Source organism: Streptomyces sp. 8N616 (genome assembly GCF_052246385.1).
Taxonomy (GTDB): domain Bacteria; phylum Actinomycetota; class Actinomycetes; order Streptomycetales; family Streptomycetaceae; genus Streptomyces.
In genome coordinates this window covers 114,139-171,809 of record NZ_JBQQBY010000006.1, presented here as the reverse complement: position 1 = coordinate 171,809, position 57,671 = coordinate 114,139, and the positions used below count along the sequence as shown (strand labels likewise).

At 72.5% G+C, this 57,671-nt stretch carries 38 protein-coding genes and 1 tRNA gene (2 of these 39 only partly in view); 27 read left to right on the top strand and 12 right to left on the bottom strand.

Annotated elements, in window-relative coordinates; translation table 11 throughout:
- Positions 1 to 1,147: the end of an aminopeptidase N gene (gene pepN, locus ACTWQC_RS07665; RefSeq protein ID WP_443314791.1), read on the top strand. It extends 1,490 nt beyond the left edge of the window; 1,147 of the gene's 2,637 nt are visible here — the last part of the coding sequence; the start codon falls outside the window, past its left edge; its stop codon occupies positions 1,145 to 1,147.
- A gap of 159 nt (positions 1,148 to 1,306) precedes the next feature.
- The gene (locus tag ACTWQC_RS07660; RefSeq protein WP_443314790.1) at positions 1,307 to 2,302 is read left to right on the top strand and encodes a hypothetical protein; all 996 of its coding nucleotides are present in this window, start codon (positions 1,307 to 1,309) and stop codon (positions 2,300 to 2,302) included.
- Positions 2,303 to 2,371: 69 nt separating this feature from the next.
- Here ACTWQC_RS07660 and ACTWQC_RS07655 read toward each other — a convergent pair whose 3' ends face one another.
- Positions 2,372 to 4,123, bottom strand: coding sequence for a TIGR03767 family metallophosphoesterase (locus ACTWQC_RS07655; protein WP_443314789.1), 1,752 nt, complete (start codon positions 4,121 to 4,123; stop codon positions 2,372 to 2,374).
- Positions 4,124 to 4,611: 488 nt separating this feature from the next.
- Between ACTWQC_RS07655 and ACTWQC_RS07650 the strand changes: the two genes are divergently transcribed.
- From ACTWQC_RS07650 to pepN (ACTWQC_RS07640), 3 genes are all read left to right on the top strand, one after another.
- Positions 4,612 to 7,929 carry a S8 family serine peptidase gene (locus ACTWQC_RS07650; protein ID WP_443314788.1) on the top strand — a complete coding sequence of 1,106 codons (3,318 nt, stop codon included), beginning with the start codon at positions 4,612 to 4,614 and terminating at the stop codon, positions 7,927 to 7,929.
- A gap of 223 nt (positions 7,930 to 8,152) precedes the next feature.
- Positions 8,153 to 9,181, top strand: coding sequence for an aspartate-semialdehyde dehydrogenase (locus ACTWQC_RS07645; protein ID WP_443314787.1), 1,029 nt, complete (start codon positions 8,153 to 8,155; stop codon positions 9,179 to 9,181).
- A gap of 151 nt (positions 9,182 to 9,332) precedes the next feature.
- Positions 9,333 to 11,936 carry an aminopeptidase N gene (gene pepN / locus ACTWQC_RS07640; RefSeq protein ID WP_443314786.1) on the top strand — a complete coding sequence of 868 codons (2,604 nt, stop codon included), beginning with the start codon at positions 9,333 to 9,335 and terminating at the stop codon, positions 11,934 to 11,936.
- Positions 11,937 to 12,233: 297 nt separating this feature from the next.
- Here the strand turns inward: pepN (ACTWQC_RS07640) and ACTWQC_RS07635 are convergent, their stop codons facing one another.
- A complete protein-coding gene (locus ACTWQC_RS07635; RefSeq protein ID WP_443314785.1) occupies positions 12,234 to 13,337 on the bottom strand; it encodes a mechanosensitive ion channel family protein in 1,104 nt (367 codons plus the stop codon).
- 222 nt (positions 13,338 to 13,559) lie between these two features.
- On the opposite strand from ACTWQC_RS07635, the gene ACTWQC_RS07630 reads away from it, so the two are divergent.
- The 19 genes from ACTWQC_RS07630 (at position 13,560) to ACTWQC_RS07540 (ending at position 39,512) form a co-directional block, all read left to right on the top strand.
- Positions 13,560 to 14,096, top strand: a complete 537-nt coding sequence (locus ACTWQC_RS07630; RefSeq protein ID WP_443314784.1) for an HNH endonuclease — start codon at positions 13,560 to 13,562, stop codon at positions 14,094 to 14,096.
- A 209-nt stretch (positions 14,097 to 14,305) separates the two neighbouring features.
- Positions 14,306 to 15,721, top strand: a complete 1,416-nt coding sequence (locus ACTWQC_RS07625) for an amidase (RefSeq protein WP_443314783.1) — start codon at positions 14,306 to 14,308, stop codon at positions 15,719 to 15,721.
- A 308-nt stretch (positions 15,722 to 16,029) separates the two neighbouring features.
- Positions 16,030 to 16,311, top strand: a complete 282-nt coding sequence (locus ACTWQC_RS07620) for a hypothetical protein (RefSeq protein WP_443314782.1) — start codon at positions 16,030 to 16,032, stop codon at positions 16,309 to 16,311.
- A gap of 31 nt (positions 16,312 to 16,342) precedes the next feature.
- A complete protein-coding gene (gene malQ, locus ACTWQC_RS07615; RefSeq protein ID WP_443314781.1) occupies positions 16,343 to 18,862 on the top strand; it encodes a 4-alpha-glucanotransferase in 2,520 nt (839 codons plus the stop codon).
- Positions 18,863 to 18,925: 63 nt separating this feature from the next.
- Entirely contained in the window at positions 18,926 to 19,159 is a 234-nt protein-coding gene (locus ACTWQC_RS07610; protein ID WP_443314780.1) for a hypothetical protein, read from the top strand.
- 266 nt (positions 19,160 to 19,425) lie between these two features.
- A complete protein-coding gene (locus ACTWQC_RS07605) occupies positions 19,426 to 20,724 on the top strand; it encodes an ROK family transcriptional regulator (RefSeq protein ID WP_443314779.1) in 1,299 nt (432 codons plus the stop codon).
- Between the two features lie 64 nt (positions 20,725 to 20,788).
- Complete coding sequence (locus ACTWQC_RS07600) at positions 20,789 to 22,126, top strand: ABC transporter substrate-binding protein (RefSeq protein WP_443314778.1); 1,338 nt, start codon at positions 20,789 to 20,791, stop codon at positions 22,124 to 22,126.
- Between the two features lie 7 nt (positions 22,127 to 22,133).
- Entirely contained in the window at positions 22,134 to 23,102 is a 969-nt protein-coding gene (locus tag ACTWQC_RS07595; protein WP_443314777.1) for a carbohydrate ABC transporter permease, read from the top strand.
- 2 nt (positions 23,103 to 23,104) lie between these two features.
- On the top strand, positions 23,105 to 24,001 hold the full coding sequence (locus ACTWQC_RS07590) for a carbohydrate ABC transporter permease (protein WP_443314776.1): 897 nt from the start codon (positions 23,105 to 23,107) through the stop codon (positions 23,999 to 24,001).
- Positions 24,002 to 24,010: 9 nt separating this feature from the next.
- On the top strand, positions 24,011 to 25,276 hold the full coding sequence (locus tag ACTWQC_RS07585) for a 6-phospho-beta-glucosidase (protein ID WP_443314775.1): 1,266 nt from the start codon (positions 24,011 to 24,013) through the stop codon (positions 25,274 to 25,276).
- Entirely contained in the window at positions 25,267 to 26,256 is a 990-nt protein-coding gene (locus ACTWQC_RS07580) for an N-acetylglucosamine kinase (RefSeq protein WP_443314774.1), read from the top strand. The genes ACTWQC_RS07585 and ACTWQC_RS07580 overlap by 10 nt, the downstream gene beginning before the upstream one ends.
- A 195-nt stretch (positions 26,257 to 26,451) precedes the next feature.
- On the top strand, positions 26,452 to 27,663 hold the full coding sequence (locus tag ACTWQC_RS07575) for an acyltransferase family protein (RefSeq protein ID WP_443314773.1): 1,212 nt from the start codon (positions 26,452 to 26,454) through the stop codon (positions 27,661 to 27,663).
- A 621-nt stretch (positions 27,664 to 28,284) separates the two neighbouring features.
- Positions 28,285 to 29,760 (top strand): hypothetical protein, encoded by a 1,476-nt coding sequence (locus ACTWQC_RS07570; RefSeq protein WP_443314772.1) that lies wholly within the window; start codon positions 28,285 to 28,287, stop codon positions 29,758 to 29,760.
- 155 nt (positions 29,761 to 29,915) lie between these two features.
- Positions 29,916 to 30,854, top strand: coding sequence for a glutamate ABC transporter substrate-binding protein (locus ACTWQC_RS07565; RefSeq protein ID WP_443314771.1), 939 nt, complete (start codon positions 29,916 to 29,918; stop codon positions 30,852 to 30,854).
- A gap of 67 nt (positions 30,855 to 30,921) precedes the next feature.
- The gene (locus tag ACTWQC_RS07560; protein WP_443314770.1) at positions 30,922 to 32,304 is read left to right on the top strand and encodes a hypothetical protein; all 1,383 of its coding nucleotides are present in this window, start codon (positions 30,922 to 30,924) and stop codon (positions 32,302 to 32,304) included.
- Positions 32,301 to 35,045, top strand: a complete 2,745-nt coding sequence (locus ACTWQC_RS07555) for a tetratricopeptide repeat protein (protein WP_443314769.1) — start codon at positions 32,301 to 32,303, stop codon at positions 35,043 to 35,045. The genes ACTWQC_RS07560 and ACTWQC_RS07555 overlap by 4 nt, the downstream gene beginning before the upstream one ends.
- A gap of 12 nt (positions 35,046 to 35,057) precedes the next feature.
- Positions 35,058 to 36,704, top strand: coding sequence for a protein phosphatase 2C domain-containing protein (locus tag ACTWQC_RS07550; protein ID WP_443314865.1), 1,647 nt, complete (start codon positions 35,058 to 35,060; stop codon positions 36,702 to 36,704).
- A gap of 48 nt (positions 36,705 to 36,752) precedes the next feature.
- A complete protein-coding gene (locus tag ACTWQC_RS07545; RefSeq protein ID WP_443314768.1) occupies positions 36,753 to 38,117 on the top strand; it encodes a vWA domain-containing protein in 1,365 nt (454 codons plus the stop codon).
- A gap of 78 nt (positions 38,118 to 38,195) precedes the next feature.
- Positions 38,196 to 39,512 carry an FHA domain-containing protein gene (locus ACTWQC_RS07540; protein ID WP_443314767.1) on the top strand — a complete coding sequence of 439 codons (1,317 nt, stop codon included), beginning with the start codon at positions 38,196 to 38,198 and terminating at the stop codon, positions 39,510 to 39,512.
- A 334-nt stretch (positions 39,513 to 39,846) separates the two neighbouring features.
- Here ACTWQC_RS07540 and ACTWQC_RS07535 read toward each other — a convergent pair whose 3' ends face one another.
- Complete coding sequence (locus tag ACTWQC_RS07535; protein ID WP_443314766.1) at positions 39,847 to 40,845, bottom strand: methyltransferase domain-containing protein; 999 nt, start codon at positions 40,843 to 40,845, stop codon at positions 39,847 to 39,849.
- Between the two features lie 115 nt (positions 40,846 to 40,960).
- Here ACTWQC_RS07535 and ACTWQC_RS07530 point away from each other — a divergent pair, with 115 nt between their 5' ends.
- Both ACTWQC_RS07530 and ACTWQC_RS07525 read left to right on the top strand, forming a co-directional pair.
- Positions 40,961 to 41,365, top strand: a complete 405-nt coding sequence (locus ACTWQC_RS07530) for a globin (protein WP_443314765.1) — start codon at positions 40,961 to 40,963, stop codon at positions 41,363 to 41,365.
- Between the two features lie 160 nt (positions 41,366 to 41,525).
- A complete protein-coding gene (locus ACTWQC_RS07525; protein ID WP_443314764.1) occupies positions 41,526 to 42,779 on the top strand; it encodes a cytochrome P450 family protein in 1,254 nt (417 codons plus the stop codon).
- Positions 42,780 to 42,951: 172 nt separating this feature from the next.
- Here the strand turns inward: ACTWQC_RS07525 and ACTWQC_RS07520 are convergent, their stop codons facing one another.
- The 7 genes from ACTWQC_RS07520 to ACTWQC_RS07490 all read right to left on the bottom strand — a co-directional run bounded on the left by ACTWQC_RS07520 (position 42,952) and on the right by ACTWQC_RS07490 (position 53,085).
- Positions 42,952 to 43,815, bottom strand: a complete 864-nt coding sequence (locus ACTWQC_RS07520; RefSeq protein WP_443314763.1) for a hypothetical protein — start codon at positions 43,813 to 43,815, stop codon at positions 42,952 to 42,954.
- On the bottom strand, positions 43,812 to 44,243 hold the full coding sequence (locus tag ACTWQC_RS07515; protein ID WP_443314762.1) for an acyl-CoA thioesterase: 432 nt from the start codon (positions 44,241 to 44,243) through the stop codon (positions 43,812 to 43,814). Before ACTWQC_RS07515 ends, ACTWQC_RS07520 begins: the two co-directional genes overlap by 4 nt.
- A 4-nt stretch (positions 44,244 to 44,247) precedes the next feature.
- Positions 44,248 to 45,912, bottom strand: coding sequence for an energy-dependent translational throttle protein EttA (gene ettA / locus ACTWQC_RS07510; protein WP_443314761.1), 1,665 nt, complete (start codon positions 45,910 to 45,912; stop codon positions 44,248 to 44,250).
- 408 nt (positions 45,913 to 46,320) lie between these two features.
- Positions 46,321 to 47,718 (bottom strand): LAETG motif-containing sortase-dependent surface protein, encoded by a 1,398-nt coding sequence (locus ACTWQC_RS07505; protein WP_443314760.1) that lies wholly within the window; start codon positions 47,716 to 47,718, stop codon positions 46,321 to 46,323.
- Positions 47,719 to 48,075: 357 nt separating this feature from the next.
- Positions 48,076 to 48,531, bottom strand: coding sequence for a single-stranded DNA-binding protein (locus tag ACTWQC_RS07500; RefSeq protein ID WP_443314759.1), 456 nt, complete (start codon positions 48,529 to 48,531; stop codon positions 48,076 to 48,078).
- A 161-nt stretch (positions 48,532 to 48,692) separates the two neighbouring features.
- Positions 48,693 to 51,371 (bottom strand): GTPase, encoded by a 2,679-nt coding sequence (locus ACTWQC_RS07495; protein ID WP_443314758.1) that lies wholly within the window; start codon positions 51,369 to 51,371, stop codon positions 48,693 to 48,695.
- A gap of 4 nt (positions 51,372 to 51,375) precedes the next feature.
- Positions 51,376 to 53,085 (bottom strand): dynamin family protein, encoded by a 1,710-nt coding sequence (locus ACTWQC_RS07490; protein WP_443314864.1) that lies wholly within the window; start codon positions 53,083 to 53,085, stop codon positions 51,376 to 51,378.
- A 283-nt stretch (positions 53,086 to 53,368) separates the two neighbouring features.
- Between ACTWQC_RS07490 and ACTWQC_RS07485 the strand changes: the two genes are divergently transcribed.
- Positions 53,369 to 53,441, top strand: a tRNA-Arg gene (locus ACTWQC_RS07485).
- Between the two features lie 679 nt (positions 53,442 to 54,120).
- Here the strand turns inward: ACTWQC_RS07485 and ACTWQC_RS07480 are convergent.
- The gene (locus ACTWQC_RS07480; RefSeq protein WP_443314757.1) at positions 54,121 to 55,764 is read right to left on the bottom strand and encodes a TspO/MBR family protein; all 1,644 of its coding nucleotides are present in this window, start codon (positions 55,762 to 55,764) and stop codon (positions 54,121 to 54,123) included.
- On the bottom strand, positions 55,761 to 57,671 hold the 3' portion of the coding sequence (locus ACTWQC_RS07475) for a hypothetical protein (protein ID WP_443314756.1). It continues 363 nt past the right edge of the window; the window shows 1,911 of its 2,274 coding nt (coding positions 364–2,274); its start codon lies off the right edge, out of view; the stop codon is at positions 55,761 to 55,763. The genes ACTWQC_RS07480 and ACTWQC_RS07475 overlap by 4 nt, the downstream gene beginning before the upstream one ends.

Sequence of the window (57,671 nt, the reverse complement as noted above, 5' to 3'; positions counted from 1 at the left end):
GTCCCACCCGACCCTGCGCCCGCACCGGGTCGCGGTCGGGCTCTACCGGCGCGAGGAGATCTCGGGCCGGCTGGTGCGGTACGCCAGGGCCGAGGTGGACGTCGCCGGGCCGCGCACCGTCGTCGCCGAGCTGGCCGGGGCCGAGCGCCCCGAGCTGATCCTGATCAACGACGAGGACCTCACGTACTGCAAGATCCGCTTCGACGAGGCCTCGCTCGACACGCTGCGGGAGCGCCTGGGCGACCTCGGCGACCCGCTCGCCCGCGCCCTGTGCTGGTCCGCGCTGTGGAACCTCACCAGGGACGGGCTGATGCCCGCGCGGGACTACGTGAACCTGGTGCTGCGCTTCGCCGGCCGGGAGAGCGACATCGGCGTGCTCCAGACGCTGCACACCTGGGCCAAGTCGGCGCTGGTGCACTACGCGGCGCCGGAGTGGCGGGAGGAGGGCGGCAGGGCGCTCGCCGAGGGCGCCGTGCGCGAGCTGCGGCTGGCCGAGCCGGGCAGCGGCCACCAGCTGGCGTGGGCGCGCTTCTTCGCGCAGGTCGCCTCATCGGAGGCGGATCTGCGGCTGCTCGAGGGGCTGCTCGCGGGCACCGGCAAGATCGACGGTCTGGACGTGGACCAGGAGCTGCGCTGGACGTTCCTGGAGCCGCTGGCCTCGCACGGGGTGGCCGATGCGTCGGTGATCGGGACCGAACTGGCCCGTGACGACACGGCGTCGGGCAAGCGGCACCAGGTGCGCTGCCTGGCGGCCCGGCCGTCCGCGGAGGTGAAAGCGCAGGCCTGGACCGATGTGGTGGAGTCCGACCATTTGTCGAACGCGCTCGTGGAGGCGACGATCGCGGGCTTCGGCCAGCCGGGCCAGCGCGGACTGCTCGCGCCGTACGCGCCGAAGTACTTCGCCGCGATCGAACAGGTCTGGCGGGAGCGGTCGATCGAGATCGCCATGGCGATCGTTCGCGGCCTCTACCCGGCGCTCCAGGACGACCGCAGGACGCTGGAGATGTCCCAGGCGTGGCTCGACGAGCACACGGACGCGCCGCCCGCGCTGCGCAGGCTCGTGCTGGAGGCGCACGACGACCTCGCGCGCGCCCTGCGCGCGCAGCGCTGCGATACCCAAGCCGCCCCAGGCGCCGGGGCGTTGTGACATCTCGGGGCGAAGCCCCAGGTGAGCGGCGGGAACCCCCGTTCGGTGGAACGGCTGTCGGCACTCGAACTCCCGTACTTTAGGGCGGCGATGTCTGCGTTTGTCGACGGGCGTGTAACAGCGGTTAGGGGGCGGTCGGGCGGCGGGAATCGGCGGGTCATGAACTCCAACACCCCGCTCTCCCCCCGCCCCCTGCGCCACCTTTCCGACGCCCAGCGACGAGTTTTGACGCTTCGTCAGTTGCGCGAGCACGGCATCTCCACGGCCGACGCCGCCGAGCGCACCCGCCCCGGCGGCTGCTGGCAGCGCCTGCTCCCAGGGGTCTATCTGCTGCACCCGGGGCCACCCACGAGCGAGGAGCGGCTGCACGCCGCCCTGCTGTACGCGGGAAGGCACGCAGAAGCCGACTGCGGCGAGGCGATGATCACCGGTCTCGCGGCGCTCACCCTGCAGGGCTTCGCCTCCGCTCCACCGCTGCGCTCCCTGGACCGCATCGACGTCCTGGTTCCGCGGAACCGCCGGGTCCGCTCTTCGGGCCTGGCGCACATCCTGCGCACCGCACAGCTCCCCGCGCCGCTGGAGATCACCGGTGTGCCGGTGGTCCCCGTGCCGCGCGCCCTCGCCGACGCCGTCGCCCAGCTCTCCGACCCCGCTGCCGTGCGCCGCCTGCTCACCGAGGCCGTACGCGGCGGTCACTGCGAACCCGGCGCTGTCGTACGGGAGTTGAACCGCGCCCGGCTGCTCTCCCGGCCGCATGTCGTCGATGCCGTGGACACGCTCCTCGCGGAGAGCAGGGCGCTCGCCGAGGGCCGTCTCTACGAGATGGTGCGCTCGTACGGCCTGCCTGAGCCGGTGTGGAACGTCGACCTGCGGCTGCCGGGCGGCCCGCTCCTCGGGGGCGTGGACGCGTACTGGCCCGAATACTCGGTGGCCCTGGAGCTCGACGCACGCACCCCCCGGCAGGACGAGAACACCGCCTGGGCGGAGGGCGCGCGCAAGCGCGAGCACCTGGAAGGGCTCGGCATCACGGTGGTGCACACCACCCCGAAGAAGCTGCGCGAGGCGATCGAGCAGCAGGCCGCCGTGGTCCGCACGGCCCTGATGGCGGCCGGGGACCGGGAGCCCGCGGCCTACGTGGCCGTCATCCCCCGGTGAGGAGGCCCGGCGCGCCTTCGCTGCGGCGCTGCGGGTGGAGCGGCGCTGCGGTGGAGCGGTGGAGCGGCGCTACGGCCGCTTGAGCAGCAGCTCCGTGTTCCGGTCCACCGGGTCGCCCGCCAGCGCGGACCGCGTGCCCGGGGCGTTGAAGGACAGTTCCCGGTAAAGGGCGCCGAGGCCGGTCTGGGACAGGTCGGCGAAGTCCGTGCGGTAGGGGGCGGCCGACTCGATGAGCGTGGTGAAGAGGGACAGCGTGCCGTCGCCGTTGTCCACCAGCTCGATGATCCGGGCGAGTTGGGGGAAGTCGATGTGCGAGGCGGTGGAGATCTCCCAGAAGGTGCCGTGCGGAGTGATCTTGTTCTTGTGGCTGTGGCCGTTGATCCAGGCCACCGCGTTGCGATGCCGCTTCAGCACCGTGACCACCTCGTCGCCGCCGTGCCGCTGCTCGTTCGGCCGCGCCGGGTCGGGCCTCAGGTTCCGCATCGTCCTGCTGGTGTGGTGGCTGAAGATCAGGGCATAGCGGTCCTTGTGCTTCTCCAGCGTGCGCTCCAGCCAGCGCAGCTGCGCGGTGCCGAGCGAGCCCTCGTAGTGGCCTCCGGGGTCGGTCGTGTCGAGGCTGATGCCGATGACGTCGTCGGAGATCCGGAAGGAGTAGTGCAGCCGGTTCGCGGCCAGGTCGGCGGCGGTGTAGCCGTGGCCGACGGGGCCCGCGCCGGCGTACTTGGGGTCGAGGTGCGCCTGGAGGTACTCGCGCGGGGTGAAGGGGGCGCGGCCCTCGTCGGGCGTCACGCTGCGCATCTTCCGCGCGCGCGTGCGCAGCAGCTCCTTGAAGTTCTCGCCCTTGGGGTCGAGCCCCTTCTTCACGGCCTTCCACAGGGCCGCTCCCTCGGCCTCCGGCAGGGTCTCCAGCTTGCGGCCGCCGACCGCGAAGTCGGCGAAGAAGCTGTCGCCGGGCGCGTAGCAGCCGCCGGGCAGGCTGTCGTGGTTGCCGACCGTGGAGTACCAGGGCATGCGCAGCCCAGGGCTGTTGAGCTGCCGGATCGCCGCGTCGAGGAAGCCGTCGATACGCGGGAAGCCGAGCTGCTTGTCCGCGTCGCGGAGCGCCGCCTCCGGCTGCCAGTACAGCTTCAGGCCGCTGTCCTGCACGCCTTCGTAGCGGTGCGGGTCACCGGAGTTGGGCGTGACGCGCCCGCCGCTCATGGCGGTGAGGAACCAGTCGAGCTCGGTGCGGGAGTTGTTGTCGGTGTTGTCGCCCGTGGTCATGACGAAGGAGAGCGGTGCGCCGGTGGCGGGGCCGCCGCGCAGGGCGTTGACCCGCTCGACGAGCGAAATGGCACCGGCCACGGACAGGGCCTCCTGCGGCCGCCAGGCGCTGGCGGTCTGGGCGCGCATGTACTCGTAGCGCAGCGGGTGCTGGACATCGACCACGTGCAGATCGGTGAACTGCACAAAGGAGGCGAGCGTGGTGCGGCGGTCCTCGCGGCCGGACTTGGCGGAGGCGATCTCGGGGCGTACGACACGGGGCCAGGCGGGCCCGTCGGTGAGTCGCCGGTAGCCGCCGGAGCCGCGCGGGGCCGAGACGGTACGGAGGGTGGTGCCGGCGGTCGACGGCGCGGCGGCAGGCTCGGTGGCCGGGGCGCCGGGCGCGTCCCGTACGGCCCGCTGTCCCGCGAGGCGCCCGGTCGCGGGCGACGTCGCCTCGGCCGATCCACCACCCGGCCCGAAGGCGAGCCCGAGCCCGGCTGAGACGCCGACGGCGCTCGCGGCGGCGAGCAGGGCACGGCGGTCGAGGGCGGAGGCGACGGACTTGGTCCGGGACATGCGCGAACTCCCCGAGTGCGGTTTGGGCGCGAGCGGGTTTCCCGCTCTCTCGGGATAGTTGGCACCGGGGGTGACCTGAGCTTTAACGATGCAGAAACGACCGACGCCGATCGCGGCACATGGATCATGTGCCGCGAAAACGGTCATCTCGCGCTTGCGTGCCGGCGAGTTGGCGATCACTACGTGTTCATCTGGCGGGGTAGCGGGGCCTGCCTCTGGGGTTGCCGCATCGTGCCCAGCTACAGGCCGGTGGTCGTGTTGTGCCCACCCTCCCCCATAGCCCGAACGACATGGGGGCACCCCCATCGCCCTGCGGAACGACTGCCCACAACACGACATATGCACCTTTGCGCATGGTGGCGTGTGGCGGAAATGTGCCATGGCCACCACGCGTCTCGGACAACGCTCCCCAAACCCCCGCCGCTTACATAAAAGTTCGGTCATCCGGCTCCGAAATCCGGACCCCCTTTTCCGTTTGAGAAGCAGGGATGACCATGCCTTCATCTTCGCTACCCGAGTCCCCCGCACCCGGGCCGAGACGCACGGTACGGATCGCGATAGCCGCGGGCCTGGTGGCCGCCCTCGCCGCCACCGGGCCCGCCGCCGCTCCCGCACTCGCCTCGGACGGTGACCCCGCCCCGGCTGCGGTCAAGTCGGCCGACGACAAGCTCGGTTCGGCCGACGCCGACCTCCTCGCCGAGGCCAAGGCCGACGGCGACAAGAACGTCACCCTGATGATCGCCACCGCTCCCGGCGCGACCGAGCAGGTCGCGGACCAGCTGGATGCGGTCAAGGGCGCCTCCGTCGGCCGCGCGTACGACAAGCTCGGCTACGTACGGGCCACCGTCCCGACGGGCAGGGCCGACGCGGCGATCGCCGACGCGAAGAAGCTCTCCAGCGTCCACGCCATCGACCTCAGGCACGAGATCGCACTCGACGACCCGACGCCGAAGGCCGACCGGGCCAAGGGCGCCCGGACCGCGGCGGAGGGCACGTACCCGGCGCCCGGCAAGAACACCCCGGCCAGGAACCCGTACCAGCCGTCCTTCGAGACCGGCGCCGTCGACTTCGTCAAGCAGCACCCGAAGGCGGACGGCCGCGGCATCACCATCGGCATCCTCGACTCGGGCGTCGACCTGGGGCACCCGGCGCTGCGGAAGACGACCACCGGCGAGCGCAAGATCACCGACTGGGTGACGGCGACCGACCCGATCGTGGACGGGGACGCGACCTGGCGGCGGATGACCAACCCGGTCACCGGGCCGACGTTCACCTTCAACGGCCGCACCTGGACCGCGCCCGCGGGCTCCTACCAGGTCAACGTCTTCCGCGAGGCGGCGAGCACCGGCGGCGACGCCAAGGGCGACCTCAACCGGGACGGCGACACCACCGACCTGTGGGGCGTGCTGTACGACCCGGCCGCCGGCACCGTCCGCGTCGACCTCGACGACGACGGCGACTTCACCGACGACGAGGCCATGAAGCCGTACAAGGACGGCTACCAGACCGGCCACTTCGGCAAGGACGACCCGGCGACCGACGTGGTCGAGCAGGTGCCCTTCGTCGTGGAGATCCGCAAGGACGTCCCCACCGACCCCTACGGCGGCGACTGGGTCGGCAAGAAGGCCGACTTCGTCAACATCGGCATCATCGAGTCCGAGCACGGCACCCACGTCGCAGGCATCACCGCCGCCAACAGCCTCTTCGGCGGCAGGATGAACGGCGCGGCGCCCGGCGCCAAGCTGGTCTCCTCGCGCGCGTGCACCTGGACCGGCGGCTGCACCAACGTCGCGCTCACCGAGGGCATGATCGACCTCGTCACCAAGCGCGGCGTCGACATCGTCAACATGTCGATCGGCGGCCTCCCGGCGCTCAACGACGGCAACAACGCCCGCGCCGAGCTCTACACCCGCCTCATCGACGACTACGGCGTGCAGCTGGTCATCTCGGCCGGCAACAGCGGCCCCGGCGCCAACACCATCGGCGACCCCGGCCTCGCCGACAAGGTGATCTCCGTCGGCGCGACCGTCTCCAAGGAGACCTGGGCCGCCAACTACGGCTCCCAGGTGGAGAAGCGGTACGCCCTGTTCCCCTTCTCCTCGCGCGGCCCGCGCGAGGACGGCGGCTTCACCCCGACCATCTCCGCCCCCGGCGCCTCCATCAACACCATCCAGACCTGGCTGCCGGGCGCCCCGGTCGCCGAGGCGGGCTACGCGCTCCCGGCCGGCTACGGCATGCTCCAGGGCACCTCGATGGCCTCCCCGCAGGCCGCCGGCGCCTCCGCGCTGCTGCTCTCCGCCGCGAAGCAGAAGCACATCGACCTGACCCCGGCGACCCTGCGCACTGCGCTGACCAGCACGGCCGACCACATCAGCGGCGCCAAGGCGTACGAGGAGGGCTCCGGCCTGATCGACATCGTCGACGCCTGGGAGTCGGTCAAGGACGGCGCCTCCGCCCACGCGTACAAGGTCAAGGCCCCCGTCGACACCTCGATCGACTTCGCGCTCAAGGAGCCGGGCTTCGGCACCGGCCTCTACGACCGCGAGGGCGGCCTCAAGGCAGGCAAGAAGAAGACCTACGACATCTCCATCACCCGTACCACGGGCCCCGACCGCCCCGTGCGCCACGAGCTGTCCCTGGCGAACAACGACGGCACGTTCCGGCTGGCCGGCTATGACGAGATCAGCCTGCCGCTGAACAAGCCGGTCACCGTCAAGGTCGAGGCCAGGCCCGGCTCGGCCGGACTGCACAGCGCGATCCTGGAGCTGGACGACGAGCGCACCGAGGGCACCGACCGGCAGATCCTCACCACGGTGGTCGTCTCCAAGGAGCTCGCGAAGCCCGCGTACGCCTTCTCGGCGTCCGGCTCGGTGCAGCGCAACAGCACCAGGTCCTACTTCGTGACCGTGCCGGAGGGCGCGAAGACCCTCGAGGTCGCCATCGGCGGTCTGAGGGCGGGCAGCCAGACGCGCTTCATCGCGATCCACCCGTACGGCGTTCCGGTCGACCCGACCTCCACGCCCAACTGCTACAACAACTACCCGAATCCGGCCAACACCTGCCGCCCGGACCTGCGCTCGTACGCGGACCCGCAGCCGGGCGTCTGGGAGATCGAGGTCGAGGCGCGCCGCACCTCGCCGCTGCTCGACAACCCGTACACGCTGGACGTCACCGCGCTCGGGGCCACCTTCGACCCGGCCGTGAACACCATCCCCGAGGCCAAGGTCGGCGTGCCCGCCCCGGTCGAGTGGAAGGTGACCAACGGCTTCGCCGCCATCGACGGCAAGCTGAAGGGCGGCTCGCTCGGCTCGGCCAAGGTCGCGCGCCCGTCGATCAAGGACGGCGAGACCCAGACCACGGAGCTCACCCTCGGTGAGGGCGTGGAGCGGCTGGACGTCGCCATCGGCAACGTCTCGGACACCGCCGCCGACCTGGACCTCAACGTCTACCGGGAGGGCGAGCTCGTCGGCTCGGCGGCGGACGGCGACTCGGAGGAGGCGGTCAGCCTCGACAAGCCGGCCGCCGGTACGTACACCTTCGAGGTCATCGGCTACGCGGTCCCGGCGGGGAGCACCGAGTACGACTACCGGGACGTGTACTACGCGTCCTCGCTCGGCCAGGTCAAGGTCGACGAGTCGCAGGCCGTCAAGCTCACCCATGGCGCATCGACGCAGGTCACAGCCGAGGTCGTGGTGGGCGGCGCGGCCCCCGGGGGACGGCAGTTCTTCGGCGAGGTCCAGCTGCTGAACGCCCGTGGCACGGCCGCAGGCACCGGCAGCGTCCGGATCGAGAAGGTCACTCCGTAACCCGGAAGGGCCCTGTGACGGCGGGGCGGGCGCCCGGAAACGGCGCCCGCCCCGTCCGTCTGTCCGGGGCCCGCCCGATCGGCCCGTCCCGTCGGCCGCCCATCCGCCCGTCCCGCAGTCCGGACAAACCAGACAATCGAGTGGACAGAACGGCCGGGTCCCGGCTCATGATGTGGGGCATGTGTCGTGCCGTTCCGGCACGCCGGAACGGAGAGGGAGTCGTATGAGGGTCGGAATCGTCGGAGCCACGGGGCAGGTCGGCAGCGTGATGCGGGCCGTGCTCGCCGAGCGCGGGTTCCCGTTGGATGAGCTGCGGCTGTTCGCGTCCGCGCGCTCGGCGGGCTCGACACTGGCATGGCAGGGCCAGGAGATCACCGTCGAGGACGCCTCGACGGCCGACTACTCCGGCCTGGACATCGTGCTCTTCTCGGCCGGCGGCGCGACCTCCCGCGCGCTGGCGGAGAAGGTCGCCGCGCAGGGCCCCGTCGTGATCGACAACTCCTCGGCCTGGCGCCGCGACCCCGAGGTGCCGCTGGTGGTCTCCGAGGTCAACCCGCACGCGATCGGGAACCGGCCCAAGGGGATCATCGCCAACCCGAACTGCACGACGATGGCCGCGATGCCCGTGCTCAAGCCGCTCCACGCGGAGGCGGGTCTCGAAGCACTGGTCGTCGCCACCTACCAGGCCGTATCCGGCTCGGGCCTGGCCGGCGTCGCCGAGCTGCACGGCCAGGCGTCCAAGGTGATCGCCGACGCGGACAAGCTCACCCACGACGGCCGGGCCGTGGACTTCCCGGAGCCGGGGGTCTACCAGCGCCCGATCGCCTTCAATGTGGTGCCGCTGGCGGGCTCGATCGTCGACGACGGCCTCTTCGAGACCGACGAGGAGCAGAAGCTCCGCAACGAGTCCCGCAAGATCCTCGAGATCCCTGGGCTCAAGGTCTCCGGCACCTGCGTCAGGGTCCCGGTCTTCTCAGGCCACTCGCTGCAGGTCAACGCCCGTTTCGAGCGTCCGCTCAGCGTGCGGCGCGCCTACGAGCTGCTGAAGGACGCCCCGGGCGTGGAGCTCTCCGAGATCCCGACCCCGCTCCAGGCGGCGGGCAAGGACCCCTCGTACGTGGGCCGCATCCGCACCGACGAGACGGTCGAGAACGGCCTCGCGCTCTTCGTCTCCAACGACAACCTGCGCAAGGGCGCGGCGCTCAACGCGGTCCAGATCGCGGAGCTGGTGGCGGCCGAGCTCAGGGGCTGACGCCGACCGGACGCAGAGAGGGGCGGGCGCCACGAGCGCCCGCCCCTCATCGTCGTGCGGCCCGCCCGCCGAGGCCCGCTCGCAGACCCGGGTGAAAGCGCCACGACGTGGAAGGATGGCTGAAACGTAACGACGAAGGAGATGACGCCGCGTGCCTGGCACGAATCTGACCCGCGAAGAGGCGCAGCAGCGGGCGCGCCTGCTCACCGTCGACTCCTACGAGATCGAGCTCGACCTCTCCGGCGCCCAGGAGGGCGGCACGTTCCGCTCCGTGACCACGGTGCACTTCGACTCCGCCGAGGCGGGCGCGGGGACCTTCATCGACCTGGTGGCGCCGGCCGTCCACGAGGTCGTGCTGAACGACGCCGCGCTCGACCCCGCCGAGGTCTTCGCGGACAGCCGGATCGCCCTGCCGTCCCTGGAGGCGGGCCCCAACGAGCTGAAGGTCGTCGCCGACTGCGCGTACACCAACACCGGTGAAGGGCTGCACCGGTTCGTCGACCCGGTCGACCAGCAGGCGTACCTCTACACGCAGTTCGAGGTGCCGGACGCCCGCCGGGTCTTCGCGTCCTTCGAGCAGCCGGACCTGAAGGCGACCTTCCAGTTCACCGTGAAGGCCCCCGAGGGCTGGACGGTGATCTCGAACTCGCCGACGCCCGAGCCCGTCGGCAACATCTGGCGCTTCGAGCCGACGCCGCGGATCTCCGGCTACGTCACCGCGCTGATCGTCGGCCCGTACCACAGCGTGCACAGCAGCTGGGAGAAGGACGGCCGGTCGGTGCCGCTCGGCATCTACTGCCGGCCCTCGCTCGCCGAGCACCTCGACTCGGACGCGATCTTCGAGGTGACGCGGCAGGGCTTCGACTGGTTCGAGGAGAAGTTCGACTACCCCTACCCGTTCGCGAAGTACGACCAGCTGTTCGTGCCGGAGTTCAACGCGGGCGCGATGGAGAACGCGGGTGCGGTCACCATCCGCGACCAGTACGTCTTCCGTTCGAAGGTGACGGACGCGGCGTACGAGATGCGCGCCGAGACGATCCTCCACGAGCTGGCCCACATGTGGTTCGGCGACCTGGTGACCATGGAGTGGTGGAACGACCTGTGGCTGAACGAGTCGTTCGCCACGTACACCTCGGTCGCCTGCCAGGCGCACGCACCCGGCAGCAAGTGGCCGCACGCCTGGACCAGCTTCGCCAACTCCATGAAGACGTGGGCCTACCGGCAGGACCAGCTGCCCTCGACCCACCCGATCATGGCCGAGATCCGCGACCTGGACGACGTCCTGGTCAACTTCGACGGGATCACGTACGCCAAGGGCGCCTCGGTGCTGAAGCAGCTCGTCGCATATGTCGGCATGGACGAGTTCTTCACCGGCGTGCAGACGTACTTCAAGCGCCATGCCTACGGGAACACCCGGCTGACGGATCTGCTGGGCGCGCTGGAGGAGACCAGTGGCCGCGACCTGAAGACGTGGTCGAGGAAGTGGCTGGAGACGGCGGGCATCAACGTGCTGCGGCCGGAGATCGAGACGGACGCCTCGGGTGCAGTCACCTCCTTCGCCGTACGGCAGGAGGCCCCGGCGCTGCCGGCCGGCGCGAAGGGTGCGGCGTTCGATGATGCGGCTCCGCCGCGTGGCACGCTCCGCCCGCACCGGATCGCGATCGGCAACTACGACCTCAAGGACGGCAAGCTGGTCCGTACGAGCCGGATCGAGCTGGACGTGGACGGCGAGCTCACGGAGGTCCCGTATCCGCAGGGCACGCCCCGCCCGGCGGTGATCCTGCTCAACGACGACGACCTGTCGTACGCCAAGGTGCGGCTCGACGCCGAGTCGCTCGCGACGGTCACCCAGCACCTCGGCGCCTTCGAGGCCTCGCTGCCGCGCGCGCTGTGCTGGGCCTCGGCCTGGGACATGACGCGCGACGGCGAGCTGGCCACACGCGACTACCTGGACCTCGTGCTGTCCGGAATCGCGAAGGAGTCGGACATCGGCGTCGTCCAGTCGCTGCACCGCCAGGTCAAGCTGGCCCTGGACCTCTACGCCGACCCGGGCTGGCGGCCCACCGGCCTCGCCCAGTGGAGCGAGGCGGCGCTGGAGCGGCTGCGGGCGGCGCAGCCGGGCAGCGACCACCAGCTGGCGTGGGCGCGGGCTTTCGCGGCCACGGCCCGTACGGACGAGCAACTCGCCCTGCTGCAGGGCCTGCTGGACGGCACGGAGACGATCAACGGCCTGGCCGTCGACACGGAGCTGCGCTGGGCGCTGCTGCAGCGGCTGGCGGCGATGGGCAGGGTGGACGAGAAGGGGATCGCCGCGGAGCTGGAGCGGGACAGGACCTCGGCGGGCGAGCGGCACGCGGCGACCGCGCGGGCCGCGAGGCCGACGGCGGAGGCGAAGGCCGAGGCGTGGGCGTCGGTGGTGGAGTCCGACAAGCTGCCGAACGCCGTGCAGGAGGCGGTCATCGCGGGCTTCGTCCAGACCGACCAGCGCGAGCTTCTTGCCCCGTACACCGCGAAGTACTTCGAGGCGGTGAAGGGCGTCTGGGAGTCGCGCAGCCACGAGATGGCGCAGCAGATCGCGGTCGGGCTCTACCCTGCGGTCCAGGTCTCGCAGGAGACGCTGGACGCGACGGACGCGTGGCTGGCCTCGGCGGAGCCGAGCGCGGCGCTGCGCCGGCTGGTGACGGAGTCCCGCGCGGGCGTCGAACGCGCTCTGAAGGCCCAGGCCGCGGACGCCGCAGCCGCCGACCAGCCGTAGAGCCGCCCCACGATGTGGTGGTGCCCCGGACCGTACGACGGCCCGGGGCACCCTGCGTCTCAGAAGGCATGCCGTCTCAGAGGGGATTCAGACGGGGATGACCTCCACACCCCGCTCCAACCCCTTGAAGTCGTCCGCGTTGCGCGTGGAGAGCGGCAGGCCCTGCGCGGCGGCCGTGGCGGCGATCAGAAGGCCCATGCGACGCGTACCGCGCCGTATTGCACTGCGATACGGCGCACCGCGGCCGCTTCGCGTTCTGCACGCGCAGGTGCGGCCCGGGAGCCGCCCGGTGTGCCGCTACTTCGAGATGCTCGCGCCGGCGGCCGCGCCGGCGGCCGCGCCGGAGGCGGGCGGCGGGATCGGCGACGCGCTCTGCGACTTCGGCGAATCGGGGCTGGCCAGGGCCGACGGGGCGGCCACACCCGCAGCCGGGTCGAGCACCGGCTCCGCGCCCGCCTCCAGCGGTATTCCGCCGACGATCCGGATCCCCGCCTCGTCGAAGGCCTTCTTGATCCGCCAGCGCAGCTCCCGCTCCACGCCCAGCGCCTTGCCGGGCATGGTCTTGGCCTGCGTACGGATCACCATCGACTCCAGCGTCACCGAGTCCAGCCCGAGGACCTCGACCGGGCCCCACAGCCGCTCGTTCCACGGCTCGTCCTTGGCGAGCGTCTCGCCCGCCTCCAGGATGGTCCTGCGGGCCTTCTCCAGGTCCTCGTCGTAGCGGACCTGGACGTCCACGGCGGCGGTGGCCCAGCCCTGGCTCTTGTTGCCGATCCGCTTGACCTCGCCGTTGCGGACGTACCAGATCTCGCCCTCGTCGCCGCGCAGCTTGGTGACCCGCAGCCCGACCTCGATGACCTCGCCGGATGCGACCCCGGCGTCGACGGTGTCGCCGACCCCGTACTGGTCCTCGAGGATCATGAAGACGCCGGAGAGGAAGTCGGTCACGAGGTTGCGGGCGCCGAAGCCGAGCGCGACGCCTGCGACGCCCGCGCTGGCGAGCAGCGGCGCCAGGTTGATGTTCAGGACCGACAGGATGGTCAGCGCGGCTGTGCCGAGGATCACGAACGACGCGACGCTGCGGAGCACGGATCCGATCGCCTCGGAGCGCTGGCGGCGCCGCTCGACGTTCACCAGCAGACCGCCGAGCGCGGTGCCGTCCACGGCCTGTGCGGTGCGGTTCATCCGCGCGATGAACTTGGTGATCGCCCGGCGGACGAGCGATCGCAGCACCATCGCGATGACGAGGATCAGCAGGATGCGCAGGCCTGCGCCGAGCCAGGCGGACCAGTTCTGCTCCACCCAGCCGGCGGCCTGGGACGCGTTCTCCTGCGCCTCCTGGAGCGAGGGCGCGGCGTCGGGCGACGTGCCGTCGGCGAGGAACCAGGACACAGTGAACACCTTCCGTATGGGACGACCAACCACACTAACGGGGCATCCTGCATGGTCCGCTGCTCTGTTCGAGAGAGGGCCGGTTTCGAGCTGGGGAAAAACCAAGGTGTGGTCGAAAACACTCCTGATGCGTTACCCGGACGTGGTGGCGCCGCGACCAGGCATGAGGAGAGACTGAGACCAGATCGTCCCGGCGCGAGCCACGCGCCGCCGGCGTACAAGGAGGCACCCGTGCCGCATGTCCTGGTCCTCAACGCGTCGTACGAGCCACTCGGCGTCGTACCGCTTCGCCGCGCGCTCATCCTCGTGCTCAACGACAAGGCGATCAGCCTCGAGGATTCCGGCGCGCTCATGCGGAGCGCCACCCGCGTCGTCCCCGCACCCAGCGTCGTCCGTCTGAAGCGCTTCGTGCGGGTCCCCTTTCGGGGCCCTGTCCCGCTCACCCGCCGCGCCCTGTTCGCCCGTGACGGCGGCCGGTGCGCGTACTGCGGTGGCGTCGCAACCAGCGTCGATCACGTCATTCCGCGCAGTCGCGGCGGGCCGCACTCGTGGGAGAACGTGGTGGCCGCCTGCCGCCGCTGCAATCACGTCAAAGCCGACCGGCACGTCGCCGAGCTCGGCTGGCGGCTGCGGCACCAGCCCGCACCGCCGTCGGGTCTCGCCTGGCGGATCATCGGCACAGGCCATAGGGATCCGCGCTGGCTGCCATACCTGCAGCCGTACGGCGCGGACGACGCGATGGCCCGGATCGACGGCATATCTGCCTGAAGCCGGGCCATCGTCATGCCGCCTGACGGCCGCGGACGCCGTCGGGCGGTTCCTCATGCCACGGCCCCAGTCCTTCCTGCACCACCGGACCGTACGAAATCGGGCAAATCAGGGCATGCGGTGAGCCGTTCGTGCAGCAAAGCCGGCCCCTGCCCGTAGAGCCGCCGGAAACGGCCGGGTGATGGGACCGTACGCCGTACAGTGAGGGCGTGGATGACGTGCATGAGCTGAGCATGCTCGAGCAGGCCGCTGCCGTTCGCCGCGGGGACGTGTCGCCCGTCGAGCTCGCCGAGCACTATCTGCGGCGGATCGAGCGTCTCGACGGCGCCGTCGGCGCCTATCTCACCGTCACCCCCGAGCGGGCGCTCGACGACGCCCGCCGCGCGGAGCTGCGGCTCGCCGCCGGCGGGGAGCTGCCGCCGCTGCTGGGGGTGCCGCTGCCGGTGAAGGACCTCGACCCCGTGCCCGGGATCCGCTGCACCACCGGGTCGGCCGTCTTCGCCGACCGGGTCGCCCCGCCCGAGGCCGCCACCCACCTCGTCGGCCTGCTGGAGCGCGCCGGGACGGTGCTGCTGGGCAAGACCAACACCCCCGAGTTCGGACTGCCCGCCTACACCGAGAGCCGCGTCGGGCCGCCCGCCCGCAGCCCGTACGAGCCCGCCCTCGGCGCCGGCGGGTCGAGCGGCGGGGCGGCCGCCGCCGTGGCCGCCGGTCTCGCGCCCGCCGCGACCGGCAGCGACGGCGGCGGGTCCATCCGGATCCCCGCAAGCTGCTGCGGCATCGTCGGCCTCAAGCCCAGCAGGGGCAGGATCAGCCCGGCCCCGGAGGGCGACGTCAGCGGGCTCGCCACCGCCGGGCCCCTGGCCCGTACGGTCCGGGACGCGGCCGCGCTGCTCGATGTGATGGCCGGGCCCGTGCCCGGCGACCCGGTTCCGCTGGCCGCGACCGAGACGCCGTTTCTCGCGTGGTGCGAGCGGACTCCCGGGCGTCTGCGCATCGCCCGCTGGGCGCGGCCCGACGTGCCGGACGTCACCGTGGAGCCCGAGGTGCTCGCCGCGTACGAGAAGACGTCCGCGCTGCTCGCCGAGCTCGGCCACGACGTCATCGACGCGGACCAGCCGCTGCGGCCCGGCGACCGGGACGCCTTCACGCCCGTGTGGGCGGTGCTGGCGGGGCTCGCGCCCGTGCCGCCGGAGCGGGAGGCGGAGCTGATGCCGCTCACCCGCTGGCTGCGCGAGCAGGGCCGGGCCGCGACCGGCCTGGAGTACGCGCGTTCGCTGGCCGCCATGCAGCGCGTGGGACGCCGGCTGGCCGCCGCCGTGGCCCCGTACGACGCCGTGCTCACCCCGACCCTCGCCCGGCTCCCGCAGCCCGTCGGCGCCCTGCGCGACGACGCCGACCCGGCCGCCGACTTCGCCGCACAGATCGCCTTCACGCCCTTCACCGGTCCCTGGAACATCGCCGGGCTGCCCGCCGTCTCCCTCCCGCTCGGCTGGACCGGCCAGGGGCTGCCCGTCGGGATGATGCTGGGCGCGCCACACGGCGCCGAGGGTCCGCTGCTGGCGCTCGCGGCCCAGCTGGAGGCGACGGTCCCATGGGCGGGCAGGCGCCCGGAGATCTGGTGACGGCGGCGCCCCGGGCCCCGGCACCCGTACGTCGCGTCCGGGCACGCGCGCGTGCCCGGTGTCCGTGCGTTGAGCCCGACGCGGGTCGTACGTCCGGGTCCGTACGTCGGGGTCCGTACGTTCCGGAAATTCGACGCCGTAGACTCTCGTTCCGCCGCAATCCCTGCGCTCGACACCGCGCGCGGCCGTGAAATCACGCACGGGAACCATATGTGACCTGTCCCACGTTCCTGTGGTGTTTACGTCTGCGGCCGCGCCCGGTGGGTAGAGCTGCTGTGACCCACTCCCGTCGACTCACGGAGGCCCGCGTGGCCGCGCCAGCCCAACTGCTTCTGTCCGCTCAGTCCAAACCCGCCGACCCCCTGGATCCCGAGCCCGTCAACCCGCTCGACCTGGACGGCCTGTCCGACCCCGACTCCGGCCTCGAGGGCGCCAGCTCCAGCGAGTGGGCCGAGCCCCCGCTCACCAGCGAGCCGCCGCTCGCCGACACCGCTCCCCTCACGAGCGAGCCGCCGCTCGCCGCAGAACTTCCGCTGACCAGCGAACCGACCGCCACCGGCATGGGTGCTGGGGGCACCTCCCAGCGTTAGCTGGGGGAGCACGGAGTCCATGGAGGTCTAGATGGGCCGAGCGCGGCTCGCCACCCTGCACGGAGTTGCCACTTCGTACGAGCCCGCCCCCGGCCGTACGGTCGAAGTGCCCGAAGACACCGTCGTCGCCGTGCTCGCCGCGCTGGGCGTCGACGCGTCCACACCGCGCGCGGTACGCGCGGCACTCGACGAGCACGCGCACTGGGAAGCGAACCGCCTGCTGCCCGACACCGTGGTCCTGCGGAGACCGCCCGCTCCGGCCGCCGCACCCGCGCACGGCGCCGCCGTCCCACCGGCCCCCCATAGCGCCGTACCAGCCGCGCCGCCGGCCCGCGGCAGCGCGGGCAGGGCGCACCCGCGCGACGTCGCCCGCGTGCAGGGCGTCCTGCGATACGCACCCGTACCGGCCCTCCCCGAGGGCACCCTGCTGCACGTCGACACCGAGAGCGGCGACAGCCTCCCCTGGGACGGCTCCGCGTTCTTCCGCGGCAACCCCGCCCCGGGGCGCACCGCATCCGCCTGGGCCGCCTCCGCCCCCACGGCTCCCTCGGCCTCCTCGGCCTCCTCGGCCTCCAGCGCCGCGGGTCAACTCCCGCTCGGCACCCACACGTTGCGCGCCCTGGCCCCCGACGGCCGCTCCGCCCGCGCCACCCTCATCGTCGCGCCCGACCGGATGCCCGAGCCTCCGGGGCGCAGCTACGGCTTCCTGGTCCAGCTCTACTCCCTCCTGTCGGCCCGTTCCTGGGGCATGGGCGACCTCGGCGACCTGGCGGATCTCGCGGCCTGGTCCTGCAGATCGCTGGGCGCGGGATTCGTCCAGCTCAACCCGCTGCACGCGGCCGTGCCGGGGAACGGGACAGAGCCGACCGACCCGTCCCCGTACCGCCCGTCCTCCCGGCGCTTTCCCGACCCGGTCCATCTGCGCGTCGAGGACGTGCCCGAGTACGCGCACCTGACCGGCCCGGCCCGGGCGCGGGCCGCAGAACTCGCGGAGCAGGCCACCGAGTTGCGCGACGGCGTCCTCCGCAAGGGGGCGCTGATCGACCGGGACGCGGTGTGGCGGCTCAAGCGGGAGGCCCTGGAGCTGGTGCGCACGGTCCCGCTGAGCCCCGGCCGCCGCGCCGCGTACTGCGACTTCCTCGCCAAACAGGGCCGGGCCCTGGACGACCACGCCACGTGGTGCGCCCTCGCCGAGGTCCACGGCTCCGACTGGCACGCCTGGCCGAGCGGCCTGCGCGACCCGCGCTCGGCCCGTACGGAGCGGGCGCGCCGCGAGCTCCTCGACCGCGTCGACTTCCACTGCTGGCTCGCCTGGCTGACCGACGGCCAGCTGGCCGCCGCGCAACGGGCCGCCCGTGACGCGGGGATGGGCACTGGGCTCGTCCACGACCTGGCGGTCGGCGTGCACCCGGGCGGCGCCGACGCCTGGGCGCAGCGGGACGCCTTCGCCGCGGGCATGTCCGTGGGCGCGCCCCCGGACGCCTTCAACTCCCGCGGCCAGGACTGGGGCCTGCCGCCGTGGCGCCCCGACGCCCTGGCGGCCGCGGGCTACGCGCCGTACCGCGACCTGCTGCGGGGCCTGCTGCGGCATGCGGGCGCGCTGCGCATCGACCATGTGATGGGCCTGTTCCGGCTGTGGTGGGTCCCGGAGGGCCGCGAGCCGACCCAGGGGACGTATGTCCGCTACGACGCGGAGGCGATGCTGGGCGTGCTCGCCCTGGAGGCGCACCGCGCGGGCGCGGTCGTCATCGGAGAGGACCTCGGCACGGTCGAACCGGGCGTGCGGGACGCCCTGGCGGGGCGGGGGGTGCTGGGCACGTCGGTGCTGTGGTTCGAGCGCGACTACGAGTCGGCGGCGCTGCCGGACGACCCACCCGCCGATGGACCAAACGACCCGCCCGCCGCGGGGACCGCCGACCCGCTCGCCGCGGGGACCGCCAACCCGCCCACCGCCGAGGACGCCGACCCGCCCGCCGCCGAGGACGCTGCCGCGGGCGGCAGCCCAGCGGGCGGTGCGGGCGGCCGGGGCGCGGAGCGTGGCGGCCGGGCGCGGCCGTTGGGGCCCGAGGCGTGGCGGGCCGGGTGTCTGGCCACCGCCACCACGCACGATCTGCCGAGCACCGCCGCCCGGCTCACCGGCGAGCACGTCGAGCTGCGCCACCGGCTCGGCCTGCTCACCCGCCCGCTCGCGCAGGAGCAGGCCGAGGACGCCGTCGAGGTCGCCGAGTGGCTGGCGCTCCTCGGGCGGCTCGGCCTGCTGCCCGAGGGCGTCGAGGACGAGGAAGGCTCCATCAAGGCGGTCTACCGCTTCCTCGCCGACACACCGGCCCGGATGGTCGGCGTCTGGCTGCCCGACACCGTCGGGGACCGGCGGCCGCAGAACCTGCCGGGGACCTGGGACCAGTACCCGAACTGGCGGCTGCCCATCGCCGACGCGGATGGGCAGCCCGTCACGCTGGAGCAGCTCGCGGCCTCCCCGCGCCTGCGCGCCCTGATGTCGGAACTCGCCGAACGCCTCCCACCGCCGTGCCCGGCGACGGAGCAGCCGTAACGGAGCGGCCAGAGAGGGCACCCCGGGCGCGCGGGCCGCCAGGGCGCCCGCTACGGTGAGGCTGTGGACAAGAAGAACGCCCTGCGCACCGGAGCCGTCGCCACCGGTTCGACGCTGATGATGCTGCTGATGTCGTCCCCCGCGCTCGCGGTCACCCGCGACGACGGTGACGACCCGGGTCCCGGCCTGAGCGTCGTCCAGACGCTGGGCCTCTTCGTCGGGCTGCCGCTCCTGCTCTTCGCGGTGATCGCCTGGCTGGTGGTCCTGGGCGAGAAGTCCGGCAACCAGCAGAGCTGAACCCACCGCGCGGCTCCCACATCACCTGACCGACGAGGGCGCCGCCCCGCCGTACGTACCCATACGAGTACGAGGCGAGGGCGGCGCCCTCGTCGCGCTGCCCGCCGCTTCCCTGCCGCGCTCCCCGCCCTTTCACGCCGTTTCCCGCGGGTAACGCTTCAGCCGTCTCCGCGGGGACCATTGACGCCCCCTCTCACCGCGGCCTACCTTTCCTCCCAGCAATAGGAAACTTTCCTAACAGTGCAGCACCAGCTGGGGGTATGCGCATGGCCGTGACACCGGGGAGCACAACGCCGGGAGGCACGACGCCGGGTACGCCACGGGTGCTGCGGGCGATGAACGACCGCGCCGCCCTCGATCTGCTGCTGGAGCACGGCCCCCTCTCCCGCTCCCGTATCGGCAAGCTCACCGGACTCTCCAAACCGACCGCCTCGCAGCTGCTGGCCCGGCTGGAGTCGGCCGGGCTCGTGGTCGCCACCGGCACGAGCGAGGGCCGCCCGGGGCCGAACGCCCAGCTGTACGCCGTGAATCCGGCCGCCGCGCACGTCGCCGCGCTCGACGTCACCCCCGACCGCATCCTCACCGCGGTCGCCGACATCACCGGCCGCACCGTCGGCTCGTACGAGCTGATCACTCCGGGCCGCCACGCCCGGGGGGCCGTACGCCAGGTGGTCGAGGCCCTGGACGGCGCGGTCAAGGTGGCCGGGCTGACCCGGGCCGACCTGCACCGGATCGTCATCGGCACCCCAGGCGCCTTCGACCCCAGCACCGGCCGGCTGCGCTACGCCAGCCACCTGCCCGGCTGGCACTCCGCCACGCTCCTCGACGACCTCGCCGCCGCCCTGCCGATGCCGCTGGAGTACGACAACGACGTGAATCTGGCCGCGGTCGCCGAGCAGCGGCTCGGCGCCGCCCGGGGCCACGACGACTTCGTGCTGTTCTGGAACGAGGAGGGGCTCGGCGCCGCGATCGTCATCGGCGGACGGCTGCACCGGGGCTGGACCGGCGGCGCGGGCGAGGTCGGCTTCCTGCCGGTGCCCGGCACCCCGCTCGTACGGCAGGTCGCCAAGGCCAACAGCGGCGGATTCCAGGAGCTGGCGGGCGCCCAGGCCGTACGGGTGATCGCCCGCGAGCTGGGCCTCGACGTGCCGGAGGGACCGCACAAGGAGGTCGCGGCAGAACTCCTTTCGCGGGCGGCGGAGGCTGCGAAAGCGGCGACGACCGCAGAAGTCACCGCACCCGCCGAGGCCGCCGAAGTGGCCGGGCAGTGGCCCCAAGACCCCGGCCGGGAGCGCGAGTTGCTGCAGCGCTTCGCGACCGGACTCGCGACCGGACTCGCCTCGCTGGTCGCCGTGCTCGACCCCGAACTCATCGTCCTCTCCGGCGGGGTGATCGCCGCCGGCGGAGAGCCCCTGCGCGAGCTGGTCCAGGCCGAACTGGCCGAACTCGCCGTGCCCCGCCCGCACCTCGTCCTCGGCGACGTGCAGGAACACCCCGTCCTCTGCGGCGCGTTGCAGAGCGCCCTCGCCTCCACTCGCGACGAGGTGTTCGACACCTCCCGCTGACCCCGCCCACCGTTCCACCCCCAGCACCTCCCTCTCGTCCCACGATCCCCTGGGAGACACCGTCATGTCCGGAACACGTACGGCCACCGCAGCGGCCCTCGCGGCGACCGCCGCCCTGTCCCTCCTCGCCACGGCCTGTACGGGCCAGAGCGGCACCGCCGCGAGCGACGACCCCAAGGCCGAGACGACCATCAACTTCTGGCACGGCTGGAGCGCCCCCAGCGAGGTGAAGGCCATTCAGGAGAACGTCGCCCGCTTCGAGAAGGCCCACCCGAACATCAAGGTCAAGGTCACCTCGAACATCACGGACGACAAGATCAACCAGGCGCTGCGGGCCGGCGGCGCCAACGCCCCTGACGTCGTCTCCTCCTTCACCACGGACAGCGTCGGAAGGTTCTGCACCTCCGGCGCCTTCGTCGACCTGAAGCCGTTCCTGGAGAAGTCGGGTATCGACCCGGCGAAGGTCTTCCCGGAGGCGCTGCGGCAGTACACGCGGTTCGACGGGAACCAGTGCACGCTGCCGCTCCTCAACGACGCGTACGGCCTCTACTACAACAAGGACGCCTTCGAAAAGGCCGGTATCAAAGCCCCGCCGAAGACCTGGTCCGAGTTCGAGAAGGCCGCGGTCAAGCTGACCAGAGCGAAAGGCGACTCGTACGAGCAGCTCGGCTTCATGCCGATCTTCCACGGATACGAGACCACTCCCGGCCATTACGTCGCCCAGTGGGGCCCGGAGTACTTCGACGAGGACGGCAAGTCCAGCATCGCCAAGGACCCCGCCTTCGCGAAGATGTTCACCTTCCAGAAGGGCCTCATCGGCAAGCTCGGCGGCTTCGAGAAGCTGACGAAGTACTTCAACACCTTCGGTGACGAGTGGGGCGCCAAGCACCCCTTCCACACCGGCCAGGTCGCCATGCAGCTCGACGGCGAGTGGCGGCTCGGCATGGCCAAGGACGCGGGCGCGACGTTCGAGATCGGTACCGCGCCGCTGCCCGTCCCGGACGACCAGGCCGCCGACTACGGCAAGGGCTATCTGTCCGGCACGATCATGGGCATCGCCGCCACCAGCAAGAAGCAGAACGCGGCCTGGGAGCTGGTCGAATATATGACCACGGACACCGACGCCGTCGTGGAGTTCTCCAACGCGATCCACAACGTGCCTTCCACGCTCGAGGCGCTGAAGTCACCGAAGCTGAAGATCGAGCCGGAGTTCCGGACCTTCATCGAGATCGCTCAGCACCCGGAGTCGAACACCACCCCGGCGCAGGCCGACGGCGGCGCGTACCAGGTCACGCTCCAGGACTTCGGCTACGCCTACGAGAGCGGAAAGCAGAAGGATCTCAAGGCCGGTCTGGAGAGGACCGCCCAGCAGATCGACACGGACATCGCGAAGCAGAAGTAGAACGCCGATGACCACGCACACCCTGCGGGTGAAACGCACGCGCAGTGCCCTTGGCGCGAAGCGCAGAAAATCGGCACTGCGTACTGCGGCCTTCATGTCGCCCTGGCTGATCGGCTTCAGCGTCTTCTTCGCCTATCCGCTGATCTCCACCGTCTACTTCTCCTTCATGAAGTACGACGGCTTCCGGGCGCCCGCATTCAACGGCCTGGACAACTGGAGCTATGTCTTCAGCGACTACCGGCTGTTCTGGCCGGCCCTGCAGAACACCCTGTGGCTGGTGCTCGTCATGGTCACCTGCCGGGTCGTCTTCGGGCTCGGCGTCGGGCTGCTGATCACCAAGATCAAGACGGGCGCCGGGGTCTTCAGAACCCTCTTCTACCTGCCCTACCTCGCCCCGCCGGTGGCCGCGACGCTCGCCTTCGTCTTCCTGCTCAACCCCGGTACGGGACCGGTCAACTCGATGCTCGCCGACCTCGGCCTGCCGGCCCCGGGCTGGTTCACCGACGCCGCCTGGTCCAAGCCCGCGCTCACCGCGCTCGCCCTCTGGGGTGTCGGCGACCTGATGGTGATCTTCATGGCCGCGCTGCTCGACGTACCCCGGGAGCAGTACGAGGCGGCCGAGCTGGACGGCGCGTCCGCCTGGCATCGCTTCCGGTACGTCACCCTGCCGAACATCTCCCCCATCGTGATGTTCGCCGTGGTCACCGGCGTGATCCAGACGATGCAGTACTACACGCAGCCGCTGGTGGCGGGGAAGGTCGCCTCCGGCATCATCGGCGGCTCCGGCCAGCAGTTCGAGCCGGGCTACCCCGGCAAGTCCACGCTCACCCTCCCCCAGCTCGTCTACAACCTCGGCTTCCAGCGCTTCGACTACGGCTCCGCCTGTGTGATCGCGCTGGTGCTGTTCGCTCTCGCCATGGCCTTCACCGCGCTGCTGATGCGCCGCCGCGGCGGCCTCGTCCAGGCAGGTGACTGACCATGGCCCAAGTCCTCACCGCCCCCACGACGCCGGCCACCCCATCGGACACCCCGGCCGCCCGCACCGCGCGCCGCAAGGTCCTGCTCCACTGGATCGCGGTGCACGCGCTCGGGGTCGCCACCGCGCTCTTCTTCGTGCTGCCGTTCGTCTTCGTCTTCCTGACCTCGGTCATGAGCGACCAGCAGGCGCTCACCCGCGATCTGTGGCCGCACACCTGGGAGTGGGACAACTACGCGCAGGTGTGGAACACGCCGGGCTTCCTGACCTGGTGGCGCAACACCCTGCTGTACGCCGGGCTCGGCACCGTGCTGACCGTGCTCTCGTCGATCCCCGTCGCGTACGCACTCGCCAAGTTCCGCTTCCGCGGCCGCAATCTGTCCCTGATGCTGGTCATCTCGATGATGATGCTGCCGCCGCAGGTCGTCATCATCCCGATGTACCTGTTCTGGGCGAAGCAGCTCGGGCTCTCCGGGACGCTGTGGCCGCTGATCATTCCGATGGCGTTCGGGGATGCGTTCTCCATCTTCCTGCTGCGCCAGTTCCTGCTGACCATCCCGAACGAATACCTGGACTCGGCCCGGGTCGACGGCTGCGGTGAGTTCCGCACGCTGCTCAGGGTCGTACTGCCGATGGCGAAGCCGGGCATCGCGGCCGTGGCGCTGTTCCAGTTCTTCTACGCCTGGAACGACTACTTCGGTCCCCAGATCTACGCATCGGAGAACAAGGCCGCCTGGACGCTCAGTTATGGCCTCGAGTCCTTCAAGGGGGCGCACCACACCGACTGGAACCTGACGATGGCCGCGACCGTGCTGGTCATGGCGCCCGTCATCGTCGTCTTCTTCTTCGCCCAGAAGGCATTCGTCGAGGGCGTCACGCTGACCGGAGTGAAGGGCTGACCTCACGCTATGAAGCTCGCTGTAGTGGGTGGCGGATCCACCTATACGCCGGAGTTGATCGACGGTTTCGCACGGCTGCAGGACACGCTCCCCCTCACCGAGCTGGTCCTCGTCGACCCGGCGGAGGAGCGTCTCGAGCTGGTGGGCGGGCTCGCGCGGCGGATCTTCGCCAGACAGGGCCACGGCGGACGGATCGTCACCACCTCCGACCTGGACGCGGGCGTGGACGGCGCCGACGCCGTACTCCTCCAACTGCGCGTCGGCGGGCAGGCCGCCCGCGAGCAGGATGAGACATGGCCGCTCGAGTGCGGCTGCGTCGGGCAGGAGACGACTGGCGCGGGCGGCCTCGCCAAGGCGCTGCGCACCGTCCCGGTCGTCCTGGACATCGCCGAGCGGGTGCGCCGTACGAACCCGGACGCCTGGCTCATCGACTTCACCAACCCGGTCGGCATCGTGACCCGCGCCCTGCTTCAGGCGGGGCACCGGGCCGTCGGGCTGTGCAATGTCGCGATCGGCTTCCAGCGGCGGTTCGCGAAGCTGCTCGACGTACGCCCCGAGGACGTGCACCTCGACCACGTCGGGCTCAACCACCTCACCTGGGAGCGGGGCGTACGGCTCGGCGGCCCGGAGGCCGAGGACCTGCTGCCGAAGCTGCTCGCCGAGCACGGCGACGCGATCGCCGACGACCTGCGCCTGCCGCGCGCCGTACTCGACCGGCTCGGCGTCGTCCCCTCGTACTACCTGCGCTACTTCTACGCGCACGACGAGGTGGTGGAGGAGCTGCGGACCAGGCCGTCGCGGGCGGCGGAGGTGGCGGAGATGGAGCGGCAGCTCCTGAAGCTGTACGGGGACCCGGCGCTCGACGAGAAGCCGGCACTGCTGGCCAGGCGCGGCGGGGCGTTCTACTCGGAGGCGGCGGTGGACCTGGCGGCTTCGCTGCTGGGGAACAGGGGGAGCGCGGTGCAGGTCGTCAACGCGTACAACAACGGCACGCTGCCGTTCCTCGCCGACGACGCGGTGATCGAGGTCCAGGCGCGTATCACGTCCGAAGGCCCCGAGCCGCTCCCGGTGCCCGAACTCGACCCGCTCTACGCCGGGTTGATCGGATGCGTGACGGCGTACGAGGACCTGGCGCTCGAGGCGGCCCTGCGCGGCGGGCGCGACCGGGTCTTCAAGGCGCTCCTCGCCCACCCCCTGATCGGCCAGTACAGTCTCGCGGACGCGCTCACCGACCGACTCGTCGCGCACAACCGGGAGCACCTCGCGTGGGCCTGACCGCTTCCGTGCTCGCGATCGACGCGGGCAACAGCAAGACCGACGTGGCACTGGTCGGCGCCGACGGCCGCGTTCTCGGCACCGCGCGCGGCGGCGGCTTCAGCCCGCCGTCGGTGGGGGTCGAGGCGGCGGTGGACGCGCTGGCGGAAACGGTTCGCCGGGCGACGGCGGAGGCGGGCATCGCCATCGGCGGCGGCCGATTCGCGTCGTACACCTCGGCCTGCCTCGCCAACGCCGATCTCCCGGTGGAGGAACAGCAGTTGAGGGAGGCCCTGCACGCGCGGGGCTGGGCCGTCACGACCGACGTGCGCAACGACACCTTCGCGGTCCTGCGCGCGGGCGTCGACGAGCCGCGCGGCGTGGCCGTCGTCTGCGGCGCGGGCATCAACTGCGTCGGCATGCTCCCCGACGGCCGTACCGCCCGCTTCCCCGCCATCGGCCGGATCTCCGGCGACTGGGGAGGCGGCGCGAGCCTCGCGGAGGAGGCCCTCTGGTACGCGGCCCGGGCGGAGGACGGCCGCGGAGAGCCGACGGAACTCGCCTGGACGCTGCCCGCGCACTTCGGGCTCACCACCATGTACGCGCTGATCGAGGCGCTCCACCTGGGGCAGGTGCCGGGGCGGCGCAAGCACGAGCTCACGCCGGTGCTGTTCGAGACGGCGGCGGCGGGCGACGCGGTCGCCCGGTCGATCGCGCACCGGCAGGCGGAGGAGGTCGTGGCCCTGGCGACGGTCGCCCTGACCCGGCTCGACCTGCTCGACGAGGAGGCGCCCGTACTGCTCGGCGGCAGCGTCCTGGCCGCCCGGCACCCGCTGCTGCACGACCGCATCGCGGAGCTGCTCGCCACCCGCGCCCCGAAGGCGGTCCCCCAGGTGGTCACCGCTCCACCGGTGCTGGGCGCGGCCCTCCTGGGCCTGGACGGCACGGGTGCGCCGGGCGAGGCGCATGCGCGCTTGCGGGCGCACTACGGGGGCGCCTGACGCCGGTGTGTGGGCATCCGTTCCGCAGGTGTCGGGGAGACACGCCCGGCAATCAGGCCCGCAGCCGGACGACCTTTGTTTTTGCACATTCCACTTCAAGGTCATGTCGGGGACCGCGCCGAGGCTGAAGACTGGTGGAAAGCAGGGGCCGGACGGCGACCGCCCCTGCCGCGAGCACCCGTCTCCGGAGTACGCGTGAAGTCACCACAACTGCTGCCCCTGTCCAACCCCTCCACATCGTCTCCGGCCGCGGCTGCGGAACTCCCGCGCGCAGCGGGCGCATCGCCTCCGGCCGCCGAGCCATCGGGCGCAGAGCCATCGGGCGCCCGCCAGGCCGGCGCAGGCCGCCTGCGCGAACTCGACGGGCTGCGCCTGCTGGCAGCGTTGATGGTCTGTCTCTTCCACTACGCGGGCCGCGGCGGAGCGGTGGAGACCGCCTGGGGTTCGTCGCCCCGCGACCTCTTCCCCCACCTGTCGTGGACGGCCCTCTACGGCAACCTCGGGGTCGAGATCTTCTTCGCCATCAGCGGTTTCGTGATCTGCATGAGCTGCTGGGGCCGTTCGGTCGGAGCCTTCTTCCGCTCCCGGGTGGTGCGGCTGTATCCCGCCTACTGGGCGGCGCTGATCCTCGTCGGCGGCGTCTTCGCCCTGGCCCCCCAGGTCGATCACCCGCCGAGCGTCACCGACTTCGTCGTCAACCTGACGATGCTGCAGCAGCCGGCCGGCTCACCGAGGATCCTGGGCGTCTGCTGGACGCTTTGGGCCGAAGCCCGCTTCTATCTGCTGTTCGCCCTCTTCGTGGTGTGGAAGGGCACGAGCTACCGGCGCGTGGTGACGTTCTGCTGCGGCTGGACGATCGCCACCGTGATCGCCCAGGCCGCGCCGCACCCGCTGCTCGGCCAGATCGTCCAGCCCACCTTCGCCCCGTACTTCATCACGGGACTCGCGCTGTACCTGATCCACCGCTACGGCGGCGACCTGACGCTCTGGGGCATCATCGGCGTCAACTGGGCGCTGGGCAACGCCTTCGTCATCCGCGCACTGGCCGACTCCAACGGCTTCCTGCCCCGCGAACCGCTCATCATCGCGGCCGTACTCACCTGTGGAATCGCCACCCTCGTCCTGGTGGCCACCGGCCGGCTGTCCTGGGCCCGCTGGCGCTGGCTGACGACCGCCGGGGCGCTGACGTACCCCTTCTACCTGATCCACGAGCACCTGGGATGGGCGTCGATCTACCTGCTCCACCAGCTGCTCGGCATCCCCCCGGCCTGGACCCTGCCGCTGACGGCTGCCTCGATGCTCGCCCTGGCCTGGGGAATTCACCGGGCGGTCGAACGCCCGCTGGGCGCATGGATGCGATCCACGATGGCCGCACAGGCGGCCCGCGGGGCCCTGCGGGGACGCTGAGCGCGTCGGGTCCGCAGCTCATGATTCTGGACGACCCGACGCTCCTCGCACTGGATGCAGAACCCAGGCCACATCCACGCTGATCGTACGTGCACAGCGCAATCCGGACTTACAGCTGCTCGTGCCGACGCTCTGCCTACGTAGGTGAACGCGGGCGGCCAGGGGCCGGGGCCCTGACCCCGGTCCCCTACGGAGCCGCTTGCGGCACCGCGCAGTTGTTCAGTGGCACCCTGCCCTCCGGCCAGGCCATGCCCTCGAACCTCAGCCTCTCCGACGCCGGGTCCAGCCGGACCACGGACGAGGCCTGTTGTACGGGTTCCCCGCGTCCTGGCCCAACGCGGCTGGCCAGGCCGCTTTCCGATACGTGGTGGAACCGAACGGACACCGAACGCGTCATGCCCGTCGGGGGCCACGCCCGGGAACCGCTCAACTCAGGACGTCCGGTCGCGATCCGCGCAGGATCTCGATCCCGATCCGAACAAGATCGAGTCATTCCCGGTGTGGATGCCCGCCCCCGCGGCCATACTTCTGGCCATGTGGCTGTATAGCCACGTAGCTGAAGCAGCTGTCCTCCGCCGCACCGGGCGACGGGCCATCGTCAGCGACCGAGGGGGAGGTCCCGTGTCACACCCGTCGGCGGGCACCGCGCCGCCACAGCCGCCGGCCCCGGCGCCCGCCCCGCCGTCGGCGCCCGCTCCGGCCTCCGCCCCCACAGCAACGTCCGCTTCGGCGTCCGCATCCGCGTCCGCGCACGCCCCCGCGCGGAGGACCGCGTGGGCCGAGAGTGTCGACCGGCTCCGGGCCGGGGCGACGACCGAGCCCGGACGGCTGCGGATCATCGGCGCGGTACTGGCCGCGCTGGTCGTCACGTTCGGCGCGGTGACGGCCTGGCAGGTGTCGGACCGGGCGAGCGCGGCGGACGACGTGGTGAGCCGGAGCCAGCGGCTCAGCGCCGACGCCGCCAGCATCTACCGCTCACTCGCGGACGCCGACACCACCGCCGCGGCCGGCTTCCTGGCGGGCGGCCAGTGGCCGCGCGGGGTGCGGGAGCGGTACGAGCGGGACATCGAGACCGCGTCCGCCCTGCTGGTGAAGGCCGCGGCCAACAGCGAAAGCTCGGCGTCCGCCGGCCGGCATGTGCGCACGCTCAACGAGCAGCTGCCCGTCTACACCGGCCTGATCGAGCAGGCGCGCGCCAACGGCCTCCAGGGCCTGCCGCTCGGCGGCGCCTATCTGCGCTACGCCAACGACCGTATGCGCAGCCGGCTTCTGCCCGCCGCCCGCGCGCTGTACGACGCCGAGACCGAGCGGCTCGGCTCCGACTACGACGACGCCAAGTCCTGGCCGTGGCTCGCGCTCGGCGCGGGCGGCCTCGCGCTCGGCGCCCTGGTCTGGGCGCAGCGCCGCGACTACCGCCGTACGAACCGGGTGTTCAACCCCGGCCTGCTCGGGGCCACCGCCGCTTCTGCGGTGGTGCTGCTCTGGCTGGCGACCGCGCACGCCGTGGCCTGGTCGGGTCTCAACGCCTCGTACGAGGACGGGGCGAGGTCGCTGCGGGTACTCAACGAGGCGCGGATCGCCTCGCTTCAGGCGCGCGGCGACGAGAGCCTCACGCTGGTCGCACGCGGCGCTGTCCTCAACGACGACGGCGAGGACTTCTACGAGACGGGCTACCGCTCCGCCATGGACGAACTGGCCGGGGACGACAGCGGCGCCGGCCGCGGGACCGTCCTCGGGAACGCCGCCCTCCTCGCCGACGACCGCGAGGGAACTCAGCCGGTCCGCACCGGCGTTGACGCTGTGCGGGACTGGCGGAAGCTCCACCGGGAGGCCCGCGCGACCGATGAGAACGGGGAGTACGAGGAGGCGCTGAAGAAGGTCATCGGCAGCGGCGGCGAGACCACGGGCAAGCAGTTCGACGAGGTCGACGCGAGCCTGGAGACGGCGCTGGCGCACGAGCAGCGGGAGTTCAGGCGCGCCGCGGACGACGGGCGGGGCGCACTCGCCGGGCTTCCGGCAGGTGCCGCGGTCCTGGCCCTGATGGGGGCGGTGGGCGGCGTGCTGGGCATAGGCCGCAGGCTGTCGGAGTACCGGTGAGCGGAGGCGTCGTGCGACACGGACCGGCAGGGCCCACAGAACCGGCGCGACCGGCGGGGCCGACGCGACCGGCGGGACCTGCGGGACCTGCGGGACCTGCGGGACCCGCAAGGGCGGCGCTGGGCAGACTGCGGGGCTGGGGAGGCGTCGCAGGGATGGCCCTGGCATGCGCACTGGCCGCCACCCTGCTGCCGCTGGCACAGCACAAGGCGGAGCTGACCGTGAAACTGCCCGCCGGTCACCCGTACCGGCCGGGCGCGGCCCGGGCGCAGCCCTCCACCGACGAGAAGGACGAGAAGTGCGAGGACCCGGAGGCCGGCCTGCGCCCCTCGGGCGCCGACGGCCCCGCCGTCGACAGAATCAAGAAGCGCGGCTATCTGATCGCCGGAGTCGACCAGAACAGCTACCGCTGGGGCTACCGGAACCCGGCGACCGGCAAGCTCGAGGGCTTCGACATCGACCTCGTCACGGCCATCGCCGAGGACATCCTGGGCGCCGACGCCAAGGTCGTCTACCGCGCCATCCCCACCGACCAGCGCATCCCGGCCCTGCAACAGCGCAAGGTGGACATCATCGCCCGGACGATGACCATCAACTGCGACCGCATCGAGCAGGTCGCCTTCTCCACCGCCTACTTCCAGGCCGGGCAGCAGGTCCTCGTCCCCAAGGGCTCGTCCGTCACGGCGTTCAACGACACACTGCGCGGCAAGCGGGTCTGCACGGCGGCCGGTTCGACCGGCGAGGCGGAGCTGAAGAAGCGCTCGCGCGGCGCGAAGGTCACGACCGTGCCCAACCAACTCGACTGCCTGGTACGGCTGCAGCTCGGCGAGGTCGACGCGGTGATCACGGACAACGCGCTCGCGGCCGGGCAGGCGGCGCAGGACCCGTCCGTGACACTGGTGGGTGAGCCGTTCACGGAAGAGCCCTACGGCGTGGCGATGAACCTGGAGGATGAGGACCTGGTACGCCGGGTGAACAAAGTCCTGGAGGACTATCGCGAGAGCGGGGCATGGATGAAGGCGTACAAGCGCTGGCTCGCGGCCGACCTCAAGGGCATCGCAGGACCACCGGCACCGAAGTACCGCACCGACTGACCCCGCAGACCAGCCCGGAAGCAGACCAGCCCGGAACAGGAACCGGACAGAACAGGAGAGGTGATCGATGGGGGTCCCGGGACCCGTCCCCAGCTCCGCGGGGAAACCCCACGGTCCGGTCATGGACCGGGAGGAGGTGGACCGTGCGCTGGCCAGGCTCGGCGCCGAGCACGAGGCGATCGAGACCTCGCTGCTCGCGCTCCAGGACCACGCGGGGCGCAGACTTCTCGAGGGGGCCGATCTCACCGGCACCACCAAGCGCCGCTGGGCATCCACCGAGCAGGTCATCTCCCTCCTGTGGACCCACTTCGACGTGTACACCGAAGCCCTGCGGGAGGCGCGCGGGCTGCGCGCCAAGCGGCGCTGGCCGGGCCGCGAGGAGCTCGTCGAGCTGACCGAGCTGCTGCGCGGCCCCAGCGTCACGATCCCCGGCAGCGCCACCGCCGCGCCCGTGGGCCCCGCCGCCTCCGAGCTGCCCCCCACCCTCACAGGACCGGCCAGGCTCAGCGAGCAGTTGAGCCTGGAGGAGCTGGTCGAGCGGATGAACGCCTGGTACGCACAGGCCCTGGACGTGGTCGTGGCCGCGGACGCCATCTGGTCCGCGCTGCCCGCCCGGATAGACCTGCTCTCCGCCGAGCTGCAGCGCACCCGCTCACTGGCGCACTCCGTCGGCGTACGCCCGGGTGAGCACCCGGCGGGCGACGACCTGGAGCGGATCACCGCCGGGCTCACGGCGCTGCGCGCCGAGGTGGTCTCCGACCCGCTGGCCTTCTGGAGCCCGTCGGCGTCGGGCAGTTCGGCGCCCGGCGGCGGCCGCCCCGACACCTCCCGCTACGACCGGGAGGCCCGCGCCCTGGAGGACGTACGGCGCGAGATCGAGGCGGTGCTCGCCGTCCGGCAGGACGCGGAGCAGCGGCTGCTGCACCTGCGGGACCTGCTGTCCAGGGCCGACCGTACGCTCACCGAGGCGCGCCAGGCCCGCGGCGAGGTGCTGGCGAAGATCGCCGCCTCCGAGGTGCCCGCGGTGAGCGGCCCGCCGACCGCGCTGCACGAGCAGCTGGCGACCGCGGCGGACTACCGCAGGCGCGCCCAGTGGCACCGGCTCTCACCGCTGCTCGACAGCCTGGAGGAGCGTGCCGAGGACGAGTTGATACGGGCCCGTGAATCGCTGACCGCGGTGACCGCGCCGCTGGCGGTACGGGCCGAACTGCGCGGCAGGCTCGACGCGTACAAGGCGAAGGTCGCCCGCCACGGCATGGCGGAGGACCCGCTGCTGATGGAGCGGTACGACCTGGCGCGCCGGATGCTGTGGAGCGCGCCGTGCGATCTGCGCGCCGCCGAGGCGGCGGTGCTGCGCTTCCAGCAGGCGGCGGCTGAGGTCCTGGTGCCGCGGCAGGCGGGAGCGCCCGGTGCGGAGGACCGGCGCGCGGAGGATGAGGGGGGCTCATGACGACGAGCACGGGCACGTGCCAGCGGCCGGGGTGCCCCGGTTCGTACGAGGACGTCGGCGGCGGGGAGCTGTACTGCGATACGTGCGGTCTCGCGCCTGTCGTGTCCGCCGACGGGATGGTGGGCTCCTCGCCCACCGGCGTCACGGGCGCGGGCGGGCCGCGCGGCAGCTCGTCCGGCCGGTCCAAGTCCGGCCCGTCGAACTCCGGCCCGTCGAACTCCGGCCCGTCGAGCTCCGACCCCTCGTCGGGCGCTTCGTCATCCGGCAGTTCACGGTTGTCCCGCTCCTCGTCATCCCGCCGCTCGGTGTCGGGGCGGCTGTCGGGCCGGGCCGGGTCCCGGTCCGTGTCGGTGCGCAGCTCCGGCTCCGCAGGCTCGGCGTCGGGGCGCAACAGGCTGGGGGCGGGCCTGGTCTCGGTGCCGGAAGTGCCACGCCCCGACCCCAGGACGGCGGTCCTGGACCACCCCGAGGTCCCGGAGCGGAAGCGATTCTGCAGCCGCGGCGACTGCGGAGCGCCGGTCGGCCGGGCGCGCGGCGGGCGGCCCGGCCGCACGGAGGGCTTCTGCACCAAGTGCGGGCACCCGTACTCGTTCGTGCCGAAGCTGCGCCCCGGCGACATCGTGCACGGGCAGTACGAGGTGGCGGGCTGCCTCGCGCACGGCGGCCTCGGCTGGATCTATCTCGCCGTGGACAGGGCGGTGTCCGACCGGTGGGTCGTACTGAAGGGCCTGCTGGACACCGGCGACGAGGACGCGCTCGCCGCGGCCGTCTCCGAGCGGCGCTTCCTCGCCGAGATCGAGCACTCCAACATCGTGCGGATCTACAACTTCGTCGAGCACCTCGACCAGCGCACGGGCAGCCTCGACGGCTACATCGTGATGGAGTACGTCGGCGGCAAGTCGCTCAAGGACATCGCCAACGAGCGGCGGGCGCCGGACGGCAGGCGCGATCCGCTCCCGGTGGAGCAGGCGTGCGCGTACGGCCTGGAGGCGCTCGAGGCGCTCGGCCACCTGCACAGCAGGAATCTGCTGTACTGCGACTTCAAGGTGGACAACGCCATCCAGCAGCAGGACCAGCTCAAGCTCATCGACATGGGCGCGGTCCGCAGGATGGACGACGACGAGAGCGCGATCTACGGCACCGTCGGGTACCAGGCGCCGGAGGTCGCGGACATCGGCCCGTCCGTCGCCTCCGACCTCTACACCGTGGCGCGCACCCTGGCCGTCCTGACCTTCGACTTCCAGGGCTACACCAACGTCTACGCGGACAGCCTGCCCGACCCCGACAACATCGAGGTCTTCCGCCGCTACGAGTCGTTCTACCGCTTCCTGGTGCGGGCGACGGATCCCGATCCGGGGCGGCGGTTCGCCTCGGCGGAGGAGATGGCGGAGCAGCTGACCGGCGTGCTGCGGGAGGTCGTCGCGCTCCAGACGGGGCGGCCGCGGCCCGCGCTGTCCACGCTCTTCGGGGCGGAACTCCGCGTGATGGACACGGAGTTGTTCGCCGACGAGGACGCGGGCCAGGTCCAGAACCCTGGCCTGCCCGCACCGCAGTCGCACTCCCCTGCGGCCGGTTGGGCGCAGGCGGGCGGGTACGGGCACACGGGCGGTTACGCGCAGGCGAGCGGTTACGCGCACGCGGGCGGTTACGCGCACGCGGCCGGTGGCGGTGGCAGTCGCCCCGGCCTCGCCCCGCTCGATCTGCGCGGGACCGCGCTCGCGCTGCCCGTGCCGCGCGTCGACGCCCGCGACCCGAACGCCGGATTCCTGGCCGGTCTGATGGCCTCCGCGCCCGGGGAGCTGCTGGCCGCCCTGCGCAGCGCGCCCGCCGACTCCGTGGAGCTGCGGCTGCGCGGGCTGCGCGCCCGCCTCGAGACCGGCGAACTGGCCGCGGCCGCCGAGTCGTTGGTGCAGCTGGAGGCGTACCACCCGGACGACTGGCGCGTCGTCTGGTACCGCGGGGTCGCCTCGCTCGTGACCGGCGACCACGAGACAGCGGCGCTCTCGTTCGACGCCGTCTACGACGCGTTCCCCGGTGAGCCCGCCCCGAAGCTCGCACTCGGGATCTGCGCCGAGGTGCTGGGCCAGCTGGACAACGCCGCCGAGTACTACCGCCTCGTCTGGACGGCCGACCCGAGCTATGTGAGCGCCGCCTTCGGGCTCGCCCGGGTACGGCTCGCGGCAGGCGACCGTACGGGCGCGGTGCAGGCCCTGGAGTCCGTACCGGAGGCGTCGATCCACTACACGGCGGCCCGCATCGCGGCCGTACGCGCCCGGCTGCGGCAGCGCGCCGCCCACGACCCGCTGCTCGACGACCTCACGGCCGCGGCCGGACAGGTCGAGCGGCTCCAGGACTTCGGCCTGGACGCGGTGCGGCGCGAGCGGCTGTCGGCGGAGGTGCTGGGCTGCGCGCTGGACTGGGTGGTCTCGGGCAGACACGGCGCCCCGGCGGCGGGCGCGTTGGCCGGTACGGGTGCCGTTGCCGGGGCCGGTACGGGTGCCGTTGCCGGGGCCGGTACGGGTGCCGGGGCGGTGTCCGTCGCCGGGCCCGCGGCCGGTACCGGTACCGCGGTCGGAGCCGAGGGACAGCCCGTGCTGCTCGGCAGCCGCCTGGACGAGCGGGGCCTGCGCTTCGGCCTGGAGCGCTCGTACCGCGTTCTGGCGCGGCTCGCGCAGCGCGGCGAGGAGAGGATCGAACTGGTGGAGCGGGCCAACCGCTTCCGTCCCCGGACGTGGGTGTGAGTGATGTCGCAGATGCCCCAGGTGCCTCAGCTGTCCGCCTGCCCGCGCTGCGACGAGCCGCTGGAGTCGGGTGACAACTTCTGCGGCGCATGCGGAACCGACCTCTCGGCCGCGCCGCGGCCACCGGCCGACCGCCCGGCGGCCGCCGCCCCGCCGCGGCCCGGCCACGCACCGGCGGCCCCGGACGGCGCCGCCGGGCGGCCCAGTACGGAGAGCGGGACGGCGGCGGAGCCGGTCGGCCAGGGCGGAATGGCGCCGCCTCCGCCGGTCCCGGCCACCCGGCTCCCGGACGGCGCCGCGGTCCCCCCACTGCCCGAGCATCCACCGACAACGGCGGGCACGACCCCCGCGGCAGGACCCGCACCTGGCACGGGCATCCCGCCCGCCGCCCAAGCGGCCCACAGGCCCGCGGACTTGGCGTGCGCGGACTCGGCAACGCCGCCGCCTCCGACTCTGGGTGCGGCAGCCGTGTCTCGCGGCTCGGCCGCGGCTGCCCCCGCGTCCGCGCCCGAGGACCGGGCGTCGGCGGATGCCGGAGGGGAGCCGTCGTCCGGCGGCCCGACCGCCGGCGCGGGCGACTACCCGTTGGCGCCTCCCGCCGCCGAGAGCGGCGGTGCGCCCGTCGATCCGCGGACGGCCGATGCGTACGGACTCGCCGCGCCCCCGCGGACGGTGGACGACACCCCGGGCGGCGGGGCGGCCGGTTCCGCTGCCGCGGAAGGGCGCGCGGGCGCGGGCGAGACCTGCGTCGCCTGCCGGGCCGGGGTCGTCGACCGAGACGGCTACTGCGGGCACTGCGGGCACGCCCAGCCCCGTAAGCGGGACCACATGGAGCAGGTGCTCGACAGCGTCGCGGCCGTCAGCGACCGCGGGCTGCGGCACCACCGCAACGAGGACGCGTTCGCCGTGTCCGCCACCGCGCTGCCCGACAGCTCGCCCGCCGTCGTCGCCGTCGTCTGCGACGGCGTGTCGTCGGCGACGCGGCCCGACGAGGCCTCGCAGGCGGCGTCCGACGCCGCGAGCGAGTCGCTCCTCGCCGCCCTCCCGCGCGGCACCCACCCGCAGCAGGCGATGCACGACGCGATCCTGGCCGCCGCCGAGGCCGTCAACTCCCTTGCGGCCGCACCGAACCAGCCGCAGGAGCACGACCCGCACCGCCACCACGAGAACGCCCCCGCCTGCACCATCGTCTCGGCCATCGTCGCCTCCGGCATCCTCACGGTCGGCTGGATCGGCGACAGCCGGGCGTACTGGGTGCCGGACGACCGTACGGCCACGGCCGCGCGGCTGACCGAGGACGACTCCTGGGCCGCCCAGATGGTCGCCACGGGCCTGATGTCGGAGGCCGAGGCGTACGCGGACGAGCGCGCGCATGCGATCACCGGCTGGCTCGGCGCCGACGCGTACGAACTCGAGCCGCACACCGCGTCGTTCAAGCCGGACCGGCCGGGCGTGGTCGTGGTCTGCACCGACGGGCTGTGGAACTACGCGGAGGGCGCGGACGAGATGGCCCTGGCCGTACCGGCCGACGCCCGCGCCCGGCCGCTGCACAGCGCCAGGACGCTGGTGGGTTACGCACTGGACGGCGGGGGCCACGACAACGTAACAGTGGCCGTGGTGCCGTTCCCCTCCCCCGCCGCGGGGGCAGGATCGGCCTGAGCGACACCGCGATTCAGTTTCAGGCATCATGCGTGGGGGGCGTATCGGATGGCCAACTTCTCCAAGTCGAACGTGCCGCGGTTCTCGGCCGAGGTGTACCAGAACGCGTACCTCCCCGAGGGCGGCCGCGAGGTGAACGCCATCGTCACGGTCACCGCCACCGGCGGCGGCACGACCGGCGGGATGCCGCTGACCTCCCGGACGTACTCCCGGGACACCGGGCCCGGCGCCGCCGTCGTCATCATGGTCGACTGCTCCGGCTCCATGGACTACCCGCCCACGAAGCTGCGCAACGCGCGCGACGCGACCGCCGCCGCGATCGACGCCCTGCGGGACGGCGTCGCGTTCGCGGTCGTCAGCGGCACCCACCGGGCGAGCGAGGTCTACCCGGGCCGCGGCCGTCTGGCGACCGCAGACGCGGACACGCGCGCCCAGGCCAGGCAGGCGCTGCGCAAGCTGAGCGCGGGCGGCGGCACGGCCATCGGCACGTGGCTGCGGCTGGCCGACCGGCTGCTCGCCACCGCCGATGCGTCTTCGCCTCAGCAGGAGGTCATCCGCCACGGCATTCTGCTGACCGACGGGCGCAACGAGCACGAGTCGCCGGAGGATCTGCAGGCCGCGCTCGACGCGTGCGCGGGCCGGTTCACCTGCGACGCGCGCGGCGTGGGCACGGACTGGGAGGTCAAGGAGGTCACCGGGATCGCCTCCGCGCTGCTCGGCAGCGCCGACATCGTGGCCGATCCGGCCGCTCTCGCCGCGGACTTCACGCAGATGATGGAGACCGCGATGGGCAAGGAGGTCGCGGACGTGAGTCTGCGGCTGTGGACCCCGGTGGGCGCGCACATCGCGTTCGTGAAGCAGGTGGCGCCGAAGGTCGAGGACCTGACCGGCAGGCGGACGGACGCCGGACCGCGCGCCGGGGACTATCCGACGGGCTCGTGGGGCGACGAGTCGCGCGACTATCACGTGTGCGTACGGGTGCCGGCGGCGGGCGTGGGCCAGGAGATGCTGGCCACCCGGGTCTCGCTGATCGTGCCGGCGCCGGACGACGGCCCGCCGGAGACCCTGGCGCAGGGGCTCGTACGGGCCGTGTGGACGGACGACGTGGCCGCATCCACCTCCATCAACCCGCAGGTCGCGCACTATACGGGCCAGGCCGAACTGGCACAGGTCATCCAACAGGGGATCGATGCCCGCAAGTCGGGCGATCGGGACGGAGCGACCGCGAAGTTGGGCCGGGCCGTGCAGCTGGCGAACGCCTCGGGGAATGCCGAGACGGCGAAACTGCTTGCGAAGGTGGTGGACGTGGTCGACGCGGCGACAGGTACTGTGCGATTGAAGGCGAGGGTCGCGGAAGCTGACGAGATGACTCTCGAGACGCGGTCGACGAAGACGGTTCGCGTCAAGAAGTAGTCCGGAAACAGTCCCTGAGCAGTCGCAACGCAAGAAAGACGGTCCGGAGGGGCCGAGGTGAGAGGGGGAAGCACCGACATGCCGACCTGCCCGAACGGACACCAGTCGGGTTCCGACGACTGGTGCGAGGTCTGCGGACACCACATGGCCGGTGCCGCGGCTCCCGCCGGTACCGTCCCGCCGCCACCCCCGCCCCCGCCGATTCCGGGCGCGCCCGGGGGGCCGGGAGGACCCGGAGCGCCTGAGGGCGGCTACGGGTATCCGAACCCGAATCCGAACCAGCCCGCGCCGGGGGGTTACGGGTATCCGAACCCGAATCCGAACCAGCCCGCGCCGGGGGGTTACGGGTACCCGAACCCGAACCCGAACCAGCCCGCAGCGCAGGGAGGTTACGGGTACCCGAACCCGAACCAGCCCCCGGCGCCAGGCGGTCCGTACGGCCCTGGTGCCGGTCCGGGTCCTGGGCCCGGTCCCGCTGCTGGTCCCGGTTTCGACCCGAACGCCACCGCGCAGGCGGAGCTGTGCCCGCAGTGCCGTACGCCGCGCGAGGCGCAGGCGCCGTTCTGCGAGGAGTGCCGCTACAACTTCCTGACGCACTCGCCGACGTTCGCGCCGCCGGCCCCGCCGTCTCCCGGCATGCAGCCGCCGGGCCTGTTCCAGCCGCCGCAGCAGCAACCGCAGGCACCCCAGGCGCCGCAGCAGCCCCAGTCACCGGACGGCTTCGACTACCAGAGCTCGCGGCCATCCCAAGTCAACCGCCCGGCCGAGCCGCTGACCCCGCAGCAGCCGCAGCAGCCGCTGCACGGTGTCCCGCCGCAGGGCCCGTACCCGCAGCATGCCCCGGCGCCGTCCGGTGCCCCGGACTTCGGCGGTGGAGGCGGTGGCGGTGGCGGTAATGACTGGACGCTTCAGCCGCCCGCCCAGGCCCCAGCGCCGGGGCCCGGCCCGGGCACCGGCCAGGTACCGGGCGCGCCGCAGGCCGCCCAGCCGGCCGGCTGGGTCGCGGTCGTGGCCCCGGACCGCCAGTACTTCATGGCGATGATGGGCCGCAGCGGCCCGGAGGCTGCCGGGCTCAACCTCCCGGCGTACTCGCCCGCGCAGCAACTCCCGCTCACCGGCAGCCAGGTCACCATCGGCCGCCGCCGGCACAGCACCGGCGAGTCCCCCGACATCGACCTGTCCCGCCCCCCGGAGGACCCGGGCGTCTCGCACCAGCACGCGGTGCTCGTCGCGCAGCCCGACGGGTCCTGGTCGGTGGTCGACCAGGACTCCACCAACGGCACCACGATCAACGGCGGGGAGGACCCGATCCAGCCCTTCGTCCCGGTACCGCTCCAGGAAGGCGACCGCGTCCACGTGGGCGCCTGGACCACGATCACGCTCCGCAGGGGCTGAGCCGGGACTACGGCGGCCGGTTGTGGGCAATCGTTCCCGCGGGGCGATGAGGGTGCCCCCATGCCGTTCAGGCCATGGGCGAGGGTGGGCGGACCCCGACCACCGGCCCGCGGTCCGCGGTCCGCGGTCCGCGACGATGCGCCAGCCCCCGCCGGGGGATTCCGTTTCGTGCGCAATTGTCCGGCAGGTCTGTCCCCATCTCGCCCCACCCCGTAACCAGGGGCTCCGTCCCTGGATCCCGGGGATCTGGGGCGGCGCCCCAGTTTCGGGATGGGGGCACCTCCCAGCGGTAGCTGGGGACGGGTCAGGGGAACACGCCGCAGGCAGCGGCGCTTCAGGCGTCGCCGAGCAGCGGCCAGGCGTCCGGGCCCGACGGGTCGTCCAGCCATGCCCACTGGCGCGCGCCGCGGACCGTGACGCCGAAGCGGGCGTGCTCGGGGTGGCGTTCGCGCTGCCACAACTCGTAGGCCTCCCGCGCGTTCAGCCGGCCCGCGGTCAGGCTGAGCAGGAAGTGGAACGGCTCGTGCCGCAGGACGTGTTGCGGGACCCCGCTGACGTCCGTACGACCTGTGTCCTGCGGCCGGTGCCCGGGCTCGGGCCCATCGCGCAGCGGCACGAAGTACGCGGGCGTGTTCAGGAACCGGCCTTCCGCATGGCCGGGGTCGTCGACGCGCAGTGCGAGCAGGCCGGTCGCGAGCGGAGCCAGGACGAGCCCGCCCGGCCGGCACTGCTCGAGCCAGTCGCGCGGTACGGACGTCAGCGCGCAGGTCGCCAGGATGCGGTCGAAGGGAGCGCTCGACGGGCAGCCGCGCGCCCCGTCGCCCGTGACGACCGCGGGGTGGTATCCGGCCGCGGCGAGGTGGCCGCGGGCGGACTCGGTGATCTCCGGGTCGAGGTCCACGGTCGTGACCCGGTCCTCGCCCAGCCGGTGGGCGAGCAGCGCCGCGTTGTAGCCGGACCCCGCGCCGATCTCCAGGACCGTGTCCCCGTCGCGCACGTGCAGCGACTCCAGCATCCGAGCCATCAGCGAGGGCTGACTGCTGGAGGAGATGAGCTCGCCGTCGCGGACGCGGATGGCCAGGGGTGTGTCGGCGTACGCGCCGGAGAGCCAGCGGGTCCGTACGCCCGGGTCGGGGTCGCCGGACGACAGCCGCTCGAAGCCACCCCTGACCGGCACGTAGTAGTAGGGCACGAACAGATGGCGCGGCACATCCTCGAACGCCGCCCGCCACGCGGGATCCGCGAGCCAGCCGTCGGTGGCGATCGTGCGCACGAGCGCGGCCCGCGCCACCGCGGCCGCCACCTCCGTCCGTGCGTCCGCGGCCTCCGTCATGCCTCCACTGTCCTGCGGGCGGCCGCGCGGCGCGACACCCGTGTCCGGGCGGGCTGAAGCAGAGGGCAGGACGGAGGCCTCTGGTCCTAGGCCGGGTGTCTGAGACCATGGGTGGGTGACTGAGATTCCACGTGGCACGGTGCAGGAGCAGACCTTCTACGAGCAGGTCGGCGGGGAGCCGACTTTCCGCAAGCTGGTGCACCGCTTCTACGAGGGCGTCGCCGGGGATCCGGAGCTGCGGCCGATGTACCCGGAGGAGGACCTGGGGCCGGCCGAGGAGCGGCTCACCCTGTTCCTCATGCAGTACTGGGGCGGGCCGCGCACGTACAGCGACAACCGCGGGCACCCGCGGCTGCGGATGCGGCACGCGCCGTTCACGGTGAACCGGGCCGCGCACGATGCGTGGCTGCGCCACATGCGCACCGCGGTCGACGAGCTGGAGCTGGCGCCGGAGCACGAGGCGCAGCTGTGGAGCTACCTCGAATACGCGGCCGCTTCCATGATCAACACGGCGGACTGAGGCCCCGGTCACTCTGCCGGCCTGCCTGACCTGCCAGGATGGGCGGGTGCCCGACCCAGCCGACCCAGCCGACCTCGTACCTGCCGGACCTGCCGCACCTGCTGCACCTGCCGGCCCTGCCGGCCCTGCCGCCCCCGCCGTAGTCGGTCCGGCCTGTCCCGTGGCAGCCGAGCCCGAGGTGCTCGACCCCGCGGACGAGTCCTTCGCCCGCGACCCGTACCCGTACTACGCCGCCCTGCGCTCGCAGAGGCCCGTGGCGCGGGTCGCCCTCGCCAACGGCACGCACGCCTGGCTGGTCACCGGCTACGAGCAGACGCGGGCGGTGCTCACCGACCCCCGGTTCTCGAACGTCCCGCCGCACGCCGCGGGCCGCCCCAAGCCCGACTCCCCCGCACAGCGCGCCCGCGCCTGCCTCGCGCGCCACATGCTCAACTCCGACGCCCCGGACCACACCCGCCTCCGCCGGCTCACCTCCGCGGCCTTCTCACCGCGCCGGGTCGACGCGCTGCGGCCGCGCATCGAGGACCTCACGGACGGGCTCGTACGCGATCTCGCCGCGCGGCTGGACCGGGACGGCTCCGCGGACCTCGTCGACGCCTTCGCGTTCCCGCTGCCGGTGCTGGTGATCGGCGAGGTGCTGGGGGTGCCGGAGGCCGACCGCGACGACCTGCGCGCGTGGACGTACCGGGTGGGGTCGCCCGCGGACGCCCTCGAGCAGGGTGCGGTCGACGAGGCGTGGACGCGGCTGTACGGCTACTTCACCGGGCTGATCGCCGAGAAGCGGCGGGCGCCGGGCGGGGACCTGTTCAGCGCGCTGGTGCACGACTCGTCGGAGGGCGGTCTCGACGACGGCGAACTGCTGGCCATGGCCTTCCTGCTGCTCTTCGCGGGTTACGAGACCACGATGAACCTGCTGGCCTCGGCGTCGCTGCTGCTGCTCACACATCCGCACGAGCTGGCGGCGGCGCGCCGGGAGGGTCCCGAGCGGTGGGCGGCGGTCGTGGAGGAGGCGCTGCGGCACGCGAGTCCGCTGGAGGGCACGACGTGGCGGCGTACGACCGAGGCGGTGGACCTCGGCGACGGCGCCCGCATCCCGGCGGGCGCCTCGGTCCTCGCGGTCCTCGCGGCCGCCAACCGCGACCCGTCCCGCTTCCCGGACCCGAACGCCTTCCGCCCGGACCGCTACGGGGCCGGGCCCGAACGCGCAGCGCCCCACGTCGCCTTCGGACACGGCCCGCACTTCTGCGTCGGGTCCCGCCTGGCCAGGCTGGAGGCGGCGACCGCCCTGCCCCGGCTCTTCGCCGCCTTCCCGGGCCTGCGCCTGGCAGCGGAGCCGATGGAACTCCCGTACCGCCCGGGCCTATTGGTCCGAGGCCCCCGCCGCCTACCGGTCACAGCCGTACCCTCCGACTGACCCACCCCGTTGTGGGCAGTCGTTCCGCAGGGCGGAACAAGTGGGCACAACCCGACCACCGGCGTGCAGCCGCGTACGAGGCGGGAACCCCGACGGCGGGTTGCGCACCGTTGTCTCGGCGAGGAACCACGCCTCAATGGCGCGGGGACCGGGAACGTGGAGGCAAAGCCGGTCACGCAGGGGTGACGGCCAGCCCCGGCGCGAGGGCCGTGCGGCGAACGGCGATCGAGCCGTAGGGCGTGCGCAGACGGAGCCAGCTGCCCGCCGAGAACAGCGCCAGCGTCTCCGTCTCCGGCGGCCTCTGCGCAAGAGCCGCCGGCGCACCGTTGCCACGCGGAACCGGTACGGCCGCCCCACCACGCCCCGCCCCGCGCCCCGCGGTCGCCGCCCCGGCCGGGAGCCGCCGCAGGAAGCCCAGCGACTGGGCGGCGTGGACGGCGCGCAGCGGAAGCTCGGTGGCGCCCAGAGTGCGGGACCAGATCTCACGGCCGATGCGGTCGAGTTCGGCGCGGGTACGGCGGTCCTCGGGGAGGCCCTCGATCCGTGCACGGAATTCGCCGACGGCCGCCGCGACCGCCGCCCGGACGTCCTCGGGCTCCGGCAGCCCCTCGAGCTGCCGCCAGCCACTGCGCGGCGGCAGAACTCCGGCCCACGGCGGCCCCGTGACCGGCTCGGGCACGGTCACCGGCTCGGGCACGGTCACCGCCGACCCGCCGCCGGCCGACGTCCCCGCCGACGTCCCCGCCGACGTCCCCGCCGTCGCCGCGTCGATCGCGTCGGCGAGCTGACCGGCCGAGACGGTGGCGTCGAGTTCGTACGGCTCGGCCAGCCGGGCGGTGCGGATGGCGAGCACCTCGAAGGAGGCGGGGCGGCCGAAGACCGCGAGCACGCCCCCTCCGCCTCCGGCCTGCGGCGGGGGAGCTCCCACGCCCGCCTGCAGGCGTACCGCCGCGCGGCGGTCGTAGTGCAGCAGCCGGGCGAGGAAGGCGGCGAGATCCGCCGCCTCCCTGGCGTCGGCCAGGCGCAGCGCCGTCATGCGGCGACGGCCTCCTCCATGCTGTCGTCCGTGTACTCCTTGAGGAAGGCGCGCTCCTCGGCGGTGATCCGTCGCGGCCGCTCCTCCTCGAGGTTGTACGGCACGACGATCGTCGAGGCCCGGACGTACAGCCGCTCCTCGTCCTTGATCTCGTACGCCAGGGTCAGCGACGCCGCGCTGATCTTGGTCACCCACGTCTCGATGGTCACCGGCTCGTGCCGGTGGACCAGCGGGCGCAGGTAGTCGATCTCATGGCGGGCCACCACGGAGCCGCCCGTGAAGGAAGCGCTGCCTTCCCCCGGCGCCAGCCGGAACATGAAGTCGATGCGCGCCTCCTCCAGGTAGCGGAGGAAGACCACGTTGTTGACGTGGCCGAACGCATCCATGTCCGACCAGCGCAGGGGGCAGGCGTAGACGTGACGGGCCACGCGCTCAGCCCCGGGTCAGCTTCTTGTACGTGGCGCGGTGCGGGCGCGCCGCGTCCGGGCCGAGGCGCTCGATCTTGTTCTTCTCGTACGACTCGAAGTTGCCCTCGAACCAGAACCACTTGGAGTCGCCCTCGTAGGCGAGGATGTGGGTCGCGATGCGGTCGAGGAACCAGCGGTCGTGGGAGACGACCACGGCGCAGCCGGGGAACTCCAGCAGCGCGTTCTCGAGGGACGAGAGCGTCTCGACGTCGAGGTCGTTGGTCGGCTCGTCGAGGAGCAGCAGGTTGCCGCCCTGCTTGAGGGTGAGCGCCAGGTTGAGGCGGTTGCGCTCACCGCCGGAGAGGACGCCGGCCGGCTTCTGCTGGTCCGGGCCCTTGAAGCCGAACGCGGAGACGTACGCCCGCGAAGGCATCTCGACCTGGCCGACGTTGATGTAGTCCAGTTCGTCGGAGACGACGGCCCACAGCGTCTTCTTCGGGTCGATGTTGGCGCGGGTCTGGTCGACGTAGGAGATCTTGACGGTGTCGCCGACCTTGATCGTGCCGGCGTCCGGCTGCTCCATGCCCTGGATCATCTTGAACAAGGTGGTCTTGCCGGCGCCGTTGGGGCCGATGATGCCGACGATGCCGTTGCGCGGCAGGGTGAAGGAGAGGTCGTCGATGAGGACCTTCTCGCCGAACGCCTTGGAGAGGTTCTCGACCTCGACCACGACGTTGCCCAGGCGCGGGCCCGGCGGGATCTGGATCTCCTCGAAGTCCAGCTTCCGGGTCTTCTCGGCCTCCGCCGCCATCTCCTCGTAACGGGTCAGGCGCGCCTTGGACTTGGCCTGGCGGCCCTTGGCGTTGGAGCGGACCCACTCCAGCTCTTCCTTCAGGCGCCTGGCCCGCTTGGCGTCCTTCTGGCCCTCGACCTTGAGGCGCGAGGCCTTCTTGTCGAGGTACGTGGAGTAGTTGCCCTCGTACGCGATGGCGCGGCCGCGGTCGAGCTCGAGGATCCACTGGGCCACGTTGTCGAGGAAGTACCGGTCGTGGGTGACGGCGACGACGGTGCCCTCGTACTTCGCGAGGTGCTGCTCCAGCCACTGGACGGACTCGGCGTCCAGGTGGTTGGTCGGCTCGTCGAGGAGCAGCAGGTCGGGGGCTTCGAGCAGCAGCTTGCACAGCGCGACGCGACGCTTCTCACCGCCGGAGAGGTTGGTGACGGGCCAGTCGCCGGGCGGGCAGCCGAGGGCGTCCATGGCCTGCTCGAGCTGGGTGTCGAGGTCCCAGGCGTTCGCGTGGTCCAGCTCCTCCTGGAGCTTGCCCATCTCGTCGAGCAGCGCGTCGGAGTAGTCGGTCGCCATCTGCTCGGCGATCTCGTTGAACCGCTTGACCTTGCCGATGGTGTCGGCGACGCCGTCCTGGACGTTCTCCAGCACGGTCTTGGACTCGTCGAGCGGGGGCTCCTGAAGGAGCATGCCGACGCTGTAGCCGGGGGTGAGGAACGCATCGCCGTTGGACGGCTGCTCGAGCCCGGCCATGATCTTGAGGACCGTCGACTTCCCGGCGCCGTTCGGTCCGACCACGCCGATCTTCGCGCCGGGCAGGAAGCTCAGCGTGACGTCGTCGAGGATCACCTTGTCGCCGTGCGCCTTGCGCGCCTTGCGCATGGTGTAGATGAACTCAGCCAAGAGAAACCGTCCGGCAATCGATGAGTGGGCAGATACACCCCATCTTGCCGTAACGCCGGCGCCGGGCGAAAACCAGATAGGACCGGTGCCCTCAGGGACGGGCTCGGGGCCCAGGCCACGGCACCCCCGGCCGGACGTGGCAAGGGCGCGGCACCTGCCCTGGAGGCCCCGGCCGGACGTGGCATGAACATCGGCCCGGCGGCGGACGGGTGGAGGCCGGGACCGTTACGGGCCGTAGGCCGGGCCTCAGCGACCCGCTACGGGCGGGAGGCCGGGAACCCGTACGAGCACGGAGGCCGGATCCACGGCGACCCGCTTTGGGCGGGAGGTCAGGACGCCCGGCACGCACTGGAGGCCGGGACCCCCATGGGTCCCGGCCTCCGCGCTCGCACGGCTACGGGTGAGCGATCACTCGCCCGCCGCCGTGGACTTCCGCTTGCGGAGGAAGAAGACCGTGCCGCCGCCGGCCACGAGGAGCGCGATGGCAATGCCCGCGATCACCGGGGTGGCGCTGCTGCTGCCGGTCTCGGCGAGGTCGTCCCCGCCGCCGGTGGAACCCTCGGAGGAGCCGCCGGCCGTGGCCGGGGTCGGCTCGGAGGAGGGCTGGTCACCGGGCGTCTCGGCGGTCTTGCAGTCCAGAACGCCGGAGAAGTTCTTCTCGAACCCGTTCGGACCGGTGATCGTGAAGTCGTAGGCCTGGTCCTCCTTCACCGGGACGGTGACGGTCTCGGACTTACCCGCCTCGATGGTGTGCTTGATCCCGTCCAGCTCGAAGGTGAACGGCTCGTCCCCCTGGTTGGAGGCCGTGACGTCCACACCGCCCTTGGCGCAGTTCTTCTCCGCGGACAGCGCCGGGATCGGCCCCTTCTTCGCCCAGTTCGCGGTCGCGGTGGCGGAGACGGTGCTCTCGCTGGAACCGGCGAGGATCTGGGTCTGGCTCTTGGTGTCGCTGGCGAAGGCCCGGCCGACCGGAACGGTGGTGGTGGCCTGGGCGGTCAGCGAGGTCGAGCCGTCGGGGGTACCGGTCGGCACGTCGAAGAACAGCTGCCCGCCGTTGGCGACGCTGGTGACGACCTTGCCCGCCTTGTCGACGACCTTGACGCCGGTCGCCTCGGACGCCGGATCGGGGCTGACCGTCACGCTGGCGGCGTCGGTGTGGACCGTGATCGGGCCGAGCCGGTCACCGGCCTTGCCGGACACCGCCGGCGGGTCGAGCGTCAGCGACGCCTTCGGCTCCTCGAGGTCCTGCGCGCTCTTCTGGAGGTAGTCGGCGAGCTTCTCCGCCGCGGGGTCGACCGCCTCGACCTCCGCCTGATCGGAGAACCGCCAGATCGCGACCTGGGTGCCGGCGGCCGCGGTCTTCTCGGTCAGCGTGCCGGAGTCGGCGGCGGCAGCGAGCTTGCTGAGGTCGTTCACCTGCGGGTACGAGTTCTGCAGGATCCAGCGGATCTTGCCCGCGTCGGCGTTGTTGTGCAACGACGTCGCACTCCAGGGCTTCTCCTGGTACTGCGCCTTGCTCTGCGTCGGGTTGTGGATGTCGATGCAGTACGTCTGGAGCGTGCCGCCGCCGTCGACGGTCATCTCGAAGAGCCCGGCACCGACCTTCTGCTTGCCACCGTCATGGTTGATGACCGCCTGGTCGAAAATCTTCAAGCCATCAAGGGTGGCGGTCGCACCACCCGAGCTCGGGACGGCGTCGTCGGCGGCGGCCGGACCCGCGGCGGCCATCACGCCCGCGGCGACCAGGCCGGAGGCCAGCACCGCGGCGGCGAGGCGGGCAGAGCCACGCCTGCGTACAGAAATCATGGATTCCCCTCCGGGCGAGGCGACGTGGGGGGGATGCGCCCCGCTTGCAAACTCAAGAGCCCCCGTGAGTACGGTCGGATCCTAGGGATAAAGCGCAACAGCGTCCCCACCAATCACACGCGATAACCGATCCGAATCGGAATCGTTATCGCCAAGACCCCTGCTGACCTGGGATCATCGACAAATCCGCACGCTAAACCCGGCTGATTCGGCGTCAGTTCGGCAACCCGCCCATTGCAGGTCACAGTGGATCACAGGCCGCGAAGCGGACGGCCGGTCTGTGCGGCAGCCACGCAGGCACCAGCACCAGTCCAGTTGCCGCCCAGCCACTTGCCATCAGCCATCAACCACGAGCAACTAGCCACCTATTGGTGCCGTCAGCGCCGGGTTCGCCACCGAGACCCGGCGGAACACCGTGGTACCGCACGCCAGATCGTGTCCCACCGCCGTCGCGTCGATGTCAGCCGACAGCCGCGGCCGACCGTCGTGCTCCTCCTCCCGCACCCGCAACCACCCCTGGACGACGAGAGGTTCACCCACCGTCACGGACGTGGCAAGGTTCGCGGCCAGCGCGTGCGAGGCCCACACCATGTAGTAGCTGGTGTGCCCAGCGGTCCAGCCCTGCCGCCACCGGTCCCAGCGGCGGGCGGTCGCCGCCAGCCTGAACCGCGCCCTCGGAACGCCTTCGCCCGTCTCCCACAAGTCCACCTGCGTCGCCGCGTTGCCCACCACCGTCACGGCCGTCTCGCTCATGTCCGCCCCCATGCCCGACCCGATGCCCGATCCCAGGTCCGATCCCGTCTCGAATCCCATGTCCGCCCCCCGGCGCTCGTTCGTCCCACGCACCATGCTGCACGCGGTCGCGGACACTCGCCGATGCCTGTGGATGGACAACCGGTTGTGGACAACTCCGTCACCGTGACGGGTGACTTGCCCGACAGCACGGCTCCCGCGAGGACTCCCGCTACACCCGGCTACAGGAGCGTCGCGTGTGTGGGACCACCCGCCGCGACCAGGTACTGGTCCCGCAATTCCCGGTAGCGCAGCAGCTCCGCTGCCACCGGCTCCAGCACCCGCGCCCGCCCGCACGACGCCGCTGCATCCCGCAGCCGCCGCTCCGCCTCCTGCCCGTACCGCCGGGCCGGGCCCCGAGCAGCCAGCCGGCAGACCCACGCCACTGCGGGCCCGCCCGTCACGCCGATCGCCATCAGCAGGGCGGGCAGCATCCAGCCGTCACCGGGGCCGCTCGCCACGGACGCCACCAGCCAGAGTGCGCCCACGACTTGGAGCACCAGCAGCAGGCCCTGCAGCACCGATGCGACCGACCACCAGCCGGGCCCCGACGGCCGCGCCGTACCGGCCGCCTGGACGGTGGCCGCCTGGTCCAGCGCGTCGGGCAGCCGCTCCGCGCCGCGGACCGCGGCCTCGCGCACCGCCTGGGACCAGGCCACCGGCAGCCCTGCCGACGCCTCGTCGGCCAGCGTCCGTACGGCCTGCTCCACCATCGCGCGGGCGGTGCGCGGCGCCTGCTGCACCGCCCCGGCCCCGATCGCCGCCTCCACGCCCACAGCGCCCCCCGTGCCCACGCCCACGCGCGCCCCCCTGCCCGCTACGGCCTCCCTGGCAGCCGAAGCCGAGCCCGGAGCCGGAGCCGGAATCGACGCCGAACCCGAACCCGAACCCGAACCCGATGCCAACGCAGACGCAGACGCAGACACAGACGTCGACACAGACGTGGACACAGACGCCGGGACCGTGCCCGAGAGCGGATCCTTGGCCCGGTCGCGAGCCCGCCCCCGGGCCCGCGCAGACGAGCGCTTCACCTCGTACCACCGGCGCAGCCGCGCCGAGGGCGCGCCGCACGCCAGCTCCGCGTACCGCAGCCACTCGCGCTCCGCCGCCTGCCCGGCGGCCACCGCGCCCACCGCGTCCGCCAGCCGGTCCTCGAAGTCCGCGCGCGCCTGTTCGGTGAGCCCCGGCCGCCCGTCGGCCAGGTAGACCGGGCGCAGCCGCTCGGCGGCGCCGTCGACGTCCGCGACCAGCCTGCGCTCGGCGGCCGTGCCCTCCGATACCAACTGGCCGATTCTGCACTGGAGTTCGCCGACTCCCTCGCCAGTCAGGGCGGAGACGGGCAGAACGGCCGCCCCGGGCTCGCCGTGCTCGCCGAGCGCGAGCCCGTCCTCGTCCAGCAGCCGCCGCAGGTCGTCGAGCACCTGGTCGGTGGCGTCCCCGGGCAGCCGGTCGATCTGGTTGAGGACGACGAAGGTGACCTCGGAGTACCCGGCGAGCGGCCGCAGATAGCGTTCGTGCAGCACCGCGTCCGCGTACTTCTCCGGGTCGACGACCCACACCACCGCGTCGACGAGTCCCAGGAGCCGGTCGACCTGCTCCCGCCGCCCGCTCACGGCCGAGTCGTGGTCGGGCAGGTCGATCAGAACGAGTCCGCGCAGCGCCGAGTCGTGCACCCGCTGCGGGCGGCGGCGCAGCCGGGGCGGGATACCGAGGCGGTCCAGCAGCCCGTCCGCGCCCTCGGACCAGGTGCAGGACATGGCCGCCGAGGTGGTCGGCCGGCGAACGCCCGCCTCCGAAAGAGGGGCTCCGGCAAGGGCGTTGAAGAGGGTCGACTTACCGCTACCGGATGCCCCGGCGATGGCGACGACGGTGTGGTCGAGGGAGAGCCGGTGCCGGGCGGCCGCCTCCTCCAGGACGCGGGAGGGCTCGGCGAGCGCCCGCGCGTCGATGCGGGCGCGCGACAGGCCGACGAGCTCGCGCAGTGCCTCGAGCCGCTGGCGCAGCGCACGGCTGAAGCCGACGCGCTGGGCGGGATGCCGGTGATGCGAGGGATACGGAGGATGCGGGGCGCCGGGCGTGCCATGCGCGAGTGCAGAGCGGCCTGTGCCGGGATGCGGCTCTGCCGTCGGGCGTCCGGGCGAGGTGTTGTCGCTCTCCCACAGAGAGGTGCCGGATTCGGTCCGCCGGGCCGCGCGGTAGTACGCGGTGTCCGCCGCGTCCCGTGCCCGTCTGGCGATGAGGCCGTCGTCCCACGGTCCCGTCTGCTCGGCCTCGGGGTCGGGACCGGGGCCCCCTTCGGGACCGGGGCCCCCTTCGGTGCCGGGGCCGGGGCCCGGGCCGGGGCCGGGACCGGCGAGTGGCGCGCTGCCCTCCGCGTACCCCTCCACCGCCCGCGGCTCCGTACCCGGCGGGGGGGCGTAGTCGGGCGCGGGCGCGTACTCCGGCGCATATGGGTAGCCAGGCGCGGGCGCGTGAAGGGGCGCGTGACCGCCGCCCCTATAGGCGGCGGAGTCCTGATACGCCGCCGAGCCCTGATATGCGGCCGCGTCAGCACCCCCATGCCCGTACGTGGCCCCAGGCCCGTACGAAGGCTCACGCCCGTACGCAGGCTGCTCACCCCCAGCCCCGTACGCGGCCCCGGCCCCCTCCAGCGGCGGAAGTCCGGCCCACTGCGCGGGCGGTGGCTCCACGGCTCCGCCCGCCGGGTACGGGTATGGGTAGGGATAGGGATACAGATACGGGTCGACGGCCTCGCGGTCAGGTCCAGTTCCAGGGCCCGTGCCGAGGCCCGGGCCGGAGCCGTGCCCTGGGCGGTCCGACGGACGCCGGGGGTCGCCTGGGCGGTCGGCGGCGGAGGTCACCGCGTCACCTCTCCTTCTGCAGTACGGACAGCGCGGCGATCAGTGCGGCCTGCTGCTCGGGGGTGACGTCCAGGGCGTCCAGCGGGGCCAGGCGGCGGTCGCGCTCGCCTCTCAGGAGTCCGTCCAGGCACTCGGCGAGCAGCCGCCCGCCCCGGTCCCGGAGCCGTACGGCGCCTTGTGCGCCGAGTGTTTCGGCGAGGGTCTCCCCCGCCGCACGACCCCGGTCCGCGCCCAGCAGCACCGCTGCCAGGAGGACGGCGGTCCGGTCGGGGTCCGCGTTCGCCGGGCGTTCCAGGGCGCGGACCTCCTCGTCGGCCAGTTCCTCGAGACAGCGCCGCCAGCGCCGTACCGCGACCCCGATCCGGGCGGCGGCGCCCGCGGCGGGCGCGCTGGCCGGCTCGTACGCCCCCGCGCCCGCCCGGTCCGCGCGCCATGCCCGCTCGGTGCGCTCGTCGGCGTCGGCGATCGCACAGCACATCAGGGCGGTCAGGCTGTCGGCGAGGGCGTCGAGGAACTCGGCGGCGCCGCTGTCCTGGGGGTAGCCGCGCCAGCGGGTGAGGGCGTTGCCCGCGAGGACCCCGCCCCCGACGATGTCCCGGCGGACCCGATCGGCCGCCTGCGCGTACGCCTCCTCGACGCAGTGCGCCAGCCGCAACGCGGCCGCGTGCTGGGCGGCGGCCGCTCCGGCGAGCCCGGGCAGCCGGGCGTTCAGCGAGGCGAGCACGCCGCGCGCGGTGCGGGCCACGGCCGCTGCGCGGGCGCCCGGGTCCTGGGCGTGCCGGACGAGCCACTCCCAGAGGCCGGCCACGGCGCTGGCGGGCAGGAGTCCGCTGCCCACACCCGTGGACTCGGGCAGCTCGGGGATGGTGAACCGGGGTACGTCCCCGAGCCCGGCCTTGTCGAGCAGCGCGCCGTACTGCCGGGAGACGTCGGTGACGACCTGGTGCGGTACGCGGTCGAGGACGGTGACGAGCGTGGCGTCGTACTCCTTGGCCGTGCGCAGCAGGTGCCAGGGCACGGCGTCGGCATACCGGGTCGCGGTGGTGACCATGACCCAGATGTCGGCGGCGCAGATGAGCTCGGCGGCGAGCTCGCGGTTGCGGGAGACGAGGGAGTCGATGTCCGGGGCGTCGAGGAGGGCGAGGCCGGGCGGGACGGTGTCGACGGTCTCGATCCGCAGCGCGGGCGGGCCGCCGTCGGACGCGGCGCCCGGCTCTTCGCCGTACCTCTCGTCGTCGTACGTCTCATACGGGTCGTAGGCGCCGGAGCCGTTGCCGGCGGCACCGCCCGCGAGGCCTTTCCCGTCCTTCATGGCGCCGGGTCCGGGGTGGCGCCCGGGCACGGTCGGCGTCCACACGCGCGTGAAGCCGGGCAGCACCCGCTGCCCGGCGAACCAGTGGTGATCGTCCGGATGGCAGACGAGCACCGGCGTACGGGTGGTGGGGCGCAGGACCCCGGCCGCGCTGACCTGGCGACCCGCGAGCGAGTTGACGAGCGTGGACTTCCCGGCGCCGGTGGATCCGCCGATGACGGCGACGAGCGGGGCGTCGGGGGCGTGCAGCCGGGGAATCAGGTAGTCGTCGAGCTGAGCGAGGAGTTCGGCGCGGTCACGCCGGGCCCGAGCCGCGCCCGGCAGCGCGAGCGGAAAGCGTGCGGCGGCGACACGGTCGCGCAGTGCGGACAGTGCTTCGAGCATCTGAGGCCGTACGTCCAAGATCGCCACATGCGAAGAATGCCCAATTTTGGCGCCTTTTTGAAGCGTATGCTGACCCCTGCGCGCCGACCGGAGCAACGCGGTACGCGTGTGACGCCCGGGGCTCAGGCATAACGAGTGCACAACACCGCATGCCGGGGGCGCGAAAAACGGTGCAGGATTCGTACCTGCCTGCGATTATCGGACCGCTTCACGGAACCTCCACAACGTGTCACGGAGGTGAAGCAACCGGGATGAGGCATGCGGAGCCCTATCCTTGTCCAGGCCAATCCAGCCACACCCGGCCCCCGTAGCTCAGTGGATAGAGCAGGCGCCTTCTAAGCGCTTGGCCGCAGGTTCGAGTCCTGCCGGGGGCGCGCTCTGCCAGTCAGGGCGCCAGAGGCGCCCTGACCTGCGGAGATCGATGGTTTTTGATCTCCCGGCCGGGACCTTTACTTGGCAGTACGCAGAATTTCGCGTGTCTGGTGTCTAATCGGCGGCCTGGTCAGGCTCAGTTGAGTCGCGGTCCAGCGCAGCGGAGGACAGCGTTTAGCTGACCAGTCTGCGAGCAAGTGGGTCAGGGCCTCCACGGCCTGTCGTTCTTGCTCGGCAGTGAGCGGTACGACTCGAGGAGCAGCGAGTACGAGTGGCTGGGTGCGCGAACCCTCACCGTGCCGGTGCATCGCCGCGGCTGCTGTTGTTTCTTCATGCCGCCATCACACTGCTGAGTCACGGGTGGACACGCAGCTCGGACTCATGGAGGAACAGGCAATAGCCCGCGGTGCCCTGCAACCCTGTCGAGGACGGGGCGGGCCGCGATCTGCTGGTGGACCCTTGCTGCTTGATTTCGTGGCCGGCCTCCAGCGAGCAGCCCTCGCGCCCCAGAAGGGGCAACCACCGACGTCGGCAAGACACCAGCTGAGACGGCATGGCGCCAACGGTATGGCTCCTCGGCGCTTACTGATCAGCAAATCCGCAACGCGCCGTCACTTACCCACCCTGTGTGGGGCGGCCGCGGGGGAGCCGCGCCCGGTTCCGGCTCCGCCCGCCGCCGGATCACGGCCGAGGGCAGGTGTTCTCCCCCTGCTCCTGATAGGTCCGGTAGAGCGGCGACCTACTGCGCAGCTCCTTCGGAAAGGTCACCACGGGTACCGGTTTGCACACCGGCCACAGCCCGGTCGGCGCCGCGTGCCGGGCGCCCTCGTCGGTCCCGGTGCTCTCGTCCGCGAAGGTGAAGACGCCGCTCGCCCCCGGTACGCAGCCCGCGGCGCAGTGTTCGAGCGGACTGCCCCTGCGCAGTTCGTCGTAGACGTCGTGGTGGTCCACGGGGTTGATGCCGCTGTCCCGGGCGGCGACCACGGCGGTGCCCACGGCGGTGAGGGCATCGTGGTACATCACGGCGTAGCCGTCGCCCAGGGCGTCGTTCTTCTCCTCGCCGAAGTACCGGTCGTAGGAGTCGGCGAAGAGCGCGAAGGCCTTGGGGACCTGCTCGTCACCGCTCCTGGCCGCACGCCAGCGGGGTGCGTCCACCGCGGCCGCGGTCACGATCTCGAGGTTGTTCCGCTCGGCGATCGCGCGCATCTCGGCGGTCTCGGTGACCGGGTCGCGGCCCGTGCTGACCCGCAGGATGCGCATCGGCTCGTCGTGCGGACCCCGGTCGCAGGAACGCGTCCGGTCGACGGTCTCCAGGAAGGGCGGCAGGTCAGCGTCACGGCCTGCCAGGAACACCGTCCTGGCGCCGACCGCACACATCGCGGACACGGCCCGCCGGAAAATCTGCGGTGTGCCTTCCGCGGGCCCCTTGATTCCCTGGTACGTCTCGGTCCGCCGCTGCACCTCGTCGTCGGTGATGCCGTACTGCGCGCCGAACTCCTCGCGGAAGACACGGCGGAGGTTGGCGACGTAGTTGTCGTCCCGCTCGTCGGCGATCATGAACGTGTCCTCGCGATTCACCTTGTTCGCGCTCACATAGCGCTTGAGGGCGTCGACGAGCTGGTCGGTGGAGGGCGAGACCTTCAACAGGTAGGGGTGCTCCATCTCGCGGGAGCTGAGCACCGCGCTGACGGCCGGGATCCGCGCGGGCCCAAGTCCCCGCCGCACGGCGGCGAGCGTGGCGGCGTCGCTGTTGGGCAGGCCGATGGCGGCGACGAGGGGGCTCTCGCCGTCGCGCCGGGAAGCCAGTTCGGCGCTCACGGTCCGCCAGTGGCTCAGATCCTCGCCGACATTGGCGAAGAGGAGCTGGACGGCGGTGTCGCCGGTGGCGGGCCCGTGGTTGTGGCCGAGCTGGGCGAGGTAGGCGCCCTGGAGGGAGTGCCGGATCAGGTCTTTCGACATGGCCGCGCCGGGGGTCCTTGAGCTGTACGGCATGATGACGGCGACGCTCACCACCGGCTTACCCGATTCCCGTGCCGCCTCGTTCTCGTCCTCGATCCGGCCCAGGACGTCGGCGAGGTCCTGGTCGAAGGGGTATGCCGCGGCCGTGACGCCGATGCACTCCTCGCCGTCGCCCACGCGCCGCAGCTCCTGATCCTGGGTGCAGTAGTCGCGGTGCTCCTGGTAGGTGTCCAGGCCCCACCAGGCGCCTGCCCCCACCAGGACGGCGACCAGGGCCCACAGGGCCACCACATCGATCAGGCCGAGCACCCGGAAGCGGAGCCGGCCCGGCAGCCAGGCCCAGTTTCTGCGGTCCATCCCGTTCATCGCCCCCCTGCCGTTCGTGGCTGGTCGCCCTGCCAGCGGCGGTCGAGGGGCCAGTCCTCGCCGTCCCGCACCGCGCGCGGCCAGCGGACGGCGGCCTGGGCCAGCACCGCGCGGCCGGTCAGATGCTGGGCGGACAGGAAGGACAGGTCCTGGCCGATCCGGTCGGCCAGGGTCCGGTCCGCCTCCGCCAGTTCGTCCGCCGCGAACCACAGAGCGTGCAGAAGGCGGTTGACGGCCTGCTTCTCCAGCCCCACTCCCGGATCCGCCTGGAGCTGCAGCCGGTCCCGGCGGCCCTTCGCGACCTCTTGGCACTGCTCGAACCAGACGTCCCCCGGCGGGCGTGGCGCATGCGCCACGGTGCGCAGGATGTGCAGCCAGTCGACCGCGTCACCATCGTCCCTGAGGAACTCCGCGTGCAGCCAGTCGACGACCTCCTGCGCCTCTCCCCCGGCGAGTCGGTGCCACAGGGAACGGGACCGCTCGTCCCGCTCCGCCTGCCCCGAGCGGCCGACGGCCCGCTGCCGGTGGTGCTCGGCGAGCAGTGCGTGCGCTCTGAACCAGTCCACCCCGCTGCCACCGCGCCCGCTGCGCATCTGATGCACCAGCAGGGCGCGCAGAAAACGATCCGTGATGAACGGTCGGCTACCTGTTCCCCGCGACCAGCGCTCCCGCTCCAGTTGGGCGGCGGCACCGTCGGCCGCGGCCAGGCCGTCGATCCGGCGCGGCACCCACCGCTCGGCCAGCTGCTCGGCCGCCTCCCGGTCCCAGGCCAGGGAGAACAGGCACAGCTCGTCGTGGTTCTCGCTGCCGACCAGGGTGTTCAGCAGCCGCCAGATGACGGATTCGCCGGTGCCGCCGGGATGGGTCAGGTCGAGGAGTTCCTCGGCCGCCACCCACTCCTCGGTGCGCGCCTTGTGCACCACGGCGTCGCACAGCCGGCGGGCCCCCATGGGGTGGCCTCGGGTCAGATCGTGTACGGCGGTGGCGATGTACGGGTCGAAGGAGGTCCGGTCGTCGCGCTGGAGCATCCTCTCCAGGTGTTCCGTGTCCAACGGCGGCAGCGGCAGGACCAGCACGCCCGCCGAGGGAGCGGTGCCGGGCCGGGTCCACCTGGCGTTCGTGCCGACCTCGTGCAGCGACCGGTACGCGGCGGCCGGGTAGGGGTCGTTCTCCTCGTCGGGGTTGTCGTCCCGGGTGGCCGGGCTCTCATCGCCGCGCAGTTCGGTGGCGATCACGACAAGCTGGTCGCGGGCGCCGCGGCTGAGCAGCGCCCGTTGTTCCAGGAGCAGTTCGAGGAAGTCACGGCCGACGTCGGTGTGCGCGTTGTCGAGGAGGACCAGCGGACGCGGGGCGCGGTTCGCGCGCCGGAAGGGCCCGTAGCGCACATCCGCGAGAAACGCGGCCATCAGCATGCGCTCGACGCCGCGCCGGAATCCGCGGCCCTGATGGAACTCCTGGCAGAGCCGGGCCACGGCCTGCGCGCGCTCCGCTGCCGGCACCGGCTGCGGCTGCGCGGCCGCGCCCGGCGGCATGCCGCGCAGCCGGTTGTCGGCCTCGCTGCGGTAGCTCTCGTACCAGCGGACCAGATGGCGGGAAGCGAGTCCGCGCGAGCGCCATCGGTACTGCCTCCCCAGATAGGTACGCACGGCCGCCTCGGGAAACGCCGCGGGGTCGGGGGAGACGCCCTCGGGGGAAGCGGGCAGCGCCGCGCGGAAGAGCGTGTCCCAGGTGGGGGGCGGGCCCTCGCCCGGCGGGGGCCCCATCAGGGCAGCCGTGTGCCGGTCGGCCACCCGCAGTTCGTCGTCGTTGCCGGGGCGCCGGGCGGACACCACGGCGAGCAGCCCGGCGGTGGTCCGGGGAAAGCGGAGCCGCCCGAACCCCGCGACATGACAGGACAGTTGGGTGAC

Excerpts from the sequence above, each read along its gene's own strand:
- ACTWQC_RS07660 (WP_443314790.1), top strand. The coding sequence starts at position 1,307 with ATGAACTCCAACACCCCGCTCTCCCCCCGCCCCCTGCGCCACCTTTCC.
- ACTWQC_RS07655 (WP_443314789.1), bottom strand. The coding sequence starts at position 4,123 with ATGTCCCGGACCAAGTCCGTCGCCTCCGCCCTCGACCGCCGTGCCCTG.
- ACTWQC_RS07650 (WP_443314788.1), top strand. The coding sequence starts at position 4,612 with ATGACCATGCCTTCATCTTCGCTACCCGAGTCCCCCGCACCCGGGCCG.
- ACTWQC_RS07645 (WP_443314787.1), top strand. The coding sequence starts at position 8,153 with ATGAGGGTCGGAATCGTCGGAGCCACGGGGCAGGTCGGCAGCGTGATG.
- malQ (WP_443314781.1), top strand. The coding sequence starts at position 16,343 with ATGGGCCGAGCGCGGCTCGCCACCCTGCACGGAGTTGCCACTTCGTAC.
- ACTWQC_RS07605 (WP_443314779.1), top strand. The coding sequence starts at position 19,426 with ATGGCCGTGACACCGGGGAGCACAACGCCGGGAGGCACGACGCCGGGT.
- ACTWQC_RS07600 (WP_443314778.1), top strand. The coding sequence starts at position 20,789 with ATGTCCGGAACACGTACGGCCACCGCAGCGGCCCTCGCGGCGACCGCC.
- ACTWQC_RS07595 (WP_443314777.1), top strand. The coding sequence starts at position 22,134 with ATGACCACGCACACCCTGCGGGTGAAACGCACGCGCAGTGCCCTTGGC.
- ACTWQC_RS07590 (WP_443314776.1), top strand. The coding sequence starts at position 23,105 with ATGGCCCAAGTCCTCACCGCCCCCACGACGCCGGCCACCCCATCGGAC.
- ACTWQC_RS07585 (WP_443314775.1), top strand. The coding sequence starts at position 24,011 with ATGAAGCTCGCTGTAGTGGGTGGCGGATCCACCTATACGCCGGAGTTG.
- ACTWQC_RS07565 (WP_443314771.1), top strand. The coding sequence starts at position 29,916 with ATGGCCCTGGCATGCGCACTGGCCGCCACCCTGCTGCCGCTGGCACAG.
- ACTWQC_RS07560 (WP_443314770.1), top strand. The coding sequence starts at position 30,922 with ATGGGGGTCCCGGGACCCGTCCCCAGCTCCGCGGGGAAACCCCACGGT.
- ACTWQC_RS07555 (WP_443314769.1), top strand. The coding sequence starts at position 32,301 with ATGACGACGAGCACGGGCACGTGCCAGCGGCCGGGGTGCCCCGGTTCG.
- ACTWQC_RS07550 (WP_443314865.1), top strand. The coding sequence starts at position 35,058 with ATGCCCCAGGTGCCTCAGCTGTCCGCCTGCCCGCGCTGCGACGAGCCG.
- ACTWQC_RS07545 (WP_443314768.1), top strand. The coding sequence starts at position 36,753 with ATGGCCAACTTCTCCAAGTCGAACGTGCCGCGGTTCTCGGCCGAGGTG.
- ACTWQC_RS07540 (WP_443314767.1), top strand. The coding sequence starts at position 38,196 with ATGCCGACCTGCCCGAACGGACACCAGTCGGGTTCCGACGACTGGTGC.
- ACTWQC_RS07535 (WP_443314766.1), bottom strand. The coding sequence starts at position 40,845 with ATGACGGAGGCCGCGGACGCACGGACGGAGGTGGCGGCCGCGGTGGCG.
- ACTWQC_RS07520 (WP_443314763.1), bottom strand. The coding sequence starts at position 43,815 with ATGACGGCGCTGCGCCTGGCCGACGCCAGGGAGGCGGCGGATCTCGCC.
- ACTWQC_RS07505 (WP_443314760.1), bottom strand. The coding sequence starts at position 47,718 with ATGATTTCTGTACGCAGGCGTGGCTCTGCCCGCCTCGCCGCCGCGGTG.
- ACTWQC_RS07500 (WP_443314759.1), bottom strand. The coding sequence starts at position 48,531 with ATGGGATTCGAGACGGGATCGGACCTGGGATCGGGCATCGGGTCGGGC.
- ACTWQC_RS07480 (WP_443314757.1), bottom strand. The coding sequence starts at position 55,764 with ATGAACGGGATGGACCGCAGAAACTGGGCCTGGCTGCCGGGCCGGCTC.